At 43.0% G+C, this 57,671-nt stretch carries 53 protein-coding genes and 2 other annotated features (2 of these 55 cut by a window edge); of the genes, 11 read left to right on the top strand and 42 right to left on the bottom strand.

The features are described 5' to 3' along the window. Positions 1-665: the 3' portion of a type I 3-dehydroquinate dehydratase gene (gene aroD, locus AC4PGZ_RS00575; protein ID WP_492159149.1), read on the top strand. The gene continues 97 nt to the left of window position 1, outside the view; only the last 665 of its 762 coding nucleotides appear in the window; its start codon lies off the left edge, out of view; the stop codon is at positions 663-665. Between the two features lie 124 nt (positions 666-789). Here aroD and tnpB (AC4PGZ_RS00570) read toward each other — a convergent pair whose 3' ends face one another. Both tnpB (AC4PGZ_RS00570) and tnpA read right to left on the bottom strand, forming a co-directional pair. Then, positions 790-1,863 (bottom strand): IS200/IS605 family element RNA-guided endonuclease TnpB, encoded by a 1,074-nt coding sequence (gene tnpB / locus AC4PGZ_RS00570; RefSeq protein WP_492159148.1) that lies wholly within the window; start codon positions 1,861-1,863, stop codon positions 790-792. A gap of 5 nt (positions 1,864-1,868) precedes the next feature. Then, entirely contained in the window at positions 1,869-2,276 is a 408-nt protein-coding gene (gene tnpA / locus AC4PGZ_RS00565) for an IS200/IS605 family transposase (RefSeq protein ID WP_492158253.1), read from the bottom strand. Positions 2,277-2,455: 179 nt separating this feature from the next. Between tnpA and AC4PGZ_RS00560 the strand changes: the two genes are divergently transcribed. Genes AC4PGZ_RS00560 through AC4PGZ_RS00550 form a run of 3 tightly spaced genes read left to right on the top strand, consistent with a single transcriptional unit; the run spans position 2,456 to position 5,309 of the window. Then, positions 2,456-2,959, top strand: a complete 504-nt coding sequence (locus AC4PGZ_RS00560; protein ID WP_492159147.1) for a TRAP transporter small permease — start codon at positions 2,456-2,458, stop codon at positions 2,957-2,959. Further along, positions 2,959-4,248, top strand: coding sequence for a TRAP transporter large permease (locus AC4PGZ_RS00555; protein ID WP_492159146.1), 1,290 nt, complete (start codon positions 2,959-2,961; stop codon positions 4,246-4,248). Before AC4PGZ_RS00560 ends, AC4PGZ_RS00555 begins: the two co-directional genes overlap by 1 nt. Positions 4,249-4,280: 32 nt before the next feature. Beyond that, a complete protein-coding gene (locus AC4PGZ_RS00550) occupies positions 4,281-5,309 on the top strand; it encodes a TRAP transporter substrate-binding protein (protein WP_492159145.1) in 1,029 nt (342 codons plus the stop codon). Positions 5,310-5,571: 262 nt separating this feature from the next. On the opposite strand, the gene AC4PGZ_RS00545 is transcribed toward AC4PGZ_RS00550, so the two are convergent. The 9 genes from AC4PGZ_RS00545 to AC4PGZ_RS00505 form a co-directional block, all read right to left on the bottom strand. Then, positions 5,572-6,168 (bottom strand): HD domain-containing protein, encoded by a 597-nt coding sequence (locus AC4PGZ_RS00545; RefSeq protein WP_492159144.1) that lies wholly within the window; start codon positions 6,166-6,168, stop codon positions 5,572-5,574. Between the two features lie 10 nt (positions 6,169-6,178). Continuing rightward, the gene (locus AC4PGZ_RS00540; RefSeq protein ID WP_492159143.1) at positions 6,179-7,165 is read right to left on the bottom strand and encodes an ATP-binding protein; all 987 of its coding nucleotides are present in this window, start codon (positions 7,163-7,165) and stop codon (positions 6,179-6,181) included. 24 nt (positions 7,166-7,189) lie between these two features. Next, positions 7,190-8,599 (bottom strand): DnaD domain-containing protein, encoded by a 1,410-nt coding sequence (locus AC4PGZ_RS00535; RefSeq protein ID WP_492159142.1) that lies wholly within the window; start codon positions 8,597-8,599, stop codon positions 7,190-7,192. A 152-nt stretch (positions 8,600-8,751) separates the two neighbouring features. Continuing rightward, positions 8,752-9,828, bottom strand: a complete 1,077-nt coding sequence (gene htrA, locus AC4PGZ_RS00530; RefSeq protein WP_492159141.1) for a serine protease HtrA — start codon at positions 9,826-9,828, stop codon at positions 8,752-8,754. Positions 9,829-9,838: 10 nt separating this feature from the next. Beyond that, positions 9,839-10,627 carry an MBL fold metallo-hydrolase gene (locus AC4PGZ_RS00525; protein WP_492159139.1) on the bottom strand — a complete coding sequence of 263 codons (789 nt, stop codon included), beginning with the start codon at positions 10,625-10,627 and terminating at the stop codon, positions 9,839-9,841. A gap of 139 nt (positions 10,628-10,766) precedes the next feature. Further along, positions 10,767-11,657 carry an L-serine ammonia-lyase, iron-sulfur-dependent, subunit alpha gene (gene sdaAA, locus AC4PGZ_RS00520; RefSeq protein WP_492159138.1) on the bottom strand — a complete coding sequence of 297 codons (891 nt, stop codon included), beginning with the start codon at positions 11,655-11,657 and terminating at the stop codon, positions 10,767-10,769. Between the two features lie 44 nt (positions 11,658-11,701). Continuing rightward, positions 11,702-12,370: an L-serine ammonia-lyase, iron-sulfur-dependent subunit beta gene (gene sdaAB, locus AC4PGZ_RS00515; protein WP_492159136.1), complete on the bottom strand. Its 669-nt coding sequence runs from the start codon at positions 12,368-12,370 to the stop codon at positions 11,702-11,704. Between the two features lie 131 nt (positions 12,371-12,501). Continuing rightward, positions 12,502-13,101 (bottom strand): recombination mediator RecR, encoded by a 600-nt coding sequence (gene recR, locus AC4PGZ_RS00510; RefSeq protein WP_492159135.1) that lies wholly within the window; start codon positions 13,099-13,101, stop codon positions 12,502-12,504. Beyond that, positions 13,101-13,451, bottom strand: coding sequence for a YbaB/EbfC family nucleoid-associated protein (locus tag AC4PGZ_RS00505; protein WP_492159134.1), 351 nt, complete (start codon positions 13,449-13,451; stop codon positions 13,101-13,103). Before AC4PGZ_RS00505 ends, recR begins: the two co-directional genes overlap by 1 nt. A gap of 177 nt (positions 13,452-13,628) precedes the next feature. Beyond that, positions 13,629-13,827: a binding site (T-box leader), on the top strand. A gap of 92 nt (positions 13,828-13,919) precedes the next feature. Here AC4PGZ_RS00505 and serS point away from each other — a divergent pair. Continuing rightward, the gene (gene serS / locus AC4PGZ_RS00500; RefSeq protein WP_492159133.1) at positions 13,920-15,197 is read left to right on the top strand and encodes a serine--tRNA ligase; all 1,278 of its coding nucleotides are present in this window, start codon (positions 13,920-13,922) and stop codon (positions 15,195-15,197) included. 97 nt (positions 15,198-15,294) lie between these two features. On the opposite strand, the gene AC4PGZ_RS00495 is transcribed toward serS, so the two are convergent. The 6 genes from AC4PGZ_RS00495 to AC4PGZ_RS00470 form a co-directional block, all read right to left on the bottom strand. After that, a complete protein-coding gene (locus tag AC4PGZ_RS00495; protein ID WP_492159131.1) occupies positions 15,295-16,797 on the bottom strand; it encodes a restriction endonuclease subunit S in 1,503 nt (500 codons plus the stop codon). Then, positions 16,798-18,267 (bottom strand): class I SAM-dependent DNA methyltransferase, encoded by a 1,470-nt coding sequence (locus AC4PGZ_RS00490; protein WP_492159130.1) that lies wholly within the window; start codon positions 18,265-18,267, stop codon positions 16,798-16,800. A 23-nt stretch (positions 18,268-18,290) separates the two neighbouring features. Continuing rightward, a complete protein-coding gene (hsdR, locus tag AC4PGZ_RS00485) occupies positions 18,291-20,684 on the bottom strand; it encodes an EcoAI/FtnUII family type I restriction enzme subunit R (protein ID WP_492159128.1) in 2,394 nt (797 codons plus the stop codon). Between the two features lie 154 nt (positions 20,685-20,838). Beyond that, positions 20,839-21,402, bottom strand: a complete 564-nt coding sequence (locus tag AC4PGZ_RS00480; RefSeq protein WP_492159127.1) for a hemerythrin domain-containing protein — start codon at positions 21,400-21,402, stop codon at positions 20,839-20,841. A gap of 13 nt (positions 21,403-21,415) precedes the next feature. Further along, a complete protein-coding gene (locus AC4PGZ_RS00475) occupies positions 21,416-22,024 on the bottom strand; it encodes a hypothetical protein (RefSeq protein ID WP_492159126.1) in 609 nt (202 codons plus the stop codon). 37 nt (positions 22,025-22,061) lie between these two features. Beyond that, positions 22,062-22,268, bottom strand: coding sequence for a DUF1858 domain-containing protein (locus AC4PGZ_RS00470; RefSeq protein WP_492159125.1), 207 nt, complete (start codon positions 22,266-22,268; stop codon positions 22,062-22,064). 325 nt (positions 22,269-22,593) lie between these two features. On the opposite strand from AC4PGZ_RS00470, the gene tnpB (AC4PGZ_RS00465) reads away from it, so the two are divergent. Further along, entirely contained in the window at positions 22,594-23,718 is a 1,125-nt protein-coding gene (gene tnpB / locus AC4PGZ_RS00465) for an IS200/IS605 family element RNA-guided endonuclease TnpB (protein ID WP_492159124.1), read from the top strand. A 113-nt stretch (positions 23,719-23,831) separates the two neighbouring features. On the opposite strand, the gene AC4PGZ_RS00460 is transcribed toward tnpB (AC4PGZ_RS00465), so the two are convergent. From AC4PGZ_RS00460 to AC4PGZ_RS00430, 7 genes are all read right to left on the bottom strand, one after another. Then, the gene (locus AC4PGZ_RS00460; RefSeq protein WP_492159123.1) at positions 23,832-24,545 is read right to left on the bottom strand and encodes a Crp/Fnr family transcriptional regulator; all 714 of its coding nucleotides are present in this window, start codon (positions 24,543-24,545) and stop codon (positions 23,832-23,834) included. Between the two features lie 2 nt (positions 24,546-24,547). Next, entirely contained in the window at positions 24,548-25,378 is an 831-nt protein-coding gene (locus AC4PGZ_RS00455) for a sulfurtransferase (protein ID WP_492159122.1), read from the bottom strand. 61 nt (positions 25,379-25,439) lie between these two features. After that, positions 25,440-28,304, bottom strand: a complete 2,865-nt coding sequence (locus AC4PGZ_RS00450; RefSeq protein WP_492159121.1) for a bifunctional diguanylate cyclase/phosphodiesterase — start codon at positions 28,302-28,304, stop codon at positions 25,440-25,442. A gap of 172 nt (positions 28,305-28,476) precedes the next feature. Then, the gene (locus tag AC4PGZ_RS00445) at positions 28,477-29,406 is read right to left on the bottom strand and encodes an ABC transporter permease (protein ID WP_492159120.1); all 930 of its coding nucleotides are present in this window, start codon (positions 29,404-29,406) and stop codon (positions 28,477-28,479) included. Beyond that, entirely contained in the window at positions 29,406-30,464 is a 1,059-nt protein-coding gene (locus tag AC4PGZ_RS00440; RefSeq protein WP_492159119.1) for an ABC transporter permease, read from the bottom strand. Before AC4PGZ_RS00440 ends, AC4PGZ_RS00445 begins: the two co-directional genes overlap by 1 nt. Continuing rightward, entirely contained in the window at positions 30,465-32,018 is a 1,554-nt protein-coding gene (locus tag AC4PGZ_RS00435; RefSeq protein ID WP_492159118.1) for an ABC transporter ATP-binding protein, read from the bottom strand. 88 nt (positions 32,019-32,106) lie between these two features. Next, complete coding sequence (locus tag AC4PGZ_RS00430) at positions 32,107-33,210, bottom strand: BMP family ABC transporter substrate-binding protein (RefSeq protein ID WP_492159116.1); 1,104 nt, start codon at positions 33,208-33,210, stop codon at positions 32,107-32,109. Positions 33,211-33,391: 181 nt separating this feature from the next. On the opposite strand from AC4PGZ_RS00430, the gene AC4PGZ_RS00425 reads away from it, so the two are divergent. Continuing rightward, entirely contained in the window at positions 33,392-34,846 is a 1,455-nt protein-coding gene (locus AC4PGZ_RS00425; RefSeq protein WP_492157960.1) for an IS6 family transposase, read from the top strand. Positions 34,847-35,274: 428 nt separating this feature from the next. Here AC4PGZ_RS00425 and AC4PGZ_RS00420 read toward each other — a convergent pair whose 3' ends face one another. From AC4PGZ_RS00420 to AC4PGZ_RS00380, 9 genes are all read right to left on the bottom strand, one after another. Beyond that, positions 35,275-35,862, bottom strand: a complete 588-nt coding sequence (locus tag AC4PGZ_RS00420) for a xanthine phosphoribosyltransferase (protein ID WP_492159115.1) — start codon at positions 35,860-35,862, stop codon at positions 35,275-35,277. 110 nt (positions 35,863-35,972) lie between these two features. Further along, positions 35,973-37,253, bottom strand: coding sequence for a DUF1015 domain-containing protein (locus AC4PGZ_RS00415; protein WP_492159113.1), 1,281 nt, complete (start codon positions 37,251-37,253; stop codon positions 35,973-35,975). A 63-nt stretch (positions 37,254-37,316) separates the two neighbouring features. After that, positions 37,317-38,231: a D-2-hydroxyacid dehydrogenase gene (locus AC4PGZ_RS00410; protein ID WP_492159112.1), complete on the bottom strand. Its 915-nt coding sequence runs from the start codon at positions 38,229-38,231 to the stop codon at positions 37,317-37,319. A 20-nt stretch (positions 38,232-38,251) separates the two neighbouring features. After that, entirely contained in the window at positions 38,252-39,331 is a 1,080-nt protein-coding gene (locus tag AC4PGZ_RS00405; protein WP_492159111.1) for a pyridoxal-phosphate-dependent aminotransferase family protein, read from the bottom strand. A gap of 97 nt (positions 39,332-39,428) precedes the next feature. Continuing rightward, positions 39,429-39,682: a binding site (T-box leader), on the bottom strand. A 69-nt stretch (positions 39,683-39,751) separates the two neighbouring features. After that, positions 39,752-40,474 carry a beta/alpha barrel domain-containing protein gene (locus AC4PGZ_RS00400; protein WP_492159110.1) on the bottom strand — a complete coding sequence of 241 codons (723 nt, stop codon included), beginning with the start codon at positions 40,472-40,474 and terminating at the stop codon, positions 39,752-39,754. Positions 40,475-40,488: 14 nt separating this feature from the next. Then, the gene (locus tag AC4PGZ_RS00395) at positions 40,489-41,139 is read right to left on the bottom strand and encodes a Dph6-related ATP pyrophosphatase (protein WP_492159109.1); all 651 of its coding nucleotides are present in this window, start codon (positions 41,137-41,139) and stop codon (positions 40,489-40,491) included. 48 nt (positions 41,140-41,187) lie between these two features. Beyond that, complete coding sequence (locus tag AC4PGZ_RS00390) at positions 41,188-42,225, bottom strand: ParB/RepB/Spo0J family partition protein (RefSeq protein WP_492159108.1); 1,038 nt, start codon at positions 42,223-42,225, stop codon at positions 41,188-41,190. Then, positions 42,212-43,045, bottom strand: coding sequence for a ParA family protein (locus AC4PGZ_RS00385; protein WP_492159107.1), 834 nt, complete (start codon positions 43,043-43,045; stop codon positions 42,212-42,214). The genes AC4PGZ_RS00390 and AC4PGZ_RS00385 overlap by 14 nt, the downstream gene beginning before the upstream one ends. 15 nt (positions 43,046-43,060) lie before the next feature. Further along, the gene (locus tag AC4PGZ_RS00380) at positions 43,061-43,447 is read right to left on the bottom strand and encodes a hypothetical protein (protein ID WP_492159105.1); all 387 of its coding nucleotides are present in this window, start codon (positions 43,445-43,447) and stop codon (positions 43,061-43,063) included. 92 nt (positions 43,448-43,539) lie between these two features. Between AC4PGZ_RS00380 and AC4PGZ_RS00375 the strand changes: the two genes are divergently transcribed. The 3 genes from AC4PGZ_RS00375 (at position 43,540) to AC4PGZ_RS00365 (ending at position 46,156) form a co-directional block, all read left to right on the top strand. Then, entirely contained in the window at positions 43,540-43,788 is a 249-nt protein-coding gene (locus tag AC4PGZ_RS00375) for an AAA-type ATPase lid domain-containing protein (RefSeq protein ID WP_492159104.1), read from the top strand. A gap of 277 nt (positions 43,789-44,065) precedes the next feature. Continuing rightward, positions 44,066-45,565: a metallophosphoesterase family protein gene (locus AC4PGZ_RS00370; RefSeq protein WP_492159103.1), complete on the top strand. Its 1,500-nt coding sequence runs from the start codon at positions 44,066-44,068 to the stop codon at positions 45,563-45,565. 63 nt (positions 45,566-45,628) lie between these two features. Next, the gene (locus tag AC4PGZ_RS00365; RefSeq protein WP_492159102.1) at positions 45,629-46,156 is read left to right on the top strand and encodes a DUF1003 domain-containing protein; all 528 of its coding nucleotides are present in this window, start codon (positions 45,629-45,631) and stop codon (positions 46,154-46,156) included. Here AC4PGZ_RS00365 and AC4PGZ_RS00360 read toward each other — a convergent pair. The 8 genes from AC4PGZ_RS00360 to AC4PGZ_RS00325 form a co-directional block, all read right to left on the bottom strand. Next, on the bottom strand, positions 46,137-46,874 hold the full coding sequence (locus AC4PGZ_RS00360; RefSeq protein WP_492159101.1) for an alpha/beta fold hydrolase: 738 nt from the start codon (positions 46,872-46,874) through the stop codon (positions 46,137-46,139). The two genes, AC4PGZ_RS00365 and AC4PGZ_RS00360, sit on opposite strands and share 20 nt — an antisense overlap. Next, on the bottom strand, positions 46,864-48,585 hold the full coding sequence (locus AC4PGZ_RS00355) for a bifunctional lysylphosphatidylglycerol flippase/synthetase MprF (RefSeq protein ID WP_492159100.1): 1,722 nt from the start codon (positions 48,583-48,585) through the stop codon (positions 46,864-46,866). The genes AC4PGZ_RS00360 and AC4PGZ_RS00355 overlap by 11 nt, the downstream gene beginning before the upstream one ends. Positions 48,586-48,701: 116 nt before the next feature. Next, positions 48,702-49,145, bottom strand: coding sequence for a hypothetical protein (locus AC4PGZ_RS00350; protein ID WP_492159099.1), 444 nt, complete (start codon positions 49,143-49,145; stop codon positions 48,702-48,704). A gap of 27 nt (positions 49,146-49,172) precedes the next feature. Then, the gene (locus tag AC4PGZ_RS00345) at positions 49,173-49,352 is read right to left on the bottom strand and encodes a hypothetical protein (RefSeq protein ID WP_492159097.1); all 180 of its coding nucleotides are present in this window, start codon (positions 49,350-49,352) and stop codon (positions 49,173-49,175) included. A 24-nt stretch (positions 49,353-49,376) separates the two neighbouring features. Further along, positions 49,377-49,595 (bottom strand): hypothetical protein, encoded by a 219-nt coding sequence (locus tag AC4PGZ_RS00340; RefSeq protein WP_492159095.1) that lies wholly within the window; start codon positions 49,593-49,595, stop codon positions 49,377-49,379. Between the two features lie 265 nt (positions 49,596-49,860). Beyond that, on the bottom strand, positions 49,861-52,134 hold the full coding sequence (locus tag AC4PGZ_RS00335; protein ID WP_492159094.1) for a bifunctional diguanylate cyclase/phosphodiesterase: 2,274 nt from the start codon (positions 52,132-52,134) through the stop codon (positions 49,861-49,863). A 39-nt stretch (positions 52,135-52,173) separates the two neighbouring features. Continuing rightward, positions 52,174-53,832, bottom strand: a complete 1,659-nt coding sequence (locus AC4PGZ_RS00330) for a sensor domain-containing diguanylate cyclase (RefSeq protein WP_492159093.1) — start codon at positions 53,830-53,832, stop codon at positions 52,174-52,176. Positions 53,833-53,859: 27 nt separating this feature from the next. Then, positions 53,860-55,233 carry a putative bifunctional diguanylate cyclase/phosphodiesterase gene (locus AC4PGZ_RS00325; RefSeq protein ID WP_492159092.1) on the bottom strand — a complete coding sequence of 458 codons (1,374 nt, stop codon included), beginning with the start codon at positions 55,231-55,233 and terminating at the stop codon, positions 53,860-53,862. A 181-nt stretch (positions 55,234-55,414) separates the two neighbouring features. Here AC4PGZ_RS00325 and AC4PGZ_RS00320 point away from each other — a divergent pair, with 181 nt between their 5' ends. Further along, complete coding sequence (locus AC4PGZ_RS00320) at positions 55,415-56,869, top strand: IS6 family transposase (protein ID WP_492157960.1); 1,455 nt, start codon at positions 55,415-55,417, stop codon at positions 56,867-56,869. Positions 56,870-57,133: 264 nt separating this feature from the next. On the opposite strand, the gene AC4PGZ_RS00315 is transcribed toward AC4PGZ_RS00320, so the two are convergent. Further along, on the bottom strand, positions 57,134-57,671 hold the 3' portion of the coding sequence (locus tag AC4PGZ_RS00315) for an HAD family hydrolase (RefSeq protein WP_492159091.1). The gene runs 155 nt beyond the window's last position; only the last 538 of its 693 coding nucleotides appear in the window; its start codon lies off the right edge, out of view; it ends in the stop codon at positions 57,134-57,136.

The following is a 57,671-nucleotide window of genomic DNA, read 5'->3' as shown; positions in this document are numbered from 1 at the left end:
AGGCTATGAGTCTCAGATCCATCCCGGCCGATATAGCTGAGTGGAGAGTAGACTGGTATGAGGACGTATTCGAAATGGATACTCTCATGCAGACGCTTTCACAGGTTAGAGAAGCCCTCGGCGACATGCCGCTGCTCTTCACCTTCAGGACTAAAAAAGAAGGCGGAGAAAAAGAAATCTCTCCCGAATCATACGCAGAGCTCAATATAACTGCTGCTGCAAGCGGAAATACAGATCTTGTGGACGTAGAGGCCTTCACTGGCGATGAGATCGTAAGAAAGATAATAGAAAAAGCCCATGAGCATGGCGTAAAGGTAGTAGCTTCAAATCACGATTTCTTCAAGACGCCACCTAAGGAAGAGATCATCTCAAGGCTCATCAAGATGCAGGACCTCGAAGCGGACATCCCAAAGATAGCCGTGATGCCTCAGAGCAAAAAGGATGTGCTTACCCTTCTTTCAGCTACAGAGGAAATGCACTCACAGCATGCAGACAGACCTATAATCACCATGTCCATGGCAGGAAGCGGGCTTATAAGCAGGCTTTCCGGCGAAGTATTTGGATCGGCGCTTACATTCGGAGCTGCCAAAAAAGCTTCAGCGCCAGGTCAGATCGGAGTGAAAGAGCTTCATGAGGTTCTAAGCATAATACATTCAGGCATATAGACAGACAATTAGTGAACTACCCACCACTTAAGAAGTGGGGGCTTCCTGGTCAATGCTTCTGATGAAGCAAGATTCTCCAGGCTCTAAGGGCGGTACCCTCCCCGACTGACACTGTATCTTGTATTTACATTGTCAGCTTCAGCAAGTTCAGACTTGCATTGTAATCTCTGTCTATCTCAAGACCGCACTCTGGACAGATATATACTCTGCAGGCCAGGTCCTTTGTCTGACTCGACCTGTTACCGCAGTCAGAGCAAAGCTGCGAACTAGGGTAGTCCGGTGGGGCAATTATGAGCTCCCTGCCATACCACCTGGACTTGTAATCCAGCATTTCCCTGAACCTGCTCCACGAAACCTCGGCAATGGACTTCGCAAGATTATGGTTTTTCATGAGATTCTTCACTTTCAGGTCTTCGATAACTATTGCTTGGTTTTTGCGTATTATCTCTGTACTCTTTTTGTGAAGAAAGTCCATTCGCTGGTTGGCTATTTTCTCATGGAGCTTCGCTACCTTGATTCTTGCCTTGTTGCGATTGCTGCTTCCTATCTGCTTTCTTGAAAGGTCTCTTTGAAGTTTGGCAAGTCTCTTCTCGGATTTCCTGAGATGTTTCGGATTTTTGTATGCCTCTCCATTTGAAAGTACGGCAAAATCTTTGATCCCGACATCTATGCCGACTCGCATGTCCGATGCTGGGAGTTTCTGTATTTCAGTTTCAACCAGAATGGATATGTGATACTTACCGGATGGGGCTTTTGAAATTGTGCATGACTTTATTACTCCTTCAAAGCTTCTGTGCTGCCTGATCTTTACAGGTGACTTCAGTTTTGGGAGTTTTATGTATCCGTTTTCAACATATACCGTTCCTTTCTGGTTGTTGGTGGTATAGCTGAAATTATTGTTTTTTTTGCTTTTGAATTTTGGAAATCCATTGGACTTGTCTCTGAAGAAGTTTCTGTATGCTGTATTGAGATTCATCTGAGCATTGGCGAGAGCCAGGCTGTCAACCTCCTTTAGCCAGGTGAATTCTGATTTGTACTGGGCAGGAGTGTTATTCAGGCTTTTTCCCGTGAGATTGTAGTGCTCTATCCTGTCTGAAAGCATCCGGTTGTAGACAAAGCGCACACATCCAAAGCATTTTGCAAAGAACTGCATCTGCTCTGCATCTGGATATATTCTGTACTTGTATGCTTTCAGCATAATGTTCACCTCACTTTTTCACCCTGCGTCTCGATGTAATCTCTGATTATATCTACAGAAGACTCTCCTGTGGTGATAAGAAAAAAACTCTGAGACCAGAATGCTTCTTTCCATAATTTTTCTCTTATGCATGGAAATTCTTTCTTAATAAGTCGGCTGCTTGCGCTTTTATATGCATTTATGAATTTGCTGATTTCACTGTTTGGATGTGCTTTGAAGAGTATATGGACATGATCCATATCGTGGTTCCATTCCAGCAGTGTAATATTATACTTTGGACAAATGTATTCAAATATGTTCTTAGCTCTGTCTGAAATATTTGAATCAAACACTTTTCTACGGTATTTAGTAACCATAACCAGATGATAGTATAAGGAAAATACTGAATGTGCATTATTATCGAATCTATCCATATTATAAGTATCCTTTCCTATTACGACTGATTATATTATACCCCTACAAAAGTATTATAAACACTCATAAACCGATTCATCCCACCGCCTTCACTCTCGTTAATACGAGCAAGGTAGTTTAGAGGAGGGGGAATTCTCGGTACATGTATTAAAATTATTATAAAAAGGAGGCGGACGATATGATAAAATGGCTGGACGAGAATCTTGAAGAGGCTCTGCTTGCAATGCTTCTGTGTGGCATGGCGCTTGTCATGGGAATACAGGTATTCTCGAGATATGCCCTTGGCTCTTCACTTTCGTGGTCAGAGGAGTTAACCAGATACATGTTCATATGGTCCGCCTTCCTCAGCATAAGCTACTGCACCAAAAGATGCATATCAATCAAGATAGAGCAGTTCATTCACCTATTTTCAGAGAAAAATCAGGCTGTGCTCAAGCTCATCAATCATACGATTGAGCTGGGCCTCTTTTCATATCTCATCCCTTACAGCGTCATGTACCTGAGTTCATCGATCACAAGCGGCCAGGTCAGCCCTGCGCTTGGAATCCCGATGTGTCTGGTCCAGAGCGCACCACTTGCAGGCTTCTCGCTTGCCTTCATACGCATAGTTCAGAGGTGGATCGCAGAATTGAGGACCATAAGAAGCTGTAAAGGCTCTGCCATGAGCAAAGGAGGAAATTGATGTCATCTCTTGTCATAATGATAATATTCATAATATCAATACTTCTGGCAATACCGGTTTCGATATCCCTCGGGATAGCATCGGTGCTTCCCGGAGCATTCGACCCTTCCTTTACTGCGAGCGGGCAGTTTGTAATACGCTCCATGGTTGGCGGGATAGACAGCTTTCCGCTCATAGCAGTCCCCATGTTCGTGCTTTCCGGCATAATAATGGCAAGAGGCGGCATCTCAGAAAAGATATTTGACGTGTTCTCACTGCTTTTTGGGAGATTTCCCGCAGGAATCCCCTGCTCAGTTGTGGCTACCTGCATGTTTTTCGGGGCCATCTCAGGATCGGGCCCGGCAACAGTCGCAGCAGTAGGCAGCATGACCATCCCAGTGCTCACAGCTCTTGGATATGACCGCAAGTTCAGCACCGCGATAGTTGCAGTAGCCGGCGGAATCGGGGTAATAATCCCTCCGAGCATACCGTTCATAATGTATGCAATGGCATCAGGCCAGTCCGTCAGCAGTCTGTTCATTGCCGGCATAATGCCGGGTCTGCTGATTTCACTGTTACTTATGATTTACTGCATTCTGTACTGCATAAGGAACGGCGAAGACCGGACCCTTATAGATAAAAGGATTCAGGAGCTCCATGACAGGGGAATATCAAGTGTCATAAGAGACAGCCTGTCTGCACTCATGGCTCCTGTAATAGTGCTTGGCTGCATATATGCCGGCATCACATCTCCAACAGAGGCCGCCGTGATATCCGTATTCTACTCCGTGGCCGTAAGCATGCTGATTTACAGAAGCCTCAGAGTTTCAGACATGAAGGAGATAATATCGGAGGCTATACGCACATTCACGCCCATACTGTTCATACTCGCTGCTTCAATGGCCTTCTCAAGAGTCCTTACTCTCATGCAGATCCCTCAGCAGCTTTCGGAGCTCATACTATCAAACTTCAGCAGCCGACTTGCGATTCTCATTATAATCAATCTTCTCCTGCTGGCAGTAGGAATGCTCATGGACACTACCCCTGCAATACTTATACTTGCACCCGTGCTTCTGCCGATAATACGCGAGGTCGGAATAGATCCCGTGCATTTTGGAGTAATCATGGTAGTGAACCTTGCCATAGGATTTGTCACTCCTCCGATTGGAGTCAACCTGTTTGTTGCAAGCACGATATCAGGCATCCCGGTAGCCCAGATCGCCTCAAGAGTCATCCCGCTGATTGGATTTTTCCTGGCTGCGCTCGTGCTCATATCAATATTCCCTCAGATAAGCCTCATGCTGCTTTGATACTGGGGTTCAAACATAAGGAGATACTTTTAATGAAATCAAACAGAATCAAATATAAAAAGCTGTCTCTGATTCTGCTGTCATCGGCAGTTCTCCTGATGTCAGGCTGCAGCTCACAGCAGGATGAAGTCCAGAGATATGCATGGCCAGTAGCAACCGCAAGCCCCGAGGACACGGTGACCCATATATTCGCACAGAGATTTGCCGACGAAGTATCCAGGCTCAGTAATGGCAGCATGAAGATCGAGGTTTATCCAAACAGCACCCTTGGTGGAGACAGAGAGCTCCTTGAGAGCTGCGCGAGCGGCGACATACCCTTTGTAGTCCAGAATACCGCACCTCAGGTCGCTTTCATGCCAGAGATATCGATATTCGACCTGCCCTGCGCTTTTGATGACATCCAGAGCGCAAGAGCTGCAGTTGACGATCCTTATTTCTATTCCATGATAGAAGAGGTCTACATAAAATCCGGCTACAGAGTGCTCGGATTTGCAGACCAGGGCTTCAGAGTTATGTCCACCAACAGGGAAATTGATAATATGATTGATTTCAAGGGCCTGAAGATAAGGACTATGGAAAATCCAAATCACATAAGATTCTGGAAGACCATTGGCACAAATCCGACTCCTATGTCCTTCAACGAGGTATATGTAGGACTTCAGCAGGGGACGATAGATGCACAGGAAAATCCTTATGAGGTAATTGCTTCCGGGAGGCTCCATGAGCAGCAGAAATATATTATAGAGACAAACCATGTACCTCACTATATCTCCCTCATCGTCAGCGACGAATTTTACCAGGAACTTGACCCTGATCAGCAGAAGATCATAGAAGAGGCTTCAGCATCTGCCCGGGATTTCGCAAGAAATGCTTCAGATGAAAGGGTAAAGCAGAAGATAAGCGACATAAGCTCTGACGGCACAATGATAATAAGCCTTCCTGAAAATATTAAAGAAGAATTCAAAAAATCTGCAGAATCCGTATATCCTGAGATAGAGAGACAAAGCGGATCAGAAATATACAGAGCATACCTTGACACACGCAAAGATACCCGAGGATAAACTCCCGGGTATCTTTATGCTCATTTTCAGTTATTAAAGCTTGTCTTTGAGCTCGTCGGCCTTGTCCTCAGCTTTTTTCTTAAGCTCTCCTGCCTTGTCCTTTACATCCTCGAGTGCGTCGCTTATACTTTTCTTGAATAGACTCATATCCGATCCTCCTTTTTTCAAAAACCTGAAACATTAATTCATACTTTATCCTCTAGATATGTTATACCCTTAATGAAGCTGAATCAAATCAGGTTCAGTGAAAAACTGGTACGGTCTATTCATGCTCCAGGATAACTGTGGACTCCACATCTGCGATATGAAGCGCGAGCGCGAGCGGAAACTGTGCGTATGCGTTGTTCAGGCTGAAGTCTCCAGGCATCCTGTCATATGCTCCCATATGGCAGTTTATGGCTACCTGCTCCTCCGGGTCGAGCTTCATGAATTCCTGGATTATAAATATGCTCTTGCCGCCATGGCTCCCGTAGTTAAACTTTTCTTTGAATTCATAGAAGGGAACCTGTACCCACTGTCCGTTTTCATCCTTCTTGTTCCTCATGCTTACCACATAGGTATTCACCTTGCACAGGTCATGAAGTAGGGCTACTATGGCAATTTTTTCCTCTGAAGGATTCAGATTGTACCTGTTTCTGACAAAGTCCCTTGAAAGGTAATCCTTGAGGCAGTCATATACATTGAGACTGTGCTCGCACAGTCCCCCCTCATAGCTGCAGTGGAACCTTGTCGAAGAGGGCGCCGTGAAAAAATCGCTTTTCTCCAGATATGTCAGAAGGCGGTCCGCGCCTTCCCTCTTTATATGAGTCTTATATATCTCCATGAATCTGTTCTTATTTTCAGCCACTCTGTCACTCATTCGTCCACCTCTACCATCTCAGGTCTTCGCCTACGAACTTGTAGGTATCCACATACATTATAAGCCTTGAGAATATCCTTTCCTCATATCTTTCCCTGAGCTCTGTCGGAGTCAGGTTGGTTGATATTATCATCTTCTTATCCTTGATTATCCTCGTATTTATTATATTGAACAGAGAAGTCCTGACGAAGCTGTTCGTAAGCTCTGCGCCAAGGTCGTCTATTATCAGAAGGTCCACATCATCGAGCTCTCTGTAGTCCTCTATAATGTGATTCTTGAGAAAGCTCTCCCTGTCAAAGGTATACATCTGAAGCATGCCTATGAGCTCGTTGGCGGTATAGTATCTTACCGTCTTTCCCCTGTCCATCATTTCTTTGGCTACAGCCGAGCACATGAAGCTCTTTCCGAGCCCGGTGCCTCCGTAAAAAAGCAGCCCCTTGGTGTCCTCTGAGTCAAAGTTGTCTATGAAGCTCCTTGTCTCCCTCAGTATAAGCTCCATCTGCTCTCTCGGGGTCTTTTCTATTCCCTGCTCCGGATGGATTACATATTTTGTCTCATTGTCGAATATATCGAGACTGAAGGTCCTGAAATTTTCCTTTTCGACCCTCTTCACAAGATTTGATTTCCTGTATCTGAGCTGTTCCTGAAGTCTTATGAGGCATGAGCATTTTTCAAAGCGTCCCATCTTCTCCACATAGCCCCTGTCCCTGCAGATCTCGCATTCATATCTCAGCTTAAGGTCGAGCGGATTTATCTCGTTTTCTTCCATGTATATGCGTCTTTTTTCCTTTGCCTCCGCAAGCCTTTCTGCAGACTCTGCAGCTTCCTGAATCCTTCCCAGCACTGTATTTCTGGTGTTGTCCAGGTTGAGCAGCCTTATCTGCCTGTCCATCTCCTCAAGCTCCGGATTTGCAGAGTATATGATGTCCTTTCGCCTCTGAAGCTCGGCTTCCTTCTGATCTCTCTTTCTCTGGTATATATATTCTATCTTTTCCATGCTACCTCTGTTCCCATATATGTTTTAACTGTTATTTTCATTGGTGTTTTCCCTGTTATCTTCTCTGTCTTTTTCTTTCTTCGCAAGCTTTTCAAAAAGTTTCTTCTGGAGCCTCTTTTCAAGCTCGTCCATCTCCCGAGGCTTGCCATCCAGAGCTGCAGGATTTGACTGATTCTTTGGCTTGTACCTGTCCGGGCTGCTCGTCTCTATCTTCTTTATGTCTTCCATCGTGACTTTTTCGGATTCTTCATTCATCGAAGGATCCAGCAGTATCCTGCAGAGATTTTCAAGGCTTACCGGAGTACCCTTTTCCTTCAGCCATTTCGCGGCAAGCTCTATATCGTCATAGTGATAGTGCTCATACAGAAAATTGAGGCTGTCTATCTCAGCTCTGCTCATGGTTTTGCGTGTAAATCTTACAAGACTTAATATCTTCGCCCTGAAATCAGTTCTGTCCTCTCTCTCGAATGAGGATGACTTTGATGCAGAGGCTGGCACGCTGCCGCCGGTGGTTTCTTTTTCATCCGATTTTTCCTTGAGCTTTTCATTCCAGTTCTTGAGTATTCCGTTTAAGTAGTTCATGTTGGGACTCTTTATTGCGGTGGTCCTGCTGAGGGCATCCTCTATGACCTCTATTGTAAATCTGTACTCATCAAGCCATACGTCCATCATCTCTTCTTCCGGCTTTGTAGGCAGGCGGTATTCTCCGAGGCTCGCAAGTATCTTCTTGTATTCAAGATACCTCTTCTCCTTGCTCCTCAGCATGACGTCAAGATCCTGAGAGCTCCTTATTCCATCAAGATGCCAGTTTCTCAGTATACCGAGCGCAGATGCCACAGATTTTGACTTCTTCCTGTAAAGGTTGAATTTCATAGCCTCCACGACAAGCTCCTTTGATACGTTGTACTGATTTATGAACTCGTTTATCTTCTGCATATCATAGTGCATAAGTGGAATCTGGATAGTCTGCTCTATCTGGTCATACATCTTTCTGTATTCTTCATTCTGATATGCCACCAGAAGCTCATCGGTAGTTACCTTTGACGGCTTTGTAACAAGCCCCACCTCATGGAGGTTTCGAAACTCAACGGAGAATGACTGGGCCTGCTCCTCGTTTATCCTGTGCTTTTTTATGAGGCCGCAGGATTCGAAAAAATCCCAGCAGGAAAGCACGTCATCTAGCGTTACATCGAGCTTCTGCGCAAGGTCTTCGTTGCTCTGTATCAAATCTTCCTCATCTGCATGATCTGATGGATTTTTGCTGAGGTAGTATGCATACATGTATATCTTAAGCATCACCGGATTCACTATTGGCAGTATCTGCTCAAAAAATGTATTCGGTATGCAGGTCTCTCTCTTTTCTCTGACAGTCTTTTCCTGAAAAAACATGACTTCTCCGTTTCCTTTTCTATGAATTGACATTATTATAAACATTATACCACTACTGGCAGTTTTTTTCACTTTATTAACACAAAAACCCCTCAAAATCTCGCAGGAATGATCCTGTCAGATTTCAAGGGGGATATTCTTATTTGATGATTTTTGAACCTGTTTATAAGCTTTTCTCAGACAGTTACTAAGCCCTTTTAGAATGCGAACTCCAGATCTACCTTCTTGCCCTCTCTGAGCACCTGCGCTTTGACGGTATCGCCCTTTTTGACGGTGTAAAGGTATTTCACAAGATCCTGCATCTGCTCTATCTTCGCATTGTCCATCTTGACTATGACGTCATTCACCATGAGTCCTGATTTGAACGCTACAGAATCTGCATCTATCTTTGCCACAAATACTCCGCTGTCTGCACCCGTATCTATTCCTGTTGCCTGCTCATAATACTGAGCATCTATTCCCTGTATCCCCAGGGTAACCTTCTGGAATGACCCAGTCTCTATGAACTGGTTCACGATAGGCTTTGCTATGTTTATAGGTATGGCAAATCCCAGTCCTTCTCCGGTGCTGGCCTTGGCAGTATTTATGCCTATCACCTGTCCCTTTGAATTCAGAAGAGGTCCTCCACTGTTTCCAGGGTTTATGGCTGCACTCGTCTGTATGAGGTTGTCCATGGTAGTATTGGCATCGGTCTGGATTGTACGCCCAAGTCCGCTTATTATTCCTTCTGTGACTGAACGCTGAAATTCAAGTCCGAGTGGGTTTCCTATGGCAATCGCCATGTCTCCGACTTCAACCTTGTCACTGTCTCCAAGCTCAGCCACCTGTAGCCCGGCCTTGTTTACCTTTATCATGGCAAGATCGAGAGTCTTGTCTGACCAGAGTATCTCAGCCTTGCTCTTTGAACCGTCATCGAACAGCACTGTGACATCCTTTGCCTCTCCATCCTGTATTACATGGGAGTTGGTCAGTATCATGCCTTTTGCATCTATTATTACTCCCGTCCCTACTCCAGTCTGCTGCATAGGTCCTGTAAATAAGTTTCCAACATCTACCACTGTAGTTATTCCTACCACAGAAGGCATGGCTTTCTTTATGACTGCCTTGTATACATTCTCAGTATTTTCCTCAGGCACATTTATGGTAGTCTGGGCTCCCCCATTCCCTCCCCCTATTATAGGAAGGCCGTTTATGAGCGGAAGCACTGTAATAGTAAGCATGCTCCCTGCAATCGCACCTATGAGCGCAATAAGCAGTATCTTGTTTTTCTTCATTTTCATCCCTCTATTCTATTGAGTATATTTTTGAAACCCTTCCTCTGAGCATAACATCGAGACCTGCGTCCTCAGGTCCTATATCCTGCTCCGCAAGTATGGATGCGACAGTCTGAAACGCCAGCTGCGGCAGGTTGCTTTCCTTGCTGAGATGGGCAAGAAGCAGTTTTCGGGTTCCGCTCTTTATGAGCGCTGCACCAAGATATCCAGCCTCTTCGTTGCTGAGATGCCCTGTTTCTGATCTTATTCTCTGCTTTAAAGGATAAGGATAGCTGCAGTAGTTCAGCATATGAGGATCATAATTGGACTCTATGACTGCTATATCCGAGCCTTTTATGTTTCTGAAAACCTCATCGGAAACATATCCTATATCAGTGACTACCGATATCTTCTGGTTTCCCTGAGTAAGGGTATATCCAACGGGCTCTACTGCATCATGGCTTATCTCAAAGGTGCCTACCTCTATGTCCTTGATACCCAGTGTCTCCCCTCTTCTAAACACCCTGACATTTTCTTCCTTTATTTTCCCTACGTGCCTCTTCATGTGCTCCCAGGTCTTTTCAGTCGCATAGACAGGTGCATTGAATTTTCTGCTCAGTATCCCTACCGCCTGAATATGGTCTATGTGCTCATGCGTGACGAGTATAGCGTCCAGCCCGTCCATGCTTTGTCCATGCATGGCAAGATGTTCGATTGCTCTCTTTCCGGAAATCCCTGCATCTATGACTATCTTTGTGTCCCTACCAGTTATATAATGGCAGTTGCCACAGCTTCCGGACGATAATGATATATACTTCATTGCTTCTCCTTGCTGCCTCTTTAATATTCTACTCCAGGATTGTGGAATTGATATAAAATTTCTATAAATTTTTTATGAATTTGTGTGATTTTCTGTGAAAAAAAGGGAGTCAATGCTCCCTTTTATGCTTATTATGATTTTATCCGAATATCTTTGAACAGAGGTTGCATCCTGCCTTTGTAGCTGCAAGTCCGCCCAGCGCTGTTTCTCTGAGCTCATAAGGGAGCGATCTTCCTACCTGGTACATCGCATCCACAGTCTGATCAAAAGGTATGTGGTTGATTACTCCGGCAAGCGTCATCTCTGCGCATATAAGCGCATTGCTCGCTCCCATTGCGTTTCTCTTCTGGCATGGAACCTCAACAAGTCCTGCTATAGGGTCGCATACGAGTCCAAGCATGTTTCCGATCGCAGAGCTTGCCGCGTCGAGTGCCTGAGAAGGAGTTCCGCCCATGATCTCAGTGATTGCCGCAGCAGCCATTGCAGACGCAGATCCCATCTCAGCCTGACATCCGCCTTCAGCTCCTGATACGGTTGCATTTCTCGTGATTATATATCCTACTGCAGATGCAACAAGCATTGCATCCATCATCTGGTCATCTGTAAGGTCATATTCCTCCTGAATAGCCGTGAATACTCCCGGGATTACTCCTGAAGATCCGGCAGTAGGCGCCGCAACGATCAGTCCCATTGAAGTGTTTACCTCGAGCACTCCCATTGAATATGCGATTACCTTTGACATAAAGCTTCCACACACAGGGTTCTTGTCTTTTCTTGCCATTATCAGCTTTTCTTCTCCGCCAAGAAGTCCGCCCATCGACTTAAGATCTTCATTTAGAGCCTTCTTTGTGGAATTCTTCATGATATTGTATGAATGCATGAGATCTGAGAGTACCTTCTCCTCAGGTCTTCCGAAAACCTGAACCTCTCTCCTCAGCATCACCTGTGCTATGCTCATTCCAGTCTCCTCTGTAAGCGCGAGGAGCTCTACTGCATTTGCAAAATCAAAATTTATATTATTTTCTTTCATCTTATCTCCAATCATCTGTTTCTTTACTCAGCCCTTTTTCAGGATTACATGTCAACTATGGTAGTATCTTCAACATTTTCACATTCGCGTATCCTGTCAACAACACTCTTGTCGATCTTCTCGTCAGCTTCTATTATAGTGTATGCAGTCTCACCCTTCTGCTCTCTGTAAACTCTCATGAAGGCAACGTTTATGTCGCAGTCGCTGAGCGCAGTCGTGATATGGGCTACTACACCCTTTCTGTCCTTCTGTCTTACTATTATAGTGCTGTATTTTCCTGTGAACATTACTTCTACGCCATTTATCTGTTTTACCTGAACGTTTCCGCCTCCGATGGATTCTCCCATTATGGATTTTTCTTCACCCTTTGAGTTCTTTATGAATATCTCAACTGTATTAGGGTGTACATTCTTGTTCGTAGAGTTTGTCTCAAAGCTGTATTTTATGCCAAGTCTGTCTGCATGCTCAAAAGCGTCTCTTATTCTTTCATCCTCAGTTCCAAAGCCCATTATTCCGCCAAGAAGCGCTCTGTCTGTTCCATGGCCTCTGTATGTCTCGGCAAATGAACCATAAAGCACGAATCTAGCTTCTCTTATGTCGCCTCCAGCCAGTTTATAGGCTATAAGCGCTATTCTTAGGGCTCCGGCAGTGTGGGAGCTCGATGGACCTATCATGTTCGGTCCGATTACATCAAAAATACTGATATCTTTCATTTTTTCTCCTAACATTCAATACGATTAAGACTTGTATAAATCTTTTTATACCCTAAATATTGTGGATAAATCCCGAGTTGCCCACAGTTTTGAGCCTTCTTATCCACAATATGTTGTGGTTGTCCACATTATTACAGCTCTCTTCTTCCCTCGAGGGCTCTTGTTATGGTTACGTCGTCTGCATACTCTATGTCTCCGCCCACCGGAAGTCCGTGAGCTATCCTGGTCACCTTTATTCCAAACGGCTTTATGAGCCTCGCTATATACATTGCCGTAGCCTCCCCGTCTATTGTCGGGTTTGTAGCAAGTATTACTTCCTTGAGCTCACTGTCAGAGAGCCTCTTCATGAGCTCCTTGATCTTTAGCATATCCGGAGTTATGGAATCCATAGGAGATATCGTCCCATGAAGCACATGGTACTTTCCTCTGTATTCCCTCGATCTTTCCATTGCCGCCACATCTCTTGGATCCTCCACGACGCATATTATGCTCGAATCCCTGGATGGATTGCCGCATATCGCGCATGGGCTCTTGTCAGCTATGTTGCAGCAGACATCGCAGTACATTATGTTGCTCTTTGCATTCACTACTGCATCTGCAAGCTCCTGCACCTCTTCCTGAGTCAGATTTATGACATGAAAGGCAAGCCTCTGGGCAGTCTTTCTGCCTATTCCCGGAAGTTTGGCAAACTGCTCTATCAGTATATCAATATGATTAGAAAAGTGCTGCATTAAAACATCCCCGGCATTCCCAGTCCGCCTGAGATTTTTGACATTCCTCCGGCCATCATGTCATCGGCAGCCTTGAGCGCCTGGTTCACAGCTGTGAGCACAAGGTCTTCGAGCATCTCTACGTCATCCGGGTCAACTACTTCCGGATTTATCTTTATTGACAGTACCTCTTTGTTTCCATTTGCCTTTACTACTACAGCGCCTCCGCCAACTGAAGCTTCTACCTCTTTTTCACCAAGTTCAGCCTGCATCTTCTCCATGTCCTTCTGCATCTTCTGAACCTGCTTCATCATGTTGTTCATGTTTCCCGGCATCGCGCCGCCTGGAAAACCTCCGCCTCTTTTTGCCATAACCTGCCTCCTTATATTTTCATTCACTGTTTTTATATTACGTCTTTTTTTGCAGCGTTGTTTTCTTACAACCTACATATTTTACCACATAACATTATTATACCACAACTGGTAAAAAACTATTGCAAAATTACTCTTTAAATGATAATATTCTAATAAGAATACTGAAAAAACACATAATGAGCAATGAAGAGGACAAGTAGGTCAGATTTCCTTCACAAAGAGAGCAGATGGTCGGTGAGAATCTGCAGAGGAGCTTTCCGAATCTACCTTGGAGCATGCAGGCAAACCTGCACGCCGCCCGCGTTACAGGCAAAGAGCTGAGCATATTTTATGCTAATTTAGGTGGCACCGCGGAATAACCTTCGTCCTATTTATATGGATGTGAGGATTTTTTTATGCGGTTTTTTGTTTTTTTACATGACATTATTTAAATCAATTTATTTATTATATAACAGGAGGTAACACATGTTAGATATCAAACGCATCAAGCAGGACCTTGAAAACATAAAGCATCTAATGGATCTCAGAGGAGAAGCCGACTTTTCGCTTGAAGAGGTTATCGCGCTTGACAACAAGAGAATAGAGCTGCTTCAGAAGGTTGAAGTGATGAAGAGCGAGTCTAATGCAGATTCAAAGCTTATACCTCAGTACAAGAAGGAAGGAAAGGACACTACAGAGCTCATGGCTGACCTCAAGAGACTTTCTGACGGCATAAAGGTGCTTGACGAAGAAGTGAAGGCCGTTGAGACTGAGCTTTTCAACAAGATGCTCACAATACCTAACGTTCCAAACCCTAAGGTAATAAAGGGCGATACGGATGAAGACAACCTTGAGATAAGAAAGTGGGGAGAGCCTACAAAATTTGATTTCGAAGCCAAAGCTCACTGGGATGTAGGAACAGACCTGAGCATACTTGACTTTGAAGCAGGCGGAAAGATAACAGGCGCAAGATTCACGCTTTACAAGGACCTTGGAGCAAGACTCGAGCGTTCAGTAATGAACTTCTTCCTTGATACTCATACTGCTCAGCATGGCTACAGAGAGATGCTTCCACCTTTCATAGCAAACAGGCAGAGCTTCATAGGAACAGGCCAGCTTCCTAAATTTGAAGAGGACATGTTCAAGCTCGAAGGCTTTGAGTATTTCCTTGTTCCAACGGCTGAGGTTCCTGTGACAAATATCCACAGAGACGAGGTACTCAGCGCAGATGAGCTTACTATAAAATACTGTGCGTACACTCCTTGCTTCAGGGCAGAAGCAGGTTCAGCAGGAAGAGATACAAGAGGCCTCATAAGACAGCACCAGTTCAACAAGGTTGAGCTAGTGAAATTCACGAAGCCTGAAGATTCATATGATGAGCTTGAAAAACTTACTGCAGATGCAGAAAAAGTGCTTCAGATGCTCGGACTTCCTTACAGAGTGGTTCAGATATGCTCTGGAGACCTTGGATTCACTGCGGCGTTCAAATACGACCTTGAAGTATGGATGCCAAGCTACGGAAGATATGTAGAGATCTCTTCATGCTCAAACTTTGAGGACTTCCAGTCAAGAAGAGCCAACATAAGATTCAAGCGTGACAAGGCGTCAAAACCTGAGTTCGTGCATACGCTTAACGGCTCTGGAGTAGCAATAGGAAGAGCAGTATCTGCAATCCTTGAAAACTACCAGATGGCTGACGGCTCAGTAAAGGTGCCGGACGTGCTCGTGCCTTACATGGGAACAGATATAATAAGAAAGAGATAATTGAAAAAACTCAAATTATTAACTCGCCTGAAAAGTAGGTAAGATTTAATAATTTGAGTTTTTTAGTTTTTAAATTTGCGTCTGATAATAATGTTATTTAATCATGCTTCTTTGCCAATTGTTTTGTGTAAGGCAGAAGTTCTTCTATCTTCTCCACAATACGTTTTTGTTCTGCGAGTGGTGGGATTGGTACTAAATAACTCTTTAATTCTTCAAATGGTGGTATGTTTTTTATTGCAGAACCTTTGCTGCTTTGCCTAGCCGTTTTTTTCAAAATAAAGTCAAAATACAGCAAGAAATATTCAACATTAACACTCGGCGTAAGTTTCATTTGCATAAGTGCCTGATTTATAATGCCTTGTTCAAATTGGTCAGGCATAATGTATGTTTCACCGATAGTACCTGCACAACTAACAATTATATCTCCTGGAAACAATTCGAATCCTTTCATTTTAGATTCAAAGTATTCACGTGTAATATAATATTCGCCAAGATTTACATCTTTCTGTATAGCATTTTTTTGTTCGTATACTTTCACTGTATTTTCGCTTTTAGGAACAAATATTGCCTTTGTTAATGCACTTCCAAAAGGTCCTTTTCTATAGCTTCCTAAATCACCCAACCTAACCCACTTCCAATTCTCTGGAATGTCAAATGGAATCTCATCTTCTGTGATTTCCGGAAGATCCTTAGTCTTTTTAATCTTGCCTTCTTTAATCAGCTTTTTCTTTTCTTCTTGAATCTGCTTATAAAGGTCTTCTGCTGTTCCATCTTCTTCTCGCTGCTCTACCAGCTTGCCTTGGATGGCATATTGCAGAATAGACTTTTGCATATCTTCCGGGAACTTTTTATTCAGCTTTTCCACTTCAGAATAGGCTACATCGTATTTATCTACATAAGGCATCAGCTCTTCGATCTTTGCTACGATGCGCTTTTGTTCTGCAAGTGGTGGAAGAGGTATAATTATTTTTTTCAATTTTTCTATACTAACTCCACCAATAATTCCAGTCATTTCTATTTTGAACAGTTGGAAAAACGCAGGACTTTTAAGATAATAATATAAGAATTGCGGATTAACAATTATAGCATTAAACGAGCATAATTTATTACCAAAACATACTTTTTTATCCAAAATTCCAATTTTCCTACCAGCACTGCCTCCCTCTATACACATTAAAATACAGTTTTCGTAAGAATACTTAAATTTTTCTTCTTCAAATGGTATTTTGATTCCATTTTCATAGTCAATCTTATTGTCAAATCCAACATCTTTTGTCCCTATATAATCATAGCCATCTAATACTTTAGAGTACTTATTATCTTTTACATTTTTTGCGATACTATTTCCAGTATACATTTCTGATATTTCAGATAATCTAACCCACTCCCAACTTTCAGGAATGTCAAAAGGAATTTCATCTTCTGTAATCTCTGGAAGTGGTTTTTCTTTCTTAATTTTCTTTTCTTTAATCAGCTTTTCTTTTTCAGCTTTTATCTTTGCAATTAATTCTTTCGCAGTGCCTTCTTCTTTTCTCTGTTCTACAAGTTTTCCCTGTATAGCAAGCTGTAGAATGCTGTTCTTTAAATCCTGTGCATTCATTTAATTACCTCCAAGCATTGAAGTAATCTGATCTAATACATGATCGATTTCTGCATTGAGGGATGCTCGCTTCTCCTGGTAGTCTTGAATCAAGGCCATTGGTTCAAGAATCACTTCTTCTTCATGAGGGAAACCGCAAAGGTCAATGTTGTATCCTTTTTCCACGATTTCATCTATTGAATATTTCTTCGCTTTTGGGAATCCATCGACTTCGATTTCTTCTCTATTATCCCACCAGTTTAGTACGTCGTTGAAATGCTCCAGTTTCATAGGTCTTGTCTTGGAGAAGTTTTTATATCCTTCTGGCATGTCCAATCGGTAGAACCATGTTTCCTTGGTTGGCTCTGTATTGTCAAAGAACAGTATATTGGTTCTGATAGATGTATAAGGTGCAAAAACGCTATGTGGCATCCTTATTACTGTGTGGAGATTGAACTCGCTCATCAGTTTTTTCTTGATATTATATTTTGCGTTATCTGTACCAAAAAGAAAACCATCTGGCAGAATTACTGCCGCTCGACCGTTCTTCTTTAGTCTGTACATTATTACATTCATAAACAGGTCTGCTGTTTCAGAGCTTCGCAGTTCTGTTGGGAAGTTTACTTTTACACTGTCTTTTTCATTTCCGCCGTATGGAGGATTCATTAAAACCACATCAAAGGAATCCATCTTCCGCATATCTTTATAGTCAATCTCCAGAGCATTACCATGAAGAATGTTTGGATCATCAATATCATGAATCAGCATATTAGTTACACAAAGTATATGGGGGAGTGATTTCTTTTCTATTCCATAAACTGATTTATTATAACTCTCTCTATTGTCGATAGAATTCCCTACCTGCTTATCCAGTTCGCTGAGTGCAGAGGTCAGGAATCCACCTGTGCCGCAGGCGAAATCTCCAATTTTGTCACCAAGAACAGGTTTCACTACTTTTACCATAAAATCCGTAACTGCTCTTGGTGTATAGAACTCACCTGCATTACCGGCACTCTGAAGGTCTTTTAAGAAAGACTCGTATATGGTTCCAAATTCGTGGCGCTCCTTGTACTCTGTAAAGTCAATCTCGTCAATTATATTAACTACTTGCCTTAGAAGCACACCATCTTTCTGATAGTTGTTGGCATCTTCAAAAGCATAGCGGACAATTACCTGACTCATCGGTGTGTCTACATCAATTTCCAGGTTCTTAAGGGTTGGAAAAAGTGTATTGTTCACAAAGTCAAGAAGGGCATCTCCTGTGAGCGCCTCTCCATCTTTTCTGTCCACTGCCCAATCACGCCACTTGAGTCCTTCTGGAATGATGGACTTATAGTTATCATTTAACAGTTCCCAGGTTTCTTCTTTTGCATCATATATTTTCAGAAATAGAATCCAGACAATCTGTTCAATCCTCTGGGCGTCACCATTTACTCCCGAGTCATTTCTCATTACATCTTGGATTCGTTTTACAAAGTTGCTTATTGCCATTATTTCTACCTGCCTTTTTTTATTTATGCATAATATATTTCGTTTTCAAGCTCCTGTACTGCCTTCAGGTATGCTTCTTTACCACCAAATGATTTGACTATTTTCATCGGGCTTCCAATTTTCTGAAACTCTTTAAGCTGAAGTACTTTTGTATCCTCAATATCTCTGATACCATCATTAGCATACTTGTCAAGAAGTGCTTCAATGACTTGCTTGGCCAGATCCGAGTATTTGTAAAGATAATGCCTTTTCTTCACATTCTCTGCTCGCTCTCTTTTCGTGAGTGGAGCTTTGTCATAAGCGATGTGACAAATGAGGTCAAAATCATCCAGCTCTGTTTTTCCCAGCTCTTGTCTTACTGCTTCCAGAAGCACTCCGTCGTCCTGGAGTTCATCAATGATAGCTTGTTTTTTCTCAGCTTCTGTCCATGTAAGCAGAAAATCATCCAGCCTTGAATACTGCTGAAGAATATTTTTTCTGGTGTAATCAATGAGGCTTTCCGTAATGAGTTTACCGTCCTTGTCTACATACTGGACTCTTTCTGAAAGAACACGAACAGTTACATCCCCTACATAATACTTTCTCGGTTTGTCATCGCCTTCTTCATCGTCAAAAAGATCTTTGCCATCCGAGCCATATGTTGGACCATCTTCATTCACTCCATCACTTCCTGCATCTTCTGCAGTTCCTTCTTCGCCAGTTGGCGTTTCTGGTTCATCAACTGGATCATTGCCTCCAATATCAATAACCACTTCCGGCTTTCCATCAAACTCCGGATCAGCAAATAGTCTGCTGGCATTTCTAAAATCCATTATAGTAAAATAAGTCTTTCCGTAATCTTCAAGAAGGCGTGTCCCTCTTCCAATTATCTGTTTGAACTCGGTCATACTGTTTATGTTATTCTCGAGCACAATGAGCTTACACATCTTGGCATCCACACCTGTAGTCATCAGTTTACTTGTAACTGCAATAACGGGATACTTACTTTCCTCATCAATAAAATTTTCCAGTTGAGCCTTTCCAATATCATTGTCTCCGGTAATACGCATAATATAACGATCATTCTCGACATAAAGATCCTTATTCTCATTGATTAGTGCCTGTCGCATTCGTTCAGCATGTTCAATGTCTACACAAAAAACGATAGTCTTGCTGAAGCGATCTGTCTTTTTCAAAAACTCTGTAATTTTAGATGCGACAACCCTTGTACGATCGTCAATGACCAGATTTCTATCAAAATCTTTGCCATTGTACTCCCTGTCTTCAATTTCATACCCATGCTTATCTAATTTTCCCGCTTCCGGACGATAGCCTTCAAGGTCTTTGTCTAACCCAATTCGAATGACTTTATATGGCGCCAGAAATCCATCATCAATCCCCTGCTTTAGTGAATATTCATAAACAGGCGCACCAAAATAGGTAAGGCTGGAGGCTTCTTTTGTTTCAACAGGAGTAGCTGTGCATCCGATATGTGTAGCCTCATTGAAATAGTCCAGTATCTTTCTCCACGCTGATTCTTCTTTAGCACTGCCCCTGTGGCACTCATCAATGACAATTAAGTCAAAGAAGTTCGGTTTAAATTGACGATATGATTCTTCTCCATCATCTCCTGCCAGTTGCTGATACAGTGCAAGATAGATTTCATATGAACTATCCAGATTTCTATTCTGAACCTTGGTCATTTTCCCACCGAAGGGTTTAAAGTCTCCGGTCATAGTCTGGTCAATCAACACATTTCGATCTGCCAGAAAAAGAATTTTCTTTTTTAAGCCAGATTTCCATAATCGATATATAATCTGAAATGTCATGTAGGTTTTACCTGTGCCTGTGGCACTGACTAAAAGCACACGATTTTGTCCTTTTGCAACAGCATCCACGGTTTTGTTTATAGCTACACGCTGATAATAGCGTGGAGTTTTGTAGTCTGGTATGTAGTAATATGGCGCTAATATGACTTTTTCTTCCGCCTCATCAATCCCCTTATCGATTTTATACTTTTTATATAAGTCCTCCGGTGATGGGAATTCTTCTAATTTTAATTCCTTCACTTCTCCAGTTATGAGGTTTTGCTCAACAAACCCATCTCCATTTGATGCATACACATAAGGTACATCCAGCTCTCTGGCATACTCTATCGCCTGCTGAAGTCCTGCCCCTACCGAATGTTTATTATCTTTTGCTTCCACAACTGCTAATGGGAAATTGCTCTTATATGACAGCAGGTAATCTGCACTCTTCTTTTTGCCTCTTGCCGTAATATTCCCACGCAAAATAATACGCCCTGCTGTAAAAGCGTATTCCATTCTTATTTGCTTGTTGTCCCATCCCGCATTCTGTATTGCAGGCGTTATATATCTTAACTTGATATCTTCTTCAGACAAATTTCTTTTCCCCAATTTATCATAGCTACTAACCATGAACCTGAACACCTCCTAATTTCCCTTTCATACTCTCATTATATATTAAAAGGGCATAAAAGGGAAGTTATCGACCATATCATACACAATAAATAAAAACCGTATATTCCTCAGTTTTACCAAGGTATATACGGTTCATATTCTTATGTGTCTTTTACTGTCTGCTGTATTTTGAGGTCATTTCTTCGAGAAGGGAGATGTATTTATCTACAACGCCGTCGGCGATTGCCTTTTCTACAAATCTTTCACTGTCTTCGTTCACTTTATCCATAGACTCCTGAGGAAGATTCTTTTCTGCATACTTGAATACGTGAGTGTTCTCTTTTTCGATGTGTCTCTCAAGCAGCGAAGCATATCCTGCAGCATTTGATATTATTCCAAGCTTTGCCTCTGTAGAAGGTTTTTCGTCATAGCTGTCGAGTGCTTTTTCAAGATCAGACATGTATAGCCTTCCCAGGTCATGCTCCACCATCATTCCATGAGTTATGAGGTTCTTGCCTATCTTTCCAAGCTCCTTCACCATATGGTCGAAAAGGAATTTCTCTTCTTTTCCATGATGATGTCCATCGGCATAATTTCTTACAAAATCTATCATCTTCCTGAAATCTCCGGTGTCCGGCTCCTGACCCTCTATTATGTTAAGGCAGGCATTCTTTACTGCGCCAAGGAACGCCAGTATGTTGTCATGCTCTTTTACAAGTATCTCTACGCTATTCATATGTTTCTCCTTCTTATTTCTTCTTTATCTCATTAGTATTTTCATCAGTTCTGTGATATTCAAAGCTGCTTCCATAAAGCATTCCTTCTATCAGAGATGCTCTCAGGTCATAATAAACCGAGATATCTCCTCCTGCAGCATCCCAGTAAGGCCTGTGGACGCATACATTTCTCACCCATACTGCATGGTCATCTTCTTCAGTCACTACCTGGTTCGCTCTGTCGCAAGGCATTCCGTCAAGAAGGCTGTCGCTGAGAAATCTGTATATCATGGCTGCGCTGTCTATTCCTGCCGCGCTTTTTTCCTTGCCTGACTCGAAGAATATCCTTCTCAGGTCATTTATTCTATCCGGCTCTTCTGCAAGCAGCTGAGTAACTGTAGCCGCAAGCCTGTTCTCTACTACTGTGACTCTGTCCTGAAGCCATCCGTGAATGTTGCTTCCATCTATTATTTCTTCAAGAGGCTGTTTCTCAAGCTCTCCATATCTTGCAGCAAGCTGCTCTCTTAAATTTTCCGCCCTGCCAAAAGTCTCTGCATAGGCAATCACGTTCTCTACCATCTGATCCTGAAACTGTATCTTGTTAAAAAGCCAGTGGTGTATCGGTCCTAAAAATGCGCTCATGTTAATGTTCCTTTTCCTAATGATAATCGACTGTTAACTATGCCTGTTTCTTCTCAAGGTAAGCATTCAGCTTTGCAGTGAGGGCATCCGCGTCTATTCCGTGTACAGAGCAGGCTTCTTCAAGTGTCTCAAGCTGCGACGAAGGGCATCCAAGGCAGTGCATTCCGTTTTCCATGAATATCGGTGCAAGTCCCATTTCCATTCTCAATATTTCACCCATTATCATATCTTTAGTTACTTTCATTTTCGTTCTCCTTTTCTCAATCGTTTATCAGTAATTGTTTTCAATTTATATTCGTTTTTTCTTAAGCTGTTTTTGTCTTAGCTGTTTCTGTAACCTTATAATACTACATGAAAAACAAAAAATCCGTAACAATTATTACGGATTTCGATATTTTATCAATTTTGTGAGAGAATACCCCCGCCTCTAAACCACCTTTCTCGGTAAACCGAGAGTTAAGGCGGTGGGATGAATCTCATATTTTTTCTTAAAACATACCTTTTCAAGACTCGCAAACTATTGATTTAACAGTATTTTTGCGGGTATAATTAAACTGTGGGAGGTGAGAATGTTGCTGGTACATAAGGCATACAAATTCAGGATATATCCTGACAGTAATCAGGCGCTGCTGATAGTGAAAACCATCGGATGCAGCCGCTTTGTGTTCAATCACTTCCTTGCTGAGCGCAACAGTGCATATGAGTCCGAAAAGAGGACCCTGAGCTACAGCAACTGTTCAGCCATGCTCACTCAACTTAAAAAAGAACTCACCTGGCTTAAAGAGGTTGATAGTACTGCTCTTCAGTCGTCCCTGAGGTTTCTTGATGATTCCTTCAAGAGATTCTTCAGCAGGCAGAATGACTACCCAAGGTTCAAGTCAAGAAAGAATCCGGTCCAGTCCTACACTTCCAAATTCACCAACAATAATATTGCCGTAGAAGACAGTTTCATAAAACTTCCAAAGCTCGGACTCGTACGCTTCTCAAAATCAAGAGAAGTGGACGGCCGTATAATAAGTGCTACTGTCTCAAGGAAACCTTCGGGTAAATTCTTTGTGTCTCTTCTTGCGGAAACTGAAGTGTCTGAGCTTCCAAAAACCGAAATCGCCTGTGGCGTAGATGTAGGACTCAAGGACTTTGCTGTTTTATCTGACGGCAGTGGACACACTAACCCCAGATTCTTCAGAAGCCTTGAAGCTAAGCTCGCCAAAGAACAGCGAATCCTCTCAAGAAGAGTGAAGTATTCAAGCAACTGGTACAAACAGAAACTCAAGGTGGCAAGAGTCCATGAGAAAATAGTAAACACAAGAGCTGATTACCTGCATAAACTGTCTACCGATATAGTCAAAAACCACGACATCATCGGTATGGAGGATTTGCAGGTATCAGATATGCTTAAAAATAAAAGACTTTCAAAAGCAATATCTGAGGTATCCTGGTCGCATTTCAAGGAACTAATTGAGTACAAGGCTGTCTGGTACGGAAAGAAAGTAATAACCGTATCCAGGACCTTTGCATCAAGCCAACTTTGCTCGGCCTGTAATTACCAGAATAAAGCCGTTAAGAATCTGTCCGTAAGGACATGGACCTGTCCATCCTGCAATGCTGTGCATGACAGGGATATTAACGCAAGCATAAACTTACGAAACGAAGCCATAAGGCTTCTAACCGCAGGTACTGCGGGGCTAGCCTGATAAGAAACTGCCCACAAGGGCGGTGTTTCCAGGAATCCCCCGCCTCTAAATTTTAGTGCAGGCGGCGGGAGTGTTCAATAAATTTAATTTGATTTTTTTACAAGTTCGCTTTTCTACAGTTCCGCTTCGAGCGCATCTATATCCCTTATCTTTATGTGCTTTCCGTCGACATCAATCAGGCCTTCATCCTGCATCCTCAGGAGCTCCCTCGAAAGCGACGGCCTTGCGACTATAAGATAGTCCGCAAAAACCTCCCTGTTCATCTTCATCTTTATGGATCCGCTGCTGTCACAGTTGTCGAGAAGGTATTTTGATATCTTCTGCCTGAGCGATCCGCTCGAGAGTATCTGAAGCTTCTGACCCAGATAGTATGCCTTCTGCGCCAGGATGCCCATCATGTTCTCAATCAGCTTTGAATGATAGTTGCACTTGTTTGAGCATGTGCTTGAAAAGAATTCTCTCGGTATCAGCATAACCTCTGCCTGCTGAGTCACGAGGGTGTAGAAGTCGTATTCATTCTTTGGAAGGAACAGGTATATCTCTCCAAATATATCACCCGGCCTCTCGATTACAGTCACGATGCCCCTCTTACCCGAAATAGAGTCCTTGCACACCGCTACCGAGCCTTTTATCAGCACGAAGAGATATTTGGGGATATCATGCTGGTCGAATATTATGTCGTTTTTATCTATAGTTTTTATAGTTGCCCCGGAACATGTAAGCACTCGCTCTATTTCCGATTCGGACATCTCTGCAAACAGAAAGCTCTTTCCCAGAATCTTCGTTATATCCTTAAACTGTTTCCTGTCAATTGACGAAATCCTCATTTTTATATATCTCCTGTTGCTATCACGCTGTCTTCATATGTTATATAGTCGCTCCAGCTTCCTACGTATAGCTTTGAATCTATTCCTATCTCATCCAGGGCAATAATGTTTACCGGTCCCGAAACTCCCGACCCGCAGTGAACTATTACCTCTCTGTACTTATCAAATCCTTCGAATACCATTCTTATCTCATCAAGGCTCCTGTATTTTCCGTCGCTCCTGAGCACTTTCTCATAGAAGCTGTTTTTCGCTCCCGGTATGTGTCCAGCCTTTACGTCTATAAGCTCTTCTCTGCCTGAGTATCTTGCACTTGACCTTGAATCTATTATGAGCACGCTGTCATCCCATATGGCCTTTCTTATGTCGTCTATGTCCGCAATGCATTCCGGATCGAGCTTCATGTCTATGCTTCCTCTTTGCGGAAGCTGTGAAGGCTCATCAGTCAGCTCATATCCATTTTCTGTCCAGGAATTTATCCCGCCGTCAAGAAGCTTTACGTTCTTAAGGCCGATGTATCTGCACATCCACCAGAATCTGCTTGCCGGCACCATGTCCTCATCGTACACGATTACCTCGCTGTCAGTGCTTATTCCAAATTGCTCAAGCTTTTCCCTGAATGAATTCATGTCCTCAGGAAGCGGGTCTCTTCCTCCGTGCTTTGTAACCGGTCTGCACATATCCATCTTGAGGTCTATATGAAAAGCTCCCCTTATGTGGCGTTTATCATATTTCTCTCGTCCCTCCGAAGCAATCATGAAGTTGTTTGTGGCGTCTATTATCACTACCCTGTCCATGTTTTCATGAAGATATTTCGCATCTGCAAGATTTTTCATAGCCTATTCTCCCTCTGATAAAATTCAGTTAACCGTTAAAACTTTCTCTATCCTTATTATACTACATTTCTGAAATATGTGAAGCATCATCGCGGCCACTCTCTGCGTTTTTCTCGATGAAGTCTGTTACGACCTCCTCACTGAGCGGTCTTGAGAAGAGGTATCCCTGAGCAAGGCTGCAGCTGTTCTTTACAAGAAAATCCATCTGCTTTTCAGTCTCCACTCCCTCAGCAAGCACGTCTATATGGAGCACTGTCGCAAGCTCTATTATTACCTTCGCGATCGCGCCATCGTCCTTTTCCGGGATTTCCTTTATGAAGGTCCTGTCTATCTTTATCCTGTCTACGGCGAATTTCTTGAGATAAGAAAGCGATGAGTATCCTGTACCGAAATCATCTATCGCCGTCTTTATTCCCATAGCCCTGAAGCTCTTCAGTATTCTCTCGCATTCCTCCTCGTTATCCATAAGGATGCTCTCTGTTATCTCAAGCTCCAGAAGATGCGGAGGAAGCCCGGTCTCGCTCAGGACTGAGCTGACGAGCGAAACTATATAAGGGTTTTTGAACTGCATCCTCGAGAGATTTACTGCTATCTGTATCTCATGGCCCCTGCGATTGAGCTCATTCCCAAACCTGCAGGCCTCCCTGAGCACCCATTCCCCAACAGGAAGAATCAGGTTGTATTCCTCTGCCACAGGTATGAACTTGTCCGGAGGTATCATCTCTCCATCATGATTCCACCTCAGAAGAGCCTCAATACCCTTTATCTGCTTTGTTACCATGTCTATCTGAGGTTGATAGTTCAGCGTAAGCTCAGTCTTTTCCATGGCATATCTGAGCATGTTCTTGAGCTCATATTTGTACACTGACTGGCTGCTTATCTCCTTGTTGTAGAATTCAAAATCCATGCTGGTATCGCTCTTGGCGCTGTTGAGCGCAGACGTGGCATTCTTGAGAAGCTCCTGGCAGCTTTCTCCGTCAGAAGGATAGACGCTTATTCCCATGGTCACGCTTACGAACATCTCTTCTCCGGAAACCCTGTGATAATTGTTTATTTCCCTGCTGAATTCCACTATAAACCTGTAAAGCTGTTCATAGCTCTCAAGCCCTGTCCTGAATACGGCAAATTCGTCGTTGCCGAGCCTTGCCACTATATCCTTTTCACCCGCAAGCTCCATCAGCTTTCTGGAAAATACGGCCAGCACCTCGCTGCCAAACTCAAATCCCCTGGCTTCATTTATGAGCCTGAAGTTATCTATGTTGACGAGGATCATTGAGTGCATCAACCTGTCAGAGCTTTCGCTTTCGAGAAAGCTGGTCACCATGAACTCGAAATAATCCTTGTTGTAGAGCTTTGTAAGACTGTCAAAATTCTTGAGACGGTGGATGTCTCTCTGCACCTGCCTGAATCTTGTGAGGTCTGTCGTGCTTCCCGTGTAGTATACCTCACCGTCATAGTCCATGGCCCTTATGTTGAGATACAGCGATATCTTCTCCTTGCTTTCGTTCTCAAAGACGACGTCTCCGCTCCATCTTCCGCTGTCACTGAGAGCATCCACTATATTCTGGTTTATTATTATCCCCTGCTCGAGCAGGTTGTGCCTTGCAGAGCCGCTCGCCTCATATCCTGCAAGCTTTTCAAACGCCCTGTTGCTGTATATGCATTCGTATCTGTCATTGAGTATGAAGTTTCCCTCAGAGCTTCCTGAAAGGAGCCTAAGTATCATCTCAAGCCTCATCTGAACAGTCTTTCTGGTCTCTATCTCACTGAAGAGCTCCTTGTTGCGGTCGCCCATCTCAAGTATGTGCCTGTCTATGCTGCGGCTCATGAAATCAAGCCCGTTGGCAAGCGTGCCTATCTCGTCGGTCCTTTCAAAGAATTTCTCAGGTATCTTCATATTGCGTCCGGCCTTGCCGTAGTACTCTATTTCCTCTGAAAGCTCCACGAGCGGTCTTGTTATCCTGCTTGTAAGCGTCATTATGAATACTGCCAGCGCAGCCGTCACTGCAAGCAGTATTATAAGGTTCTGATTGAACATCTGCTGAACCGGCATCATGGCCTCAGATTTTGATATTATCGCCGCCACCACCAGGTTTGAATAATCCACCGGTACATATGCCAGATAATTATTGCCATCCTGCGCTTCATATTCCATGACTCCAGATTCTCCAGAGAGTATTATGCCCTTCATGGCTGCAAGGTCAGGGTCCAGATTTTCTATCTCGGTGATTTCGGATATGTCCTCATCAGGATGGTATATCACTCTTCCGCTTTTGTTCATCACGACGATGTATCCGTTTTCTCCGACCTTGTACTCGCTCATCATCCTGTATATGTCATCGATCATTATGTCAATCGCAACCGCGCCCATTATGTCTCCGCCTTCATAGAGAGGGCTGGCTATGGTGACTGCAATCGTTCCGGTCCTCGCATCTCTGTACGGCTCGCTGAGGTTCGTCTTCTGGGCTCTTACCATGTCGATGTACCATGGTCTCTTTTCAAGGTCAAATCCCTGCGGAGAGTCATGTTCATATATGTCCGCGATTATGTCGTCTATCTTTCCTGAAGTTATATAGGCAAGCTCTATGCTTTCATCTATAGTCTTTATATCGATAAGCTGCTCTACGACCCTCCCATAGAGAGGGTGTTCGCGCTTGGTCTCCCTGCTCAGCGTTTCAGAAGCAAGCATACGGAAGTCCCTGTTGGTGGTCATCTGCCTTACGAGCACATCATATCTTCCTATCATGCTTTCTATCTCGGATGAGATTATGTCAGCATCTCCGTAAAGACTCTCCATGCTGCTTTTTTCAAAAAAATTCCCCGCAGTGTCATATGAAGAAAAGGCATATACAGAAAACATGCCCAGTATGAACACCAGAAGAATTATCCCACCGCTTCTTATTGAGCTCTTTCTCAACCATTTCATAAATCCAGCTCCCCTGCCCGCAAATTTCGGTTCTTCCCTGAACCCCATTATTAGGTATTTATACCCAGTAAGATGCCCTCCATATCATTTCCGTCAACAAAAAAAAAGGAAATGCTCCCTTTTCGAGAACATTTCCTGTATATATTTGTATGTCTTCTTGAATATCTTTTTTCTATCTTTCTTCCCTGAAATAAGGTATGCTCAGGTCCGCTGGAGGCATGTCCTCCGGCTTGTTCTTTCTCGTGCTTATTATGAGCACGACAATCGTAGTAAGGTAAGGAAGCATGTCTATCAGATACTGCGAAACATGTATCCCCATTCCCTGAAGCCTGAAGCCTATTATGTCCAGTCCTCCGAAGAGAAGCGCTCCAAACATAGCCTTTATCGGCTTCCATGATGCGAATATTACAAGGGCTACAGCAATCCAGCCTCTTCCTCCTGTAACGCCTTCCTGCCATACAGGTATCGTAACAAGTGAGAGATAAGCTCCTCCAAGGCCGGCAAGCGCTCCACCTATTATAGTATGGATATACTTGTACTTGTCGATGTTTATACCCGATGCGTCAGCCGAAGCCGCGCTCTCTCCAATTGATCTGAGGTTAAGTCCCCATCTTGTCTTGTAGAAGTAGATAAGCGTCCAGAAAGTCACTATATATCCAAGATATACGAACACGTCATGCCTGAAAAGGATCTCTCCAATGAAAGGTATGTCCGAAAGAAGGGGTATCTCTATGACCCTGAAGAAGTTTTTTATAGCCTCAGGAGCCGCCTTTCCTACATAAGGCTTTCCGACAAAGCTAGCAAATCCGGTTCCGAATATGGTGAGCGCGAGCCCCGTAACTATCTGATTGGCCCTGAGCGTTATGGTTATAATCGCATATATCAGAGCACCTGCTGATCCCGCAAGCACCGCGCCTGCAAGCGCGAGCGCCGCGTTCTGAGTGAGGAATCCGGTAGAGAATCCTACTACGGCTCCCATTATCATCATTCCCTCAACCCCAAGGTTGGTATTGCCCACTCTCTCAGTGTATATCTCTCCAAGAGTGGCGAAAAGCAGGGGAGTTCCGGCAGTTATTGCCGCTGCAAAAATATCAATCCACATTATTTATCCCCCTTTACAAACTTGTATCTTATAAAGAATTCGCTTCCCAGCACGAAGAAGAGAATTATTCCCTGGATCATCTCAGCTACGGCAGATGGGATCTGCATAGCTATCTGGATATATACCCCTCCCTGCAGAAGCACTGCAAAGGCAATAGAGGTTATCACTATGAAATGAGGCTTGAGACCCGAAAGCCAGGTAGTTATAATCGCCGTGAATCCAAGACCGCCTGAGAGAGTTGCAGAAAGCGTCTTTTCAATAGCAGATGCCTGAATCATTCCGACAAGACCACAGAGGCCTCCCGATATTATAAGTGCCATAATTATTATTCCGTTTACGTTCATTCCTGCATATTTCGCAGTGTTAGGGCTCTCCCCCACGACCTCTATCTCATATCCTTTTTTCGTATATTTCATGAATACATACATAGCCGCCGCAAGCACAAGCGCTATTATCCAGCCGATGTGTATGCCAAAGAGACTTGGAAGGTGCGCAGCTGGTGCAAAGTTGGCCACCTTTGGGAATCCCGATGCATTTGGGTCCTTCCATGGTCCATACTGAAGGTACTGCACTATCTTTATCGCAATATAGTTGAGCATCAGCGTGAATATAGTCTCATTGGTTCCAAGCTTTACCTTGAAGAATGCCGGTATCAGCGCCCAGAGTCCTCCGCATACTATCGATGCCAGCGCCATGAGCAGCAGAAGTGGAAATGATGCCATGCTGTCAGCATAGTTGAGCGCGATATATGAAGCTCCAAGAGCCCCCATCATTATCTGGCCTTCGCCCCCGATGTTCCAGAACTTCATCTTGAATGCCACGAGGATTCCAAGCGAGGTTATGACAAGCGGTATGGATTTGGTTATCGTCTCCTTAATCCTCATCTCAGTACCCAGGGCTCCCGAGATCATCTTTGTGAATACCTGTATCGGATTGTATCCTATTATTACCATGAATATCCCTGTGAATACAAAGGAAAGGATAATCGCTGCAGCTCTTACCATCATGGCCTGTCTGCCTTCAAGCTCGTCCTTTTTTATTATGTTGTACTTCAGCAATTACTGCACCTCCTTTTTCTGCTCAAGCGCAAGCTTTTCCACGTCTTCCATGGTTCCGCCTGCCATCAGCACTCCTACCTGTTCCTTCGTCGTCGAAGCTGTGTCCACTATTCCTGTCATTCTTCCCTCGTATACTACCGCTATCCTGTCGCATATCTCAAGAAGCACGTCAAGGTCCTCACCTATGAAGAGTACCGCCGTTCCCTTTTTCTTCTGTTCGTTCAGAAGATCATATATTTTGTATGAAGCTCCTATGTCGAGTCCTCTTACCGGATATGCCGTTATGAGCAGCTTCGGATTGGCGTCTATCTCTCTTCCGAGAAGCACCTTCTGTATGTTACCTCCGGAAAGCTTCTTTACCGGATGGAATATGCTCGGAGTTGATATCTCAAGCTTTTCAACTATCTCATGCGCCTTTGATTCCATTATCTTCTTGTTCAGGAATATCCCCGGCTGCTTCTGATAGTCCTTGAGTATTATGTTGTCCACTATGTCCATGGAGCCTACAAGACCCATTCCGAGTCTGTCCTCAGGTATGAATCCCATCCTTACTCCCATGTTTATTATCTCTCTGGGGCTCTTGTCGATTATGTTCTCGCCCTCAAAATATATCCTGCCTGAATTCGTCTTCATGAGTCCCGCGATAGTCTCGCAAAGCTCCTTCTGTCCGCTTCCTGCAAGCCCTGCCACTCCGAGGATTTCTCCTCCGTGAACGCTGAACGTCACGTCCTTGAGCGCATATCTTTTTTCCTTGTCGAGCACGGTGACCTCATCGAGCTCAAGCATAGGCTTTTCAGATTTCACTGTCTGCGGCTTTTCTATCGAAAGGTCCACCGCTTTTCCAACCATCATCTCCACAAGCTCCGAAGAAGTAGTCTTTGCCGTCTCGAGCGTCGCTATGGACTTTCCTTTTCTAAGCACGGTAACCCTGTCGCTTATCTCCATTACCTCGTTCATCTTGTGAGTTATTATGATGATGGCGCATCCCTGCTCCTTCATGTTGTTTATTATCTTGAACAGTCTCTTTATCTCCTGTGGAGTAAGCACGGCTGTAGGCTCGTCCATTATAAGTATCTTTGCCCCACGGTAGAGAACCTTTATTATCTCAAGCGTCTGCTTTTCTCCGACAGACATGTTGTATACCTTCTTGCCCGGATCGACATCCAGCCTGTATTTGTCTGATATCGACCTTATTTCCTTTGTAAGGGCCTTTCCTTTTATAAAGAAGCTTTCCTTCTGTCCAAGTATTATGTTCTCCTTCGCAGTAAGTACGTCTATCAGCTTGAAATGCTGATGTATCATACCTATCCCAAGTTCAATAGGCTCACTCGGTGAATCAAAATGTTTTTCTTCGCCATAGACAAAAATAGAACCGCTGTCAGGTCTGTATATCCCCGAAAGCATGTTCATAAGCGTACTCTTGCCTGCTCCATTTTCCCCAAGCAGCGCATGTACTTCTCCTTCATATATGGTCAGATTGACGTCTTCATTCGCCTTAATGCTCCCAAAGCTCTTTGAAATATTGATCATTTCTACAGCTTTATTCTTTTGCATCTTTCCTCCACAAATAATTCAAATTAAAATAAAAATGCATTCTCAGAGCATGAACACTCACGCTCTGAGAATGATAACATCAAATGTCTTATTTAGTTGTTCCTTCAACGCCCTGAACAAGGTAGTTCATCTGCCAGATCTGCTCTCTCGTAAGCTTTTCGCCTTCAGCTACGACTACGTTTCCAGCCTGATCCTTCACAGGTCCTGTGAATGGGTTAAACTCTCCGCTCTCGATCTGAGCTCTCACTTCTTCAATCTTATCTGCAGCTCCCTCTGGTGCAACTGCTGTAAGCGGAAGAAGATCGATGTATCCCTCAGCCATGTTTCCATAGTAGCTCTGTGGAGTCCATGTTCCATCTATCACAGCCTGAACCTGCTGAACATAGAATATTCCATGGTTCCATACAGGTGCTGTCATAAATGCCTCTGGTGCTGATTCTGCAGTATCCGAGTTGTATCCTATAGCCCATACGCCTTTTTCCTGAGCTGCAACCTGTGGTCCTGTTGTATCACAGTGCTGAGCTATTACATCGCATCCTGCTGCAAGAAGCGCTTCTGCTGCTTCCTTTTCCTTAGCCGGGTCATACCATGAGTTTGTCCAGATAACCTGAACTGTAGCATCAGGGTTTACTGACTGAGCTCCAAGCGTGAATGCGTTTATTCCTATGAACAGCTCCGTAAGAGGGAATGCTCCTACAAAACCTATCTTGTTTGATTCTGTCTTAAGTCCTGCAGCTATACCTGAAAGATATCTTGCCTCTTCCATAGCTCCAAAGTAGTTTCCAAAGTTTGTATCGTTCATCTTATATCCAGAGAAATGCATGAATTTTACTTCCGGATATTCAGCTGCAAGCTCTTCAGTAGCATCCATGAAACCAAAGCTTGTAGTGAATATTATTGAAGCTCCTTCGTCTATCATTATCTTTGCAGCGTTTTTAACGTCCTGCATAGTCTCAGGAACATTCTCCTGATAGATAGTTCTTACCTTGTCTCCCATCTGCTCCTCAAGGTAAAGTCTTCCTCTGTCGTGAGCATCAGTGAATCCGCCGTCACCAACAGGTCCGATGTAGATAAATCCAACTGTTATTGGATCAGCAGCGCCCTCTTCTGTAGAGCCGCCACCTCCGCCGCATCCAACAAGTGCGGTAAGCGAAAGAACTAAAATTAAAGCCAGTGATAATAATTTTTTCATATCAATCTCCCTTTATTTTTTTCGGTAGTGTAAAGTTTTACACCCCTATTTTATTTAATATTGCTATATATTCAAAGGTTTTCACTGTTTTTTTAAATAAAAAAACAATGACCCCCCATTTTCTGATATAATTTGAGTTCCAACACAACAAATAAAACAGAAAGGCAAGGGTGCCATTGTTATGTCTCAAATTATAACTCATTTACTACATGTAATTCAATACCAAAATCAACAAATTCGATTTTTAGTACTATTTATTTCAAAATATATTCCATTAGGTCAGTGGGCGCATGACGATACCCACTCACCAAAATATCAAAAATTCAAGACAGACCAACTTCCAATAATCCAGCCATTCATCAAACAGGACTGGCAGTTTCTTCTGTCATACTACGAATCGAAATATCAGAAGAAGATAAAACCAGTTCAGCGCAGGAACGGAAGAACCATACCAGAAGAAATATCATGTCCAGTATGCAATGCTCCGCATCACTATATTTACGATAACAACGGAGACAACGGCCAGTACCAGTGCAAGATATGCAGCCAGACATTTTCCACCGGAAAAAGAGTTACCAAACCATTAAAACTCAAATGCCCTCATTGCAGTCACAGCCTTGTCCCTAAAAGAGACAGGACCTTTTTTAGCATACATAAATGCACCAATCAAAAGTGCAAGTACTATCTCAACAACCTGAAAAAAGTAGATCCGGAAAACCTAGATAAAAAAGAAAAATACAAATACAAACTCCATTACATCTACCGGGAATTCACCGTAGATTTCTTTGAGATGGATTTAAAATCCCTTCCAAAGAACTCATCCTCACTGAAGTTTAGAAAACAAAACGCACATATCATGTCCCTGTGCCTTACATTTCATGTTAATCTTGGACTCTCATTACGAAAAACAGCCCAGGCCCTTGAAGATCTTTACGGAATAAGGATCTCCCACACAATGGTATCCAACTACTGCAGAACAGCTGCGCTTTTAATCAAGCCATTCATAGATAGCTACCCTTACGAAAAATCAGAAACATTTATCGCCGATGAAACCTACATAAAAGTACGAGGCATCAAAGGATACATCTGGTTTATCATGGATGCCGCTTCAAAATCAGTGATAGGCTACCAGGTATCAGCAAGCAGAAGCGTAGGCCCATGCATACTGGCCATGAGAAAAGCCTTCAGAGGAATCCACAAAGTAACAGACAACTTCAAGTTCATAGCAGACGGGTACAGTGCCTATCCACTCGCCGCACAGCAGTTTTCCCTTCAGGAAAACCCCCTGGAATTTGACATCACACAGGTCATTGGGCTTGCAAACGATGATGCAGTATCAAAAGAATACAGACCATACAAGCAAGTAGTAGAGAGATTAAACAGAACCTTCAAAGAAACATACAGATGCACCTGCGGCTACGACAATTTTGAAGGAGCAAATTACTCCGTGTCACTGTGGGTAGCCTACTACAACTTTCTGAGAAGACACTCCAGATTTAACAATCAGGTATTAAATACACACGAAATGCTTGATAAAGCAGAAAACATGCCCGGAAAATGGCAGCTGCTAATCTACCTTGGGCAACAAAGCATACTGAAAATGCAGGAAGAAGCCAAAGAGAATCAAGCCAGTTGACCATCAAAATCAATACATTGATTTTGGCTTGCCCTTGAAATTGAGAAAAATGATGCTAAACTAAAAATCCAATCCCACACAAAAGAGAAACAGCATTATTTTTTGAAAATTCAAGGGTGGTTAAGATCCTTTTGTTGTGCAAAAAAAACCGAATTCAGGTGCTTCGCACATCATTATATTTTAAAGATCGGATACAAAATCTGGCAATCCTTTTAAATCGCTTTTTCATAACGAACTTTACACTACCTTTTTTTCTAATATGTTTATGAGACAATTATATACAATCGTTCGGAAATTGTAAATAGCTTTAACCAAAAAAATCGTAAAATATTTACGATTTTTTGTGTATAGTTCCATATATGTCGAATTATAGGCTTTTCAAAAACGCTTGATAGTTCCGTTTTTCGGATATTTATGGCTAAAGCCCGTTATTTATCATAATTGCTGAATTCGAGCGTGCCATCATCATGGATCTTGCTTATGACTGCAAGCGATTCTACCTTGTAGCCCTCATCTCTGAGCTTCTGTCCTCCGCCCTGGAATGCCTTTTCAACCACGGCTCCAAGTCCTACTACTTCTCCGCCTGCTTGCTGCACGAGGCTTATGAGCCCTCTGGATGCTTCTCCGTAGGCCATGAAGTCGTCTATGATAAGGACCTTCTCTCCCGGCTGAAGATATTTCTTAGTTACCTTGGCAAGGGATACCGTTCCTTTCGTGAACGATTTTACCTCGGCTCCATAGTAACGTTCGGTCATGGTGTTGGGCTGCGATTTCTTCGCAAACACTACCGGGATGTATCCCATGTGCACGGATGTTATCACCGCGATCCCTATTCCCGAAGCCTCGATCGTCAGAATCTTGTTTATCCCAAGTCCCTCAAATCTCCTTGCGAATTCCTTTCCTATCTCATCCATCAGCTTCATGTCCATCTGATGATTTATGAAGGAGTCCACCTTGATGATATGTCCTTCTCTGCCTTCTCCGTCTTTGATTATCCTATCGATAAGTAACTTCATATTTCCTGTCCTTTTCCATTAATAATTTCAAAATAATAATAATATATAAGTTATATCATATATCAACCGGATTGTTTTTTCAAGAAGGTATTGCAGTTTCTGAACATTATTTAGAACTTGTACATGAAAAGTCCACTTTTTAGCTTTGGCTCGAACCATGTCGATTTCGGAGGCATGACGAGATTGCTGTCGCTGATCTTCATTATGTCTTCAATCTGAGTAGGATAAAGCAGAAATCCGAGCCCTCTTCTGTATCTCACGAGAAGCTTGGCCTCGATTTCCTCGAGCATGTCCACTCCTCCGAAAAATTCTATCCTCCTGTTGGTCCTCGGGTCATCTATGCCCAGCACAGGTCCGAGCAGATTCTCCTGAAGGATCGATACGTCGAGCGAAGCCACGACATCAGCTTCGTCAAAGGTGCCCTTTTTCGGAATCAGCCTGTAATATTCATCCTCCATTATCATCGTGAATTCTCCGCGCCTCTTTGGTTCAATCTTCTTGAGCTTGAGGGTATAATCTGATCTTTCATCTCCCCTGAGCGTTATCTTCTCAATGTCGAACTTTTCCGTCACCCTTGCGACAAAATCATCCTTCATCAGGTCATTCATGTCCTTCACCAGACGGTTGTATGGCATTATCAGCAGCTCGTCTGCCGGAAATACCACTGACATGAAATAATTGAAATTCTCTTCTCCGGTATAGTTCGGATTTTCCTTTCTTTTTACCATTCCCACATTGTATGCGGAAGCCGTTCTGTGATGGCCGTCTGCTATATACAGCTCATCGAGTCCTGCGAATATGGATTCGATCTCTCTTATATCGCCTTCACCGCCAACTACCCACAGGATCTGAGTAACTCCGTCATCAGTTATAAGGTCATACTCCGGGGCATGAGCCTCGGTGTATCTGTCTATGAAATCCTTCAGCTCATCGTTCTTCCTGCAGAACAGGAATACCGGCTCCGTATCTGCCTCGCAGGTATAGAAATGGTTTATCCTGTCTGCTTCCTTGTCTACTCTGGTGAACTCATGCTTCTTTATCTTTCCGTCTCTGTAATCGTCTATCGAAGCACATCCTACGATCCCGCTCTGAGCTCTTCCATCCATTATCTGCCTGTATATATAGTATGATTTCCTGTCTTCCTCAAAAAGTATGCCTTTCTTCTGGAACTCATCCAGGTTTTCTCTTGCACTTCTGTAAACCTCATGAGAATAAGGATCCTGGTCTTTTCCAAAATGAATCTCACTTCTCGTTATGTGCACGAGGCTTCTGGGGTTCTTTCCTATTTCCCTCGCTGTCGCAGTGTCTATGACATCATATGGCGGTGCTGCCACATCCGGTGCCGCTTCCCTTGTTGGCCTGAGTGCCTTAAATGGTCTGAGTGTTATCATTTCCCAATCTCCTTCTCTTTTTATTTAAATAATTATACTTATCCACTTTATATTTTGAACAAATTACATGGCTTTGTCAATAAGAATATCAAAAAAATCCAGGACAGTTTCTGCTGTTTCTCTTCCTATCCTCATCTGAGCCTCTCTCGTCGCTGCCCCTATGTGAGGAGTCACGCATGCCTTGGGATGCCTTACGAGTTCCAGGTTTACGGCTGGTTCCTTTTCAAAGACGTCGATGCCGGCGCCCCTTACCCTGTCAGTATTGAGCGCATCCACGAGCGCCTTCTCGTCGATGACATTTCCCCTTGCCGCATTTATTATGAAAACACCCTCCTTCATCTTCCTGAACTGTTCCTCTCCTATAAGCGCCTCTCCAGTGAAAGGGGTATGCACAGATATGAAGTCCGCATTTTTTATCAGGGCATCAAACTCAGCGTATTCGAATTTTTCATCATTCTTTACACATATGTCGTGAAACATAACATCCATTCCAAGTGCGCTGGCTTTTTCTGCGAGAGATCTTCCTATCCTTCCAAACCCTATGATTCCAAGAGTCTTTCCGGCAAGCTCAACGCCCTCGTACTCCTTCTTGTTCCATTTGCCGTCTCTCATGGTCACGTTTGCTATTGAGATAAATCTGGCAAGCGAGAACATATGGCCCAGCACCAGCTCCGCCACAGAATCGCTGCTTGCATTCGGAGTATTTCTGACCTCTATCCCCATACCCTGAGCGTAAGCCGTATCTATGTTATCTATTCCGACTCCGGCCCTGACTATCAGCCTCAGATCCCCCTGCGCCGCCGCATCTATTATCTCTTGATCCACCTTAGTAGCTGACCTTACTATAAGCACATCAAAATCCTTTATCTGAGCCTTCAGCTCTTCTTTGGCATAATGGCCTCTGTCTATCTCAAATCCTCTTGCCGCAAGCTCATCAGCCGCGATCTTGTCTATTCCGTCATTCGCAAGTATTCTCATGATCATTCTCCTTTTCTCTCTTAATTCAGCCCGAGTATATCATCCAGATTGTCAAGCAGCTCCGTTATCTGAGCCGGGGTAGTATCTGCCATATGCGCTATCCTGAAGGTCTTGTCCTTCAGCTCGCCGTATCCGTTTGAGATCATCATGCCTCTTTTCTTCAGCTCCCTGTTGAGCTCTGATATATCTATGTTTTTCGTATTCACTACCGTTGTTACCGTCCTTGAAGCGATGTCATCCTCGGCCAGCAGGGCAAAATTCCTTCCTGCCCATTCCCTTACCATCTCCATCATCTCTTCATGTCTGGCAAACCTGTTTTCGAGGCCCTCCTCGTTTATTATATAGTCCAGCTGATAATCGAGAGCGAACATGTGGGCCAGTGAAGGAGTTGACTGGTACTGATAATCCTTCTTCTGTATGAAATCGTAAAGCTGGAGCAGATCCAAATAAAATCCTCTGTTTTGAACCGTTCTTGCCCTCTCGACCGCTTTTCGTGAGAACGTGCAGGCCGCGAGCCCCGCTGGAAGTCCGAGGCATTTCTGGCTTGATGTGATGCAGATGTCTATTCCGAGCCTGTCCACATCCACCCTGTATCCTCCGGCAGAGCTCACCATGTCCACGCAAAATACTGTCTCCGGATATTTTCTTACGACTGCCGCGATTTCCTCTATAGGATTCATCACGCCGCTTGAGGTCTCATTGTGTGTGATCGTAACAAGATCATACTGGCCGGTCGCAAGCGCCCTGTCCACTTCAGCCGGATCGGTCGCCCTTCCCATCTCCGTTTCAAAAAGGTCCGCCTCCACTGCGTTCCATTTTCCCATCTCGTACCATCTCGTGCCAAATGCCCCGATAGAGAATACTGCAGCCTTTTTTGCAGTACAGCTTCTTATGGCGCCCTCCATGAGTCCACTTCCAGATGTCGTTGAAAGCAGTATCTCCTCCTGCGTGTTCCACAGCTTTCTCAGATTGTCAGATATCCTCCTCTGAAGCGCTGATGCGTCCTTCGTCCTGTGCCCTATCTGCGGCGCCGCCATTTTTGCAAGCACCTCATCTCTTACAGTTACCGGTCCCGGTATGAACAGTCTTAAATTTTCCATCTTTTTCCTCCGATCTTTACATTAAAATCCATTCAGCAATTTCCAATGTGTCGGGATCGTTGGCTTTTTGGGTATAAAAAAAGCCTTCGTCCCTTAAATAAGGGACGAAAGCTGTAAGTTCATCTGTATTTTCGTATACAAAGAATACACTCTTCCGCGTTGCCACCCAAATTAACAGTCCTCAAAACTTCTAAGGCTCTGTTCACTCGTTCCCTGTAACGCGGGTTAGACGGCTCTATTTTCATAAAGCAGCTCGAAAGGAGATTCGTTAAAATCGGATGCAGCCTTTCACCTGCCGGCTGCTCTCTGTAATCCAGAACTCTAACTACTGATCTTTGTCATAGCTTTTATTATTGTTTATCATAATACAATTTTTCCGGAAGTATGTCAAGGATATTTTTGATATTTTTTAAATATTTTCTATTTTCCAGCAATTTCTTCCCTGTATTTTTCCATTATCGAAGCAAACAGCTCTGCCGAAGTAGGCGGCGTGTAGGTTATGGCATTTGCGCCTGCATTGATAGTTTCCCTTATGCTTTCATCCGTAGGTCCTCCGGTTGCTATTATCGGAAAGTCTGGATGAATGGCTCTTATCTTTCTTACTATGTTCGCCGTGTTGGCTCCTCCTGAGACGTTGAATATTCCGACTCCTGCTCTTATCCTTGCTTCAAAATCTTCCTTTTCGGAAACCACGGTTATGACTATAGGGATGTCTATGCGGTTCTTCATCTCGCTCACGAGCTCATTCGTTGCCGGAGCGTTCATTACCACCCCGTATGCTCCTCCAAGCTCAGCGTGAAGTGCTATGTCTACAGACCTCTGGCCGGATGTGAGCCCTCCTCCTACCCCGCAGAATACCGGAGTAGAAGATACCTCTATTATCGATTTCGTGATCGAAAGCTGTGGCGTGAACGGATATACCGCTATCACCGCATCTGCATTGTTGTTGTTTATTATTGCGAGATCCGTAGTGAATATTATGGATTTTATCCTCTTTCCGAAAATCTTTATCCCGGATGCCTCTCTTATCACCTCCGGAACCGTGACGATCCTTTTTTTAAGTCTGGACTCGATTATCGGCATCCTTTTGGGACCCGAAGTATCGACCTTATGTTCAACGTTATCATAGTAGTTGTTCTTCATAAATACCTCCGTATCTATGCCAGCTCAATCTCCCTTGAGAAGCAATATTCGTTTTCAGAAATTTTACCAAGTCTTATGTTTATCTTTTTGCGAAAAGCCGGGCCATCGTATACGAGAGTATGATATTCCCCATTCTCCCCGCACGAGTCTATGCCCATATCTTCAAATTCCTCGATCAGCTCATGATCAAGCACTCTCCCCAGATATGCCGAGCCCAGATGCTTTCTGCTGACCTTCTTTATTACTGCCCTGTACCCCTTGTCCACAACCTCGCTCACGAGCTTCTTCCTGTTTTCCTGCCATAGCGGGAACACGGCCTCTATACCGAGATTTTCCGCTCTTTCCTCTGCCCAGGCTCTGTGCGCTTCTATGTCTATGTCTCCGAATATGCAGGCTTGAGCGCCAGTAAGTATTATTATCTGCTTCATGTATCTCTCAAAATCTTCGGTATATCCCTCTCCCTGCCTGCAGGGACAAAGGAATAATGGTATGCCAAGGCTCATGCTGACAGCCTCGAGCACATCATTATTTATATCGTGAAACCAGGAACTCCCATCTGCGTCTACTGTCACAAACAACCCCTCTATCTCATTTCCCTGCTCAATAGCCCTGTCCAGGCTGAGCATGCTGTCTTTGCCGCCCGAAAACGATGCAAGCATCTTCATGGTATTACTCCCCTCGATTTTCATTAATATTTCTTTTCCAAGCTGTCCTTATTCTATGTTGTCATTCGCATGCTCAATGAGCAGCTGCTTTATCTTTTCCATAAGCTCAGGATCCTCCACAGTAAAGCTTCGGCTCCTGCCGTCTTCTCTTACGCTTATCTTCATGTGATCTGAGTCATATCTGATATCTCTCATTATGCGGTCAATGTCTGACTTGCATAGCGACGGCTTGAGGCTGGCAAGGGTCCTGGCCGGGTATTTTTCGACCTCTTTCAGATATCTCTCTGATATATAGGACTGAACCTCAGGCCTCAGGCCGGCAAGCTTTGCCGCGAGCTCCAGAGAAAGCCTTCCCTCATAGAATTCATCCAGCATCCTGGAATCAAGGCTTTCAAGCTTCTTGTACCTGTCTATGTGTCTTCCGCTGAGCTTGAATTCTCTTGCGACTATTTCCCTGGTTTTTATATTTTTATATTTCTCGTCATCGGCATTTTTTCTTCGCTGCTGTATGATCCTGTATTTTTCTATGATACTCCTTGTCATGAGCTTCTGCCCAAGCTGCCGCTGAACATAGTTGGCATCGATTATTATCTCTCTTGCCTCATCATCTGTTATGCCCTCTTTGATAACCGCCATTATCTGATCATATTCTGACGGATCTATCGCAGAGTCGTCCCTCATCTCGAGAAGGCCGCTGTTTCTTCCGTTTCTTATCTCTTCAAGCTCATTCTTTATGTGCATGAATGCCCTTACGCGGTTGTGTCCGGATAAGATGACGTGGCGCTCCCCCTGCTTTCTTATAACGACCGGGTGAAGCAGCCCATGCTCATATATGGATTTTACGAGCTTTAAAAATTCTTCGCCCTCGAGCTTTGGATAAAAGTTCCACTCATCAGGGGCCATCTCCAGATATGAGATATCTATCCTCACTATCTGCTCAGGCTTTTCCTCGGCGTCCTTGAGAGAAGAAAGTGAATAGCTTCCCCTCGTCTCTGAATCAGCGCCGCCCGGAGCTCTCCTGTCAGCAGATATGTTTCCAAAGCTCATCTTTGAGCCTATATCCATCATCTTCTTAGCCTTTGACACGTTTTATCACCTCTTTTGCCAGATCATGATACTGAACCGTAGCCCTTGCCTTTGGAGCATAATCCACGGCAGTCACATTGTTCCACTGAGCCTTTTCTATGTTGGCATCTATGGATATCCTCGTCCTGAAAAGCAGCTCCCTGCCAAATATATTCGTGAGCAGAGTCTCCGCCCTCTCATTCATTATCTTGTTGTTTGGTCTGTACATCGTCATCAGTATCCCCAGTATGCTCAGGTTCTCGTTTATCTCCGTGAACTGATTGTAGAAATCAATGAATGTCCTTATTCCTCTTATGCCGAACATCGCCATAGGAACCGGTATGATTACATGGTCCGTGATGTTAAGTATGTTCGCCGCCAGATCCCCGAGATGCGTCGATGTGTCGAATATTATGAAGTCATATGCGTTTTCAGCCACAAGATCCTTCATTATCTTTTTGAGGATAGCCTCCCTCTGATATTCATGATGAAGATCGAACTCTATCCTGCCTATATAGTCATCCCCTGCAACTATGTCCAGGTTCTTGTATTTGGTTGGTATTATGAAATCTCTTACATCACCCTTGCTTCTTATCATCTGATATATAGTCTTGTTGAAATCTATCAGGGTAAGCCCGAATTCTACAAGAGATTCATCTACAGTGAACCCCAGAGTATTGGTGAGGTCCATCTGTGAATCGCAGTCTATCGCCAGCACTTTGTATCCCTTTTCCCCGAGCGTCCTTGCGAGCATGGATGCGGTAGTGCTCTTTCCCGAGCCTCCTTTGGAATTTGCTATTGTAATGACCGCCGTTTTGTTAAGCTTGATTTTTCCCGCCACTTCTTAACTCCTCTCCTACAAAGGTCTTGTTCTCACAGTTTCTATGATTTCGCTTACAACCATTATGAGGGCAGCTACAAGATAATGCCCTGCGAATACGCCAAGTATGCTCGTCATAACAAACCCTGTTTCCATCCAGTTTATGCTGCTCTGAGTCTTTTTGAGCAGGCCCGATACCGTCCTGAACATCGGCTGATATATCAGCATCAGCAATGCTATCATAAGATAGAGGTTCTGCACTCTGTCCGGAATCTTGAAATACATCGCCACGATGATTATGAAAATCGAGGACCCCAGCTTGCCGAGCTGCCTCGCAAACCTCTCCTCGCTCGACTTTGCCGAAGTCATCAGCGCTGTCTTTCTGCTGCCTGCATTTTTATTATCAAAGTTATCCTTCTTCATCTTAATTATATTTTCTCCTTCTGATTTCCTGATTCAAGAATCAGCTTCATGAACAATCCATATGTTTTTATTATAACATTTGATTGAAGACGGTGCAACGAATTGGCAAAATTAAAAAGCTCTACAACTCAGAAATGAACAAGAACATCCGAAAAATCTCTCCCGAAGTACTCGAACTATTCAACGAGTACGACTGGCCGGGAAACGTAAGAGAGTTCAAGAATATAATAGAGAGCGCGTTCAACTTCTCGTCCTCCTCGCTCTACGAAGAAGATTCACTAAAAACGGCGACCGAGAATTTTGAAAGTCTGTGCTGTTTTCATATCCGTATTATTAACTAATACTACACACTTCAAAAAGTGCTTATGAACCTTGAAAATTTAATAATATTTGACAAATAAAAAGTATTGAGTTTATTTATGAGCGCACAGGGCAATATATTAAAGAAATGGGTATAAGTACTCAGGGGATAAAACTCAGGACTATAACCCACCCTGGATTTAGACTTCAGCATAGAAAAAAGAATAATGGCGATGGAATATATGAAAAAACCACTTAATCTTAATCAGGATATAATTATTAATACCGTTTGAAAGCAGACAAGGCGGGGATGTGACTATGAAAATTAAGAAGATTATCAACATAGCTATAGTCATCTTGTGCTTATTTCTTGCAGCAGGTGTAGGTGCTTTTATCTACAATAGTGAAAATAGCTATAAAATTAGTAACGATTTTGTAAGCATACCACTTCAATTCAATCCGGATGACTCCTCTTCAACTTATCAAACGCAAAAGGCAGATATCACCGTTCATGGTGGTTTTATTAAAGGGATTCAAAGAGATAAATCCGGAACAGAAAGCATTGTTATCAGAGCGCTATCACCGCTGCCGACAGTAACCGTCGTTGGTGATAAAACAGACACAGTTTTATTGCTGATTGAAAATATAAACCCTGATTTTTATGCAAAGAGCATTAGTGGTGGTAATTTATCTTTGGAAAAGGTGAAAATTAATACTCTGCGGATCAGTATTGCGATTATGGAAGGCGGAACAATAAAAATTGATCCATTAAAACCAAGCAGCAAAGACAGCACGGGAAAGTATAAATACATCATCCTCGGTGATAATCGAGATGGGTATGATACTTTTGGACAGATAATTCAACAGGTAAACGGAGAGAACCCTGTATTTGTCATTGACAATGGAGACCTCGTATTCAGCGGAAAACCAAACCAATACCGGCTATTTGACCAAATGATATCGAAGGTATCCACAACATTATGTACCGTTCCTGGAAATCATGATGTTCGCGGGAATGGCCGAATCACTTATACTACGCTGTATGGTCCAGAGTATTATTCCTTTGATTTCGCAGACAGCCATTTTGTGTTTTTAGATTCGTCTCCGGGCTGGGATGAAAAGCAGGCGATTTCCGATGAGCAATATGCATGGTTGGAAAAAGATCTGCAAAAGGCTAAAGATAAACGTATTTTTGTTATTACACATATACCTCCAAAAGACCCAAGAAGCGGTGTAACAGCCAACGAAATTCCAAACTATGTAAACGAAGCAAACAGCGATGGAAATTGGTTGGAAAATAAATTGAATAATTACAGCGAAAGTAAGAGTATGAATCACGGTTTCCAAGATCCAGAAGAAGCTGCAACGTTTGAGAATCTCATGAGTAAGTACCATGTAGATACTGTATATCTCTCCCATATTCACAGTTATCTGGAATATACAAAGGATGGAGTGAGATACCTGATTACCGGGGGTGCTGGAGCAGAGCTTTTGACAAAGAACAGCTATTATCACTATATGATTGCAAAAATTGGAGACATCAACACAGCAACTATTGTAGAACTTCCATCACCAGCAAATAATTATCTCACTAGATATGGGGTGACAGTACAGCTCTTTGCTAATGCAATGTATAAGGAAAATCCTGTTGCGGTTGTTTTTGTTATAGCAGGACTTGTTCTGCTCCTGATTTTACTAATTATCAAGCTGTTTTTTTGGAAAAAGCAGCCGCTTGAGACGCTGTGGAAATGGCTATACGATATTGGGAAATATGCAGTGAAACATTTTAGAGAGATATATGGTAATAAATATAAATAATGTAACATTGGAATGCGTTATCACTGATTTTACGTGGTAGAACTTAAGAACAGGAGAGAAAATATGTCATTTAATCAACAGAGATCAGATTTAATAAAGATAATTCTTGAAGATGAAACAATTATTGCTGAGGAAGATGAAATACTTCACATGTTATTAAAGCAGCAGGTTACTAAAAATCCTAATACGGAAAATGAAAACAAATTGACCGCAGGCCAAAAAGCAGCAGACAAGCTTGCTAAATTCGCAGGTAGCTGGGTTTTTATAATAACATTTTTTATAATCTTAACTGCATGGATTGTATTAAATGCAGTAATCCTTGTAAAACCATATGATGTTTATCCTTTCATTTTGCTTAATCTGATTTTGTCCTGTCTTTCTGCTATTCAGGCTCCAATTATCATGATGAGCCAGAATCGTCAGGAGGAAAAAGACAGAATAAGAGCTATCAACGATTATAAAGTGAACCTGAAAGCGGAGATAATGATTGAAGATATTCATGAAAAATTAGATATTCTAATAGACAAACAACAAGAGGTTTATGAAAGATTAAATGCATTAGAAAAGCCTACTAATTCTTTCGATTGCTAAAAACATCTTTTAAAAAAATTTTCATCACCGCATTGATTTCATCAGGCTTTTGTCTAAGCAGGTTATGCCCGCCGCCCTTGACAATATAAAGCTCTGAGCTACTAATCTGTCCAGCTATATGTTTGGTATGCTCTTCTTTAATAACATCCCTGCTTCCTGCGATAAACAACGATGGGATGCTGATGGCATCCAAATGATCCTGGGATATATTCGGGCTATTTACGATTAGTGATAGCTTCTGCGCCATTCGATTAAAAAAAGAGCAAAACGAGATACAACGCAAAAACGCATATCCGATTTTCGCAGGAATACGAATGAACGATTTCAGTCCATCTGCTTTTGTATTTGCACCAATAAGAATCATCGCCAAAACGTTATGTGGGTGATGACAGGCAATTTTAAGAGCAATATTGGCTCCGTCACTGAAACCAATAAAGGCTGCTTTTTCAATGCCAAGCTCATTCATCACCGTGATTATATCCTCTGCCATTACGTCAATGGAGAGCCTCTTTTTCCCGTGGCTGGATTTTCCATGGCCTCGGCTGTCTATTGTAATGACACGAAATGTATCTGTAAAAAAGACAAGCTGCTTATGAAATAGCTTTGCACTTTGCATGTTGCCGTGCAGCATAATCAGCGGAACCCCATCACCATAGCTGCGATAATACAACATAGCATGACCGCACTTCACAAATCCTTCTGAAAAATCATTTATCACCTTTTTTGAACACCTCCGAGAGCACTATTTTCGATATGCCTGTTTTGTTCTGACACCTCACTAAAGCCAACGCAAGCCTAGGGGAAAAGGGCTTGGGGTAAAAAGCCAGATATCTCGGGATCCAGTGCGTAGGTGCATATTTTTCCTTTGCATGATGGAGTTTTTGAAAACCATAGCTTTCATTCATATTTTCGTATATATAGGCAAACAGCTTTTCGGTAAAGGTTGACTTGTCTTTGTCTGCAATATTATATAAGGGAGAAAGCCCCATATTTCCCCAATGAATACCCTCATCCTTTAACTGCATAAAGCTCTCATAGATAATTTTCTCAAGAACACCTTGAGGTGCATCATTTCTTCTGCGTGTTACATCGGCAAGATAAGCATCTTCATATGGTAAAAATACCACAAATCCCAAAATGAGTCCATTTTCATCGCAAGCGTAAAAATAACGACGGTCAAGTGGCTCCCAAAGGCCCGTTCCACCTATGGTAAACTGCATCTCATATCCGCCCTTCGTTTTTAACCATTCTTCGGTAATGTCAGCCATTTGCCGCTCAATCTCTTCGCTTTTGTTCTCTGCAGGCCGATATTCATGTACTTTTATTCCTGCCTTAGTGGCGTGATTTATTGCAGCACGTACCTTTGCCACCTTTCCTCCTGACAAATTGTAATTCTCAAGCTCAAAGCAGCAGTCCTCGCCCATCTTCACCAAACCGAAATCGGCGGCTTGATAAAGCGCATAAAAATAGTCAGTCACGTTCACAAACAGAATCTGATAGGCGTTTTTTTTACAATAATCTATAACTTCATTCAGAAAAACAAACCCATCCCGATTTGCGCAAATCATATCCCCACAAACTACAAAAACATCATTCACAATGGTATACGCACAAACTCCTTCGCATTTTGTGCCGAAGAAATATTTTTTATCATTTTCAAGTGCAAGATATGACATTGGATTTTGCCCAAACTCCAAAACCAGCTTGCGAACTTTTTCACGGTCACGTTTTGTAATAATTGGATGATAGATTATAGGTTTTAAAAGCAGAATAACAGCAGATACAATGCAAATCCAGTTAAGCACAATCAGTGAAAAAACATAAATTTTAACATAAGCTCCAATGGCTGTAATAATTCCGGTATCAAGAAAAATCAGCAATTTAAATGAGCTGATGAATGCATCAATAATATCGTGAATCCCGGTAATGTGACCACGAAGCATAAAAAGTCCGACTGTTCCGTTAAGTAGCACCAGACAGAAAGAAACGCCAACAAACCCCAGTGCCTTTTTCACAGTTATGGGGTCTGTTTCTCTGCTAAAATCCTTATAGCTCATAGACAGAACCATAAACACAAACAGTTCGATTAGTATAATAGGAACGGTAAATCTATGATAATGAATAATTTGCAAAATAATTGTAGTAAAAAGCAAGGCCACCTCAATCGCCCATGCCAACCGAACACGCTTTGATAAACGATATGCAAGAATAAGCATCAGTAATCCCAATACAAAAGAAAGGGAGTGATGAAGAACTACATCACTTGGGTTGATAACCGAACCGTAAAAATGCTCGAGAGATTGAATTGCTTTCAGCGGCAAAGCTGCCAATAGATTTTTCAGTGCGATAATCATAAGCAATACAATGGCTGTATTTTGTAAATATTTTTTCTGTTTTTCTTTGAAAAAAGCAGTCATTTTTAAAATCATCCTCCAGTCATTTTAATATCATTATCATTCATAACAGTGAAAACAATGTTATCTATGAAGCATCTACCCATATAATATTATCAATTTCGTATTTTTGAAGTGCGAAGTATGAGTTATTAATACATCTCTCTGAGCCTGAATTTCCCTACCAGACTTTTCAGAAGTTCTGCCTGTCCGCTAAGTTTTTCACTGGCAGCTGCGCTTTCCTCCGATGTCGCACTGTTTGTCTGAACAACTGACGATATCTGTTCTACCCCGACATTTATCTGAGATGCCGACTCAGCTATAGATGCGGACAGTTCCTCTATTGAGCTCGCCTGCTCCGTAGCACCCTGAGAAAGTGCCTGCGCGGCGATACGTATTTCATCGACAGGCGTAAGTATAGCCTTTCTTAGGGCCGCCATCACTATAAGTACTACTATGAAAGCAACAATCACCGTTGAAATAAGTATTATTCTGCCATTTGACATCGCTTTATGAGCTGTGTCATTCTGAATCTTTGCTCTCTCCATCTGCTGACCGGATATTTCAATCAGCATATAGTTGGTTTTTTCAAACATCGGCAGATACTTCGTATCAAAAACTATTTAGGCCTTATCATTTTCGTCTAATTTTATCAAATCTGAAATTTCTTTATGAATAGGTGTTAAAATATCAAAATTTGCTGTTATCTGTGCAAGCACCTCTTGATCTACTCTTGCATTAAGCTTAAACTCATCCATTCTAGTGATTAGACTTTCTGCATCCTTATACGCATCTTCAAGCATAATCTTTATCTTGCTCTCATCCTTCTACATCATAGCCATCACAAGATTTCGCTGTACAGACACCATATCTCTGCGCATATGCCACACACTTGATGTGTTTGGAACAGTCCTTTCCGCATACCGGTCTACCTGTTCTCCAATTTTGTTCATGCTGAATATTGCAGCTCCGGCACTGATTAGCAGCATAAGCAGCACAAGCACGAAGCTTAACATTAATTTTTCATTGATTCTTAAATTCTTCATGTCCATTCTTACTTTCGTTTTTCTCCCATTTCTCCTTTTCTCCGTTCACAGAAATAATATCAATATATTATACCATTTTACATACAATTTGTATGCCATATATTTTAATCAGTTAAATTACCTCTTATTTAAAGCTTTTACATAATCTGCTTACCTGAATAATGGATGAATCTGTAATTTTTTTTACTACGTTAAGCATAAATATATTACAAAAAACATAGAAAAGCCTCCAAATCGACTTTTCCAACTTAGAGACATTTCCTATTTATATATTGAATTCATTCACTTCGTATTTTACAGGGTTGCTCTTCTTGTTCTGCTCGACAAATCTCTCGAGCTCTGCAAAAGGCATTGGTCTTGCAAATACAAATCCCTGTCCATATTTACATCTCATTTCCCTGAGCATATCAAGCTGCTCTCTGGTCTCTATGCCCTCGCATACAGTGCTCAGTCCCAGCTCTCTTGAGAGCTCTATCATTCCCCTGAGGATATTTATTCCCTTTTTATCGATCTCTATGTTAACAAGGAATGAACGGTCAAGCTTCAGGGTGTCCACATTGAATTTGTGCAGGCATGCCAGCGATGAGTATCCTGATCCAAAGTCATCTATCGATATAGATATGCCGAGCGCATTTATTTCAAGCAGCACCTCGTGGATACCTTCATATTCGTATACGGCCACCGTCTCGGTAACCTCCACCTGCATAAGCTCCGGCTCTATCTCATGAGCAGCGATGCAGCCCTTTATATAATCGACTATGTCAGCCTGGTAGAGCTCTACCCTCGAAAGATTTACAGATACCGGAAGCATTTCAAGCCCTTTCTCTCTCCACTGCGCCATGTCTCTGCATACCTGGTCGAATACGAATCTTCCAATGTCCACTATCTGCTGTGTCTTTTCTGCAAGAGGTATGAATTCAGCAGGGCTTATAAATCCCGCTTCCCTGTGATTCCACCTTATGAGCGCCTCAGTAGAAACTATTCGCTCCGTCTCTATCTCAAACTTCGGCTGATAGTATATCTCAAAATCACTATTTTCAACCGCTTTCTTTATCTCCTCGGTCAGCCAGTTCTCTTTCTTGATGTCATCTGTAAAACTCTCTTCATATATCTCATACGGCGTCCTTCTGACATACTTTACTCTTTTTCCCGCAAGCTGTGCCTTATCAAATATCTGCTCGCTCTCCTCAGTCCTGTCCTCCACAAAGTAAATCCCTGCAGATATGAGAACTTCCTTATGGCCGGCAAAGCGCTTTTTCATAGCCTGCGCGACCTTGTCTATCCTGCGAAATACCGTATTTATGTTGCTGTATGGTACAAGTATCTGAAAATTGTCGGCGCTTATCCTGCCTATTACTGCATCTTTTCCAAATGCCTTCTTCAGCTCGGAGGCCATGGCCTTCAGCACGGAATCTCCAAACTCATAGCCAAATATTCCGTTTATTATCTTGAAATTGTCTATGTCTGCATATATTGCGGCAAGCCTGCTGCCTGAGTCCTCGAGCATCAGGGCTGCTGATCTTCCAAAGCCTTTCCGGTTGAGCACGTTGCAGAGATCATCCTCATAGGCGACCTTTCTCAGCGAGGCTTCATTTTCCTTCTTTTGATATAGTATGTATGCTATTATCATGCAGAAGAGGATAAATGTCAGCACGAAAAGGCCTCTCACCTGCCTGATTATAATGGTCGAGTGCTCAAACACCATATTATATGGAGCTGCCATTATCACAGATATCCCGCCCTGTGGCTCAGCACTTCTCATGCCGTATTTATCCTTTAGATGCACAGATGACACATAGTATTTTATGCCTTCATATGTATACACGCCATTTTCAGGCTCAGCCGAGAGAAATTTAGACTTGAGGCGCTGAGTATCCACGCTGCTGTTGTTTCTTGAAAGCTCAAGGAACATGTTCTTTCCTACCATTTCCTTTTTAGGATGCACAAGGATATTCCCCCAGTAATCCAGCAGGAATCCATGGCCGGCTCCGTCAAAAAATTCAAGCTCAATCGCCCTGGATATGTTCTGGATTTCAAAAACACCGTATATTATGCCTTCGTATCTCCCATCTTCAATAACAGGCGAAGAGAATATTATAACGTTACTGTATTTATCCCTGAAGTCCCTTATTACCGGACTCATACCTGATCCGGTACGGGAAATCTGGTCATACAGCTCCGAACTCACAAGGCTTATCTTTTCGCCCTCAGAGCTGTATCCCTTTCCATTTTCATCGGCAAATGCTATCTCCGTGAATATGTTCTTTTCCGTCCAGCCTTTCAGCCGGGCTATATTTTCCGCCTCTGCATGACTGTCAAAATCACGGGCCTCAGAGGCAAGAGTATTCATAAGTTCCATGTTGCTGCTTAGCTTCTGCTCTATCCTTGCCGCAGTCTGAATCGTAATCTCGTTCAGATGCATCTCCGCCTCGCTCATGAGGGAGCTCCTGAAAAAGGTAAGATAGAATATAGAGCCAACTGCAAAAACTGTTATGACAAGCATCCCTGCCAGTTGATAATAGAATTTCCTGTTCTTCATAAGCACAGCCTTCGCTCCTGTTCATTTTTAAATCAGTCATCACATCTGTGATATCTTCCTGTAATTGTATTTTATGGCATACATCTTTTCATCCGCCTCTTTGTACATATCCATGACCGGCCTGTCAGCCTTCCTGTCGTAGCTTGCAAATCCGTAAGCCATGCTGACCGGAAATCCAAGGTCGGTGCACAGAAGAAGCTCGTCAAGCCTCTCGAGATGCTGCTCAACCTCCTGTACATCCATGTCAGAAAGCACTACGCAGAATTCATCTCCACCGGTGCGGTATATCCCCTCATTTTTTATGAATACCCTCTTAAGGGAATCCGCCATAGTCCTTATGGCACGGTCTCCCATCAGATGTCCCATCGTGTCATTTATCTTCTTCAGGCAGTTTGCATCTGCAACCACGAGTATGAAGCTGTCCGAATTACGCTTGAGATGCTCAAACTTCTGCATGTCCTCTTCGAACTTCGTGCGGTTGCCTGCACCTGTAAGCGCATCAGTAAATGCAATCTCCTTGTACAGCCTGTCCTCGTAAATCCTCGCTACCTTCTCTCTGGTCATGGTCACGAAGCTCATTATCATGAATGCTGTCATTATCGCGAATCCCAGCGGAAGTATACTGTCCAGAGTGTCATATACTGCAGAGCTGTAGAACATTGAAATCTCATAAAGCACAAACCCTGACATAACGAAGGTCCCTGTGTAGAATATCTTCAGAGAGAGGTCCTTGCTGAAGAATCCCCTGCATGCGGTATAGAGTATAAAAGGTACGTTTATTATCACAAGAACGTGAAATACCGGAAGCAGCTCGAAAAAATCTGCGATTCCTGTCAGCTTGAGTGTCACGGCTACTCCAAAAAAGCCAGCCATCAGATGCAGGAAATACCTTCGTCTTGCCAGCTCCGGCCTCCAGCTTTCTGCTATGAATCCCCAGAGACCCACAGGCATTATATATATGCTCATGTATTCAATATTATATATCAGCGCCCAGTCCGCAATGAACATCTGCCCTGTCTTGCTGCTGCATATTATCCACATCGACGATGAGATTATAAAAAGCGACATGTATACAAGAGATGCCATCCTTACCCCAAATCCCATGTAGGCAAATCCAGCAATCATCATCAGTATCCCTGTCACAAAAAGCCCCGACGCTATTATGAACATGAGTCCGTAATCCGGAATGAAATTATGCTCATTCACGGCTCCGTCTATGAGCTTTATGCCCCCGAGAGTTCCGATATCAGAGTCATCATTTTTCTCAAGCCTTATCTTGAGCGCGCCTTCAGGATTGAGCTCTGGGAGTACGCATACTACCTTGCCGCTTCCGTTCTTCAGCCTCTTGTCGGCACCGTTGAAAATATAGCTGTATATTTCTCTGCCTTCATAATATACCCAGACGTTCTTCTGCGATACATTGAAAGACACCGCTGCTACCTTGAAATCATTAGGCGGTATCTTTGTATATAATTCTATGACCTGAGCGTCTTTATTTTTAATACTATAAGGCATGGTAGTATTGTATATCTCTGCATCAGAGTCTGAAACTACTGTCCATCCATAATTCATGCATACGGGAGCCGATCCTTCTGGCCTTTCCAACGCTCCCCTGTCCGCAATTATAAGTATGAGAGCGCTGCATATTATGCAGTACGCCAGAAATGCTCTTTTTATATATCTTGTTCTTTTCCCCATAAGATCCCCTTTCGGATGATTTCAGAATCAGCTGATGAGCATTCTTCTAAAGTCAGCTTCCTTCATTGGTCTTGCAAATAAAAATCCCTGCCCATAGTCACAGTGAAACTTCTCCAGTGTGCTGAACTGGTCCTCCGTCTCTATACCCTCACATATAGTTTTGAGCTCAAGATTCTTTGAAAGCTCTATCATCCCCTGAAGTATCTTTCTTCCCTTGTTTTCACAGCTGAGGTCTGTTATAAGCGACCTGTCTATCTTGAGAGTGTCCACATGAAGCTTGTTAAGGCATCCCAGCGAAGAATACCCTGCCCCGAAATCATCTATGGATATGCTCATTCCCAGACGCTTTATCTCTCTCAAGATCCCCTCTATCCTGTCATAATCCGCCACGGCAGCAGTCTCAGTGATTTCTATCTCTATGAGGCTGTAATCTACCCTGTACTTTTCCACAGTCGCCTTTATGAAATCCATGAGCCCTTCCTGAAGCAGCTCTATCCTGGATATATTTACAGAAACAGGAAGCAGAGTCATACCATCATCGCTCCACCGTCTTATGTCAGAGCATACCCTGTCAAACACGAACCTTCCCACCTCTACTATCAGCTGAGTCTTTTCAGCGACCGGAATAAAGGTAGCCGGGCTTATGAATCCCTTCTCCTTGTGTTCCCATCTTATGAGAGCCTCGCTCGCCACGATCTTTCTCTGGGCAAACTCAAACTTCGGCTGATAATATACGTCAAATGACTTCTTTTTCAGTGCTTCCTTTATCTCCTCGGTCAGCACGTTCTCCTCATGGAGCTTTTTCCCGTAATCCTCATCATATACGGAGCATATCGTGTTGCTCAGGTTCTTTACGCTTCTCCTCGCGATGTTGGCCTTGTCGAATATGATGTCGAGCTGCGACTCCTCATCGCTTATGAAATGGATTCCGCATGCAAGCACAAGGTCCTTTCCCTCATGGCATTTCTGGTTAACCTTAGCCTGAAGCTCATGTATCCTTCCTGTTATGTCCTCGCAGCTCCTGCAGTGGCACAGGACTCCAAAGGCATCACCCGAAAACCTTCCTATGAGAGCGTCTTCTCCGAAAACCTCCCTTATGGCCTCCGAAAGCCTCACGAGAACTTCATTTCCATATTGGAAGCTGTATACGGAATTTATCATCCTGAAATTGTCAATATCTATGTACGCGAATGCCATCTGCCCCGTCCTGTCACTGAGCAGCTGCCCGGCATCCTTCATAAAGCCCTTATGGTTCTTTATGCTGCAGAGATCATCGTAGTACGTGGCCTTTTCAACGGCATTTCTTGCTCTGTGCTTCATCATAACTGTCCCCGGAACCATTAAAGTGATTATCCCCGTGACAAGAGCTGAATAACCTGCTATCCACAAATTATTTTCCATATATGTTCTCCCGATTCATGATTGGTAGTGTAAAGTTTTACACCCCTATTTTATTTAATATTGCTATATATTCAAAGGTTTTCACTGTTTTTTTAAATAAAAAAACAATGACCCCCCATTTTCTGATATAATTTGAGTTCCAACACAACAAATAAAACAGAAAGGCAAGGGTGCCATTGTTATGTCTCAAATTATAACTCATTTACTACATGTAATTCAATACCAAAATCAACAAATTCGATTTTTAGTACTATTTATTTCAAAATATATTCCATTAGGTCAGTGGGCGCATGACGATACCCACTCACCAAAATATCAAAAATTCAAGACAGACCAACTTCCAATAATCCAGCCATTCATCAAACAGGACTGGCAGTTTCTTCTGTCATACTACGAATCGAAATATCAGAAGAAGATAAAACCAGTTCAGCGCAGGAACGGAAGAACCATACCAGAAGAAATATCATGTCCAGTATGCAATGCTCCGCATCACTATATTTACGATAACAACGGAGACAACGGCCAGTACCAGTGCAAGATATGCAGCCAGACATTTTCCACCGGAAAAAGAGTTACCAAACCATTAAAACTCAAATGCCCTCATTGCAGTCACAGCCTTGTCCCTAAAAGAGACAGGACCTTTTTTAGCATACATAAATGCACCAATCAAAAGTGCAAGTACTATCTCAACAACCTGAAAAAAGTAGATCCGGAAAACCTAGATAAAAAAGAAAAATACAAATACAAACTCCATTACATCTACCGGGAATTCACCGTAGATTTCTTTGAGATGGATTTAAAATCCCTTCCAAAGAACTCATCCTCACTGAAGTTTAGAAAACAAAACGCACATATCATGTCCCTGTGCCTTACATTTCATGTTAATCTTGGACTCTCATTACGAAAAACAGCCCAGGCCCTTGAAGATCTTTACGGAATAAGGATCTCCCACACAATGGTATCCAACTACTGCAGAACAGCTGCGCTTTTAATCAAGCCATTCATAGATAGCTACCCTTACGAAAAATCAGAAACATTTATCGCCGATGAAACCTACATAAAAGTACGAGGCATCAAAGGATACATCTGGTTTATCATGGATGCCGCTTCAAAATCAGTGATAGGCTACCAGGTATCAGCAAGCAGAAGCGTAGGCCCATGCATACTGGCCATGAGAAAAGCCTTCAGAGGAATCCACAAAGTAACAGACAACTTCAAGTTCATAGCAGACGGGTACAGTGCCTATCCACTCGCCGCACAGCAGTTTTCCCTTCAGGAAAACCCCCTGGAATTTGACATCACACAGGTCATTGGGCTTGCAAACGATGATGCAGTATCAAAAGAATACAGACCATACAAGCAAGTAGTAGAGAGATTAAACAGAACCTTCAAAGAAACATACAGATGCACCTGCGGCTACGACAATTTTGAAGGAGCAAATTACTCCGTGTCACTGTGGGTAGCCTACTACAACTTTCTGAGAAGACACTCCAGATTTAACAATCAGGTATTAAATACACACGAAATGCTTGATAAAGCAGAAAACATGCCCGGAAAATGGCAGCTGCTAATCTACCTTGGGCAACAAAGCATACTGAAAATGCAGGAAGAAGCCAAAGAGAATCAAGCCAGTTGACCATCAAAATCAATACATTGATTTTGGCTTGCCCTTGAAATTGAGAAAAATGATGCTAAACTAAAAATCCAATCCCACACAAAAGAGAAACAGCATTATTTTTTGAAAATTCAAGGGTGGTTAAGATCCTTTTGTTGTGCAAAAAAAACCGAATTCAGGTGCTTCGCACATCATTATATTTTAAAGATCGGATACAAAATCTGGCAATCCTTTTAAATCGCTTTTTCATAACGAACTTTACACTACCTCATGATTTTTGTGCTTCTACCCCTGCTGAAGACTCTTTCCTGTAAGCATGGATCTTAGCCCCTCCACAGTCTCTGTGACATAGGTAGCGCCCGCGCCTTCTAGCTCCTGCGTGCCTCCATAGCCATATGAAACCCCTATGCTCTCTATTTTATTTTTCCTCGCTCCTACTATATCATGCATCCTGTCCCCGGTCATTATGACAAGCTCTCTGTCTCCTATTCCTGCGGTCTCTATAAGGTGGGCTATGACCTCCGCCTTGTCGACCCTGGTCCCGTCAAGCAGGCTGCCTGTGATCTGAGTGAAATACTCCTCTATTTCAAAATGCTCGGCTATCCTCTGTGCAAATACCTCAGGCTTTGAGGTCGCAATGTAGAGCTCTCTTCCCTGGCTTTTCAGTTCCCCAAGGAGCTCCTTAATCCCGTCATATATCTCGTTCTCAAATATGCCTGTGTCCGAGAATCTCTCCCTGTACTTTTCAACTGCCTCTGCCGCCTGTTCCTTGCTCAGTCCGTAGTATTCCATGAATGAATCCGTAAGCGGAGGCCCTATGAAC

The sequence above is a fragment of the Proteocatella sp. QWL-06 genome (genome assembly GCF_058684135.1).
The sequence above is the reverse complement of the archived record's forward strand: the minus strand, read 5'-3'. Positions and strand labels throughout refer to the sequence as shown.

Excerpts from the sequence above, each read along its gene's own strand:
- AC4PGZ_RS00555 (WP_492159146.1), top strand. The coding sequence starts at position 2,959 with ATGTCATCTCTTGTCATAATGATAATATTCATAATATCAATACTTCTG.
- AC4PGZ_RS00370 (WP_492159103.1), top strand. The coding sequence starts at position 44,066 with ATGAAAATTAAGAAGATTATCAACATAGCTATAGTCATCTTGTGCTTA.
- AC4PGZ_RS00430 (WP_492159116.1), bottom strand. The coding sequence starts at position 33,210 with ATGAAAAAATTATTATCACTGGCTTTAATTTTAGTTCTTTCGCTTACC.
- AC4PGZ_RS00410 (WP_492159112.1), bottom strand. The coding sequence starts at position 38,231 with ATGAGAATACTTGCGAATGACGGAATAGACAAGATCGCGGCTGATGAG.
- tnpB (WP_492159148.1), bottom strand. The coding sequence starts at position 1,863 with ATGCTGAAAGCATACAAGTACAGAATATATCCAGATGCAGAGCAGATG.
- AC4PGZ_RS00445 (WP_492159120.1), bottom strand. The coding sequence starts at position 29,406 with ATGTGGATTGATATTTTTGCAGCGGCAATAACTGCCGGAACTCCCCTG.
- htrA (WP_492159141.1), bottom strand. The coding sequence starts at position 9,828 with ATGAAGAAAAACAAGATACTGCTTATTGCGCTCATAGGTGCGATTGCA.
- recR (WP_492159135.1), bottom strand. The coding sequence starts at position 13,101 with ATGCAGCACTTTTCTAATCATATTGATATACTGATAGAGCAGTTTGCC.
- AC4PGZ_RS00560 (WP_492159147.1), top strand. The coding sequence starts at position 2,456 with ATGATAAAATGGCTGGACGAGAATCTTGAAGAGGCTCTGCTTGCAATG.
- AC4PGZ_RS00380 (WP_492159105.1), bottom strand. The coding sequence starts at position 43,447 with ATGAAGAAGGATAACTTTGATAATAAAAATGCAGGCAGCAGAAAGACA.
- AC4PGZ_RS00350 (WP_492159099.1), bottom strand. The coding sequence starts at position 49,145 with ATGTTTGAAAAAACCAACTATATGCTGATTGAAATATCCGGTCAGCAG.
- tnpB (WP_492159124.1), top strand. The coding sequence starts at position 22,594 with ATGTTGCTGGTACATAAGGCATACAAATTCAGGATATATCCTGACAGT.
- AC4PGZ_RS00450 (WP_492159121.1), bottom strand. The coding sequence starts at position 28,304 with ATGAAATGGTTGAGAAAGAGCTCAATAAGAAGCGGTGGGATAATTCTT.
- AC4PGZ_RS00455 (WP_492159122.1), bottom strand. The coding sequence starts at position 25,378 with ATGAAAAATCTTGCAGATGCGAAATATCTTCATGAAAACATGGACAGG.
- AC4PGZ_RS00325 (WP_492159092.1), bottom strand. The coding sequence starts at position 55,233 with ATGGAAAATAATTTGTGGATAGCAGGTTATTCAGCTCTTGTCACGGGG.
- AC4PGZ_RS00365 (WP_492159102.1), top strand. The coding sequence starts at position 45,629 with ATGTCATTTAATCAACAGAGATCAGATTTAATAAAGATAATTCTTGAA.
- sdaAA (WP_492159138.1), bottom strand. The coding sequence starts at position 11,657 with ATGAAAGAAAATAATATAAATTTTGATTTTGCAAATGCAGTAGAGCTC.
- AC4PGZ_RS00340 (WP_492159095.1), bottom strand. The coding sequence starts at position 49,595 with ATGAAGAATTTAAGAATCAATGAAAAATTAATGTTAAGCTTCGTGCTT.
- AC4PGZ_RS00540 (WP_492159143.1), bottom strand. The coding sequence starts at position 7,165 with ATGGAAAAGATAGAATATATATACCAGAGAAAGAGAGATCAGAAGGAA.
- AC4PGZ_RS00335 (WP_492159094.1), bottom strand. The coding sequence starts at position 52,134 with ATGAAGAACAGGAAATTCTATTATCAACTGGCAGGGATGCTTGTCATA.
- AC4PGZ_RS00480 (WP_492159127.1), bottom strand. The coding sequence starts at position 21,402 with ATGAATAGCGTAGAGATACTTGTAAAAGAGCATGACAACATACTGGCG.
- AC4PGZ_RS00400 (WP_492159110.1), bottom strand. The coding sequence starts at position 40,474 with ATGAAGAACAACTACTATGATAACGTTGAACATAAGGTCGATACTTCG.
- serS (WP_492159133.1), top strand. The coding sequence starts at position 13,920 with ATGTTAGATATCAAACGCATCAAGCAGGACCTTGAAAACATAAAGCAT.
- tnpA (WP_492158253.1), bottom strand. The coding sequence starts at position 2,276 with ATGGATAGATTCGATAATAATGCACATTCAGTATTTTCCTTATACTAT.
- AC4PGZ_RS00525 (WP_492159139.1), bottom strand. The coding sequence starts at position 10,627 with ATGAAGTATATATCATTATCGTCCGGAAGCTGTGGCAACTGCCATTAT.
- AC4PGZ_RS00420 (WP_492159115.1), bottom strand. The coding sequence starts at position 35,862 with ATGAAGTTACTTATCGATAGGATAATCAAAGACGGAGAAGGCAGAGAA.
- sdaAB (WP_492159136.1), bottom strand. The coding sequence starts at position 12,370 with ATGAAAGATATCAGTATTTTTGATGTAATCGGACCGAACATGATAGGT.
- AC4PGZ_RS00415 (WP_492159113.1), bottom strand. The coding sequence starts at position 37,253 with ATGATAACACTCAGACCATTTAAGGCACTCAGGCCAACAAGGGAAGCG.
- AC4PGZ_RS00345 (WP_492159097.1), bottom strand. The coding sequence starts at position 49,352 with ATGCTTGAAGATGCGTATAAGGATGCAGAAAGTCTAATCACTAGAATG.
- AC4PGZ_RS00470 (WP_492159125.1), bottom strand. The coding sequence starts at position 22,268 with ATGAAAGTAACTAAAGATATGATAATGGGTGAAATATTGAGAATGGAA.
- hsdR (WP_492159128.1), bottom strand. The coding sequence starts at position 20,684 with ATGGTTAGTAGCTATGATAAATTGGGGAAAAGAAATTTGTCTGAAGAA.
- AC4PGZ_RS00330 (WP_492159093.1), bottom strand. The coding sequence starts at position 53,832 with ATGGGGAAAAGAACAAGATATATAAAAAGAGCATTTCTGGCGTACTGC.
- AC4PGZ_RS00395 (WP_492159109.1), bottom strand. The coding sequence starts at position 41,139 with ATGAAGATGCTTGCATCGTTTTCGGGCGGCAAAGACAGCATGCTCAGC.
- AC4PGZ_RS00505 (WP_492159134.1), bottom strand. The coding sequence starts at position 13,451 with ATGGCAAAAAGAGGCGGAGGTTTTCCAGGCGGCGCGATGCCGGGAAAC.
- AC4PGZ_RS00355 (WP_492159100.1), bottom strand. The coding sequence starts at position 48,585 with ATGATTTTAAAAATGACTGCTTTTTTCAAAGAAAAACAGAAAAAATAT.
- AC4PGZ_RS00320 (WP_492157960.1), top strand. The coding sequence starts at position 55,415 with ATGTCTCAAATTATAACTCATTTACTACATGTAATTCAATACCAAAAT.
- AC4PGZ_RS00535 (WP_492159142.1), bottom strand. The coding sequence starts at position 8,599 with ATGTTTATAATAATGTCAATTCATAGAAAAGGAAACGGAGAAGTCATG.
- AC4PGZ_RS00475 (WP_492159126.1), bottom strand. The coding sequence starts at position 22,024 with ATGAGCGCATTTTTAGGACCGATACACCACTGGCTTTTTAACAAGATA.
- AC4PGZ_RS00495 (WP_492159131.1), bottom strand. The coding sequence starts at position 16,797 with ATGAATGCACAGGATTTAAAGAACAGCATTCTACAGCTTGCTATACAG.
- AC4PGZ_RS00425 (WP_492157960.1), top strand. The coding sequence starts at position 33,392 with ATGTCTCAAATTATAACTCATTTACTACATGTAATTCAATACCAAAAT.
- AC4PGZ_RS00550 (WP_492159145.1), top strand. The coding sequence starts at position 4,281 with ATGAAATCAAACAGAATCAAATATAAAAAGCTGTCTCTGATTCTGCTG.
- AC4PGZ_RS00490 (WP_492159130.1), bottom strand. The coding sequence starts at position 18,267 with ATGGCAATAAGCAACTTTGTAAAACGAATCCAAGATGTAATGAGAAAT.
- AC4PGZ_RS00405 (WP_492159111.1), bottom strand. The coding sequence starts at position 39,331 with ATGGAAAATTTAAGACTGTTCATACCGGGACCGGTAACTGTAAGAGAT.
- AC4PGZ_RS00545 (WP_492159144.1), bottom strand. The coding sequence starts at position 6,168 with ATGAGTGACAGAGTGGCTGAAAATAAGAACAGATTCATGGAGATATAT.
- AC4PGZ_RS00435 (WP_492159118.1), bottom strand. The coding sequence starts at position 32,018 with ATGCAAAAGAATAAAGCTGTAGAAATGATCAATATTTCAAAGAGCTTT.
- AC4PGZ_RS00460 (WP_492159123.1), bottom strand. The coding sequence starts at position 24,545 with ATGAGGATTTCGTCAATTGACAGGAAACAGTTTAAGGATATAACGAAG.